Genomic DNA, 54,883 nt, shown 5'->3' with positions numbered 1-54,883 from the left:
ACCGCCTCGCCGGCGTAGGCCGAGGCTCACCCCCCACGGTGGCGGAGCAGCGCCTTGCGGACGCGGAGGCGCCGCGCCCCGCCGGGGTCGAGTTGGCGGACCGCATCAAACTGGCGTTTCAGGCCACCGATGTGACGCTCGACGTCCTCAACCTGACGACGGAAACGCTCACCCAGGCGCTGGCACCGACGATCATGCCCATCGCCACCGGCGAGCAACGCGCGCCGGCCTCGATCACCGCTCGCGTCCTGGTGCCCAGCCCGGACGCGCACCTCGCCATTCCCCGGCTGACCAGCGAGTCCGCGGACGACGACCGGCCCCTGCAACGCCTGCACGAGCTGGTGGAGTTGCACGCACGCAGCCTCCACCACACCTTGCGCAATCTGCGCGAGCGCAACCTCGTACCCCAGGTGTCCGTCGAGGTCAGGGGTGTCCCGCTCACCCCCACGAGCAAGCTCTACGTCCTCAACGGCACCGAGGCGCTGATGGGTTACTACCGGGTACTGCCACGGCAGGTGGAGTACAGGAACGAGATGATGGCGATCTACGACGTCCTCGGTCTCAACGCCCCGCTGTTCCACTACTCCGCGGGTCCCGAGAGCCGTGACGAATACGACGCGGCCTTCGTCGAGCAGTCCCAGTTGTGGTTCGAGTCGCTGTGGACGAGTATCGCCGTGCCGTACCCCATCTACTACTGAGCCGTGGCTCATACCGTGCCTCCGAGATCACACATCGTCACTCGCTGACCTTCGAAGGTGCGAATCTACGGAGTTGCACCAGTTGCACACAGCGGACAGCGACACCGAAGATGCCCGGCTTTGTCGGTTCGAAGGCACGCACCGGCCTCAATAGCATTGCCAACTGCCCGAAAATGACAGGGCGTTGTACCTTTCTGAGATGCATCAAGCTGCAGCGGGGGATGGCGCCCGTGCTCCCGCCTTCCAGCGGATCGCCGACGACCTCCGCCGCCGGATCAACGAGGGCGAGTTTGCCGACGACACCACGCTGCCCACCCAGGAGTCCCTGGCCGACCGGCATCATGTCTCGCGGCCGACCGTGCAGCGCGCCATCGACCTGCTGCGCAAGGACGGTCTGGTCGACGCCCCGAAGAAGGGCCGCCCACCCAAGGTGCTGCACACCGCTCCGGCCCCGGACGACCCGGCTCCGGTCGACTGCCTGATGCGGGCATTCGGCGAAGAGGAGGTCACGCTGGACGTGGTGTCGGTCACGATGCAATCCCTGGTCAGTACCTTGAAAGAGCCGTTCCAGGCGGTATCGCGTGGAAGCCTGACGCCGGCCAGCATCACCGTCAGGGCACTGATCCCGCGGCGGTCGGCGTTCGAGGATCTTCCCCGGCTCATCCAGCAGCCGCAGGACCGGCGACCGGGCGATCGGCTCCACGAGATCGGCAACAGCTTCGCCCGGGTTCTGTGGGCCGATCTGAACCACCTGGAGGAGACCGGCCAGGTCAGGGTTTCCGTGCGGATAAAGACCACGGGGCAGCTCCCGGGACACAAGTTCTACATCCTGAACAGCGCCGAGGTCCTATTCGGCGCCTACACGGTGCAGCCGAACGAGGTCCCGCTCGATCCCGGTTCGGTGAGACGTCACGCCATCTATGACGTCCGGGGCATGGAGACCCCGTTGCTGCACTTCCACGGGACCGAGTACGGCGGCAGCACGCATGACGCGGCCTTCATCGACCAGCAGCGCGCCTGGTTCGAGACGCGCTGGGAGACCATAGCCGTACCGTGGAGCGGATGAACGTGACTGCCCTGGAAGAAGTCCTCGAATCGGCAAAGTGCGTGTTCTTCGACTTCGACGGCCCCATCTGCCGGTTGTTCTCGGCGTACCCGGCCGCACACGTCGCCGGGCAGCTCCGCACGATGCTGGACAGCTACGCGCCGGGCAGGCTGGGCACGTCCGAGCGCCACTCGAGCGACCCGCTCAGCATCCTCTCTGCGGCCCGGGACCTGTTCGACGACGACGTGATCCAGAAGGTGGAGGGTCGGCTGACGGAAGCGGAGAAGGAGGCGGCCGCGACCGCCACACCCACTCGGTACGCCCACGAACTGATCACCGAACTGCACACGCTCGGACGTACCTTGGCCGTCACATCCAACAACTCGCCTGCCGCCATCCAGGTGCACCTGAAGGGTCGGGAACTCAGCGACTACTTCTCCCCGCACATACACGGACGCCGACCCGACGGGTCCCACCTGAAGCCCGACCCCGACTGCCTGTGGCGTGCGGTCGAGTCGACCGGCACGGCGCTCGAGCAGTGCGTGATGATCGGCGACACGCCGGCCGACTGGAAGGCCGCGAAGTCCGCGGGCGTCGCCTTCATCGGGTATGCGCCCATGTCCCGCAAGGAGCAGGCGCTCAAGGATGCACGCGCACCGGTCATGGTCCGTTCGCTGGATGCCATACGCGACGCGCTACGCGGCACAGCCACTCCGCTCTGAACCATCCCGACGATTGATCTGTGTCCATGGGACGCCATGCGGCAGAGGGAGTAATCTGTCCCGATCACGCCCGCAGCAGAGGACACTTCGCCAGTGCCGGCCTCCCCAACATCCGTTCTTCAGGTCCTCTTCGCCACGACGGAGCAGGTCATCGGGCCGCTGCCCGGATATCACCACGAGACGTACGCGGTTCGACTGGGCGCCGTTTCCGGGTTGTTCGGGGAGTCGGCCGGGTGGGTGAAGTTGCGGGATCCCCGGCCCGGGTTGTTGTGGTTCGACCGTAGGTGCTTCGGGTCCGAGGACGAACTGCTCGCCACGCTGGCGGGGCGCGTCTCCCACATTCCGACCGTCGGCCACATCGACTCCCTCACCGTCCAGGGCTTCATCGAGGGGTGCACGCTGGCCGAGGTCGCGCCGCCCGGGGAGGAAGTGCCCGCCGGGTTCGTCGGCCAGATCGTCCGGCTCTTCCGGGAGCTGCTCGCCGTCGAGCCCTACGATCCGGCGCTGCTCGCGCTGCACGCGCCGCTGCCGGAGGAGCGCGGCAGTGCGGAGTTCGCCCGGGATCTCGTCCGGTTCACCTTCACCGACGTGGTCGAGCACTCCCTGCCGCACTTCGACGCGCTGTTCCACAGCCTGGGCATCCACCCGGGGTCCGCGCCCGCCACCGCGTCCTCCCTTGAGGCCCGGCTGCGGGGCATGACCCCGCGCCCCTTCGGGCTGCTGCACGGGGACGTGCACCGCGCGAACCTCATCGTCGACGAGCACGACGCTCTCTGGGCCATCGACTGGGAGCTGGCCCTGATCGGCGATCCGCTGTACGACCTGGCCACCCACCTGCATCTGATGCGCTATCCGGCCCGCCAGGAGACCGAGGTCATCGCTCGCTGGGCCGATGTGGCGGAGCAGTCCCGGCCCGGTGCCGCCGAAGGTATCGAGGCGGATCTGCCCCGATACCTCGCGTTCAAGCGGATCCAGTCGGTGTATACGGACGTGATCCGGCAGGCGTACTCGACGGAGCGGGGTGAGACGTCGACCGCCGAGGCGGCCGAGGTGATCAACACCGCGCTCGACCGGGCGGCGGACTCACTGCCGTTGCCCACGGTGGCCGGTGCCGGCGAGATCGAGCACGAGTTGCTGACGTGGCTGGCCACACCGCGGCAGCAGCGCGCGGCCAATACCGGGGGATCGCCTTCCGCATCGTAGGGTGACGGCATGAGTGGAGCCGACGAGCCCGCGCACGACCCCGCCGTGTTCGAGCTGGCCACCAAGGCTTTCGAGCTTGCCCGGCGGGGGCAGACCGACACGCTGGCCGCCTACGTGGACGCCGGGGTGCCGGCCGGGTTGCGGGACGACGACGGGGACACGCTCGTCATGCTCGCCGCGGTCAACGGGCATCCTGGGACCGTCTCCGCGCTGTTGCAGCGGGGGGCCGACGCGGATCAGGTCGGGGCCGTGGGTGCGACGCCGCTGGCCGCAGCGGTGCGGGCGGGGGCGGACGACGTCGTGCGGGTACTCCTGCGGCACGGGGCGGATCCGCAGGCCGGGTCCCCCTCGGCGGTCGCGACGGCGCGGGTGGCCGGCAGGACGGAGCTGCTGGAGCTCTTCGGCGGGGTGTGAGGCCCCGGCGGGTCCAGGGTCGGCCGTTGCGGCACGGATCCCACCACTGCGGTCCGGGGCTCTCCCTTTCGGGTCGGGCCGGCCGTTGCTGTCCCGCGTGCGTGGCTCGCCCTCATCGGGCATCGCCCCCCTTTCCGTACGCTCTCTCACCTCATCCGCCTCCTGAACAGCACCGCCGCTGCCGCCATCGATCCCACCGTCAGCGCCGCGCACCACGCCAGGGCCTCCCACGGGCTGCTGCCCGCCGGCTGGCCCAGCAGCAGACTCCGCAGTGACTCGATCACCGGTGTCAGCGGCTGGTGCTCGGCGAAGCCGTGGAGCCAGCCCGGCATCGAGTCGACCGGGACGAAGGCGCTGGACGGGTACGGCAGGAAGGCCAGGAAGAACGTGAAGCCCCCCGCCGCCTCCGGGGAGTTGGCCAGCAGGCCGACCGCCGCCGCGAGCCACGATATGGCCGTGATCACCGCCAGCAGGATGCCGGCCGACGCGAGCCAGCCGCCGGGGCCCGCGTCCGGGCGGAAGCCGATCGCGAAGGCAACCGCGAAGACCAGCACCGTGGCCGCCAGGTTCCGCACGACGCTGGCGGCGACGTGGCCGGTGAGGACGGCGGTGCCACCGACGTCGAGGGAGCGGAAGCGGTCGATGACGGCGCCCTTCATGTCGTCCGCGACGCTCATCGCCGTCGTGCCCGCGCCGAAGCCTGCGCACAGGACGAGGACGCCGGGGGCGACGTAGTCCACGTAGCGCCAGCCTCCGCCGGTGTCGATCGCGCCGCCGAAGAGGTAGACGAAGACGAGCATCAGCAGCACGGGCAGCGCCAGCGCCGTGATCACGGCGTCGGGGTTGCGGGAGCTGAGCCGCACGGAGCGGCCGACCATCGTCGCCGAGTGGGTCAGGGCGTCAGCCATCGCGGGTCACCTTCAGGAAGACGTCGTCGAGCGTCGCGGAGTGCACGGCGAAGCGCTCGACCTGGGTGCGGTCGGGGTCGATGGCGTCGAGCAGGTCGCGTATGTGGGCGGCGCGGCCGTCGGTGGTGACGCCCAGGGTGCGGGTGCCGGGGTCGCGGCGCACGGCGAGGTGGTCCAGGGCGTGGGCCGCCTGCTCGTACGCCTCGGGGGAGACCAGCGTGAGGTCCAGCCGCTCGGCGGAGACCTGCTGCTTCAGCTCCGCCGCCGTCCCCTCGGCGACGAGCCGGCCGCCGTCGAGGAGCGCGATGCGGTCGGCGAGGCGGTCGGCCTCCTCCAGATACTGCGTGGTGAGGAAGACCGTGACGCCGGCGTCGGCGAGGCGGCGCACCTCGTCCCAGACGGCCTGGCGGCTGCGGGGGTCGAGGCCCGTGGTCGGCTCGTCCAGGAAGATCACGGAGGGGTCGCCGACCAGGCCCGCCGCGAGGTCGAGACGGCGGCGCATGCCTCCCGAGTACGTACGGACGCGGCGCCCGGCGGCCTCGCCCGCGAGGCCGAACCGCTCCAGCAGCTCGGCCGCGCGGCGGGCGGCGGCGGCGCGGGACAGGCCGGTGAGCCGGGCGACCATGCGCAGGTTCTCCGCGCCGGTCAGCTCCTCGTCCAGCGCGGCGTACTGCCCGGTGAGGCTGATGGCGCGGCGGACCTGCGGGCGCTCCGCGACCACGTCGAACCCGGCGACGCTCGCCGTGCCCGCGTCGGCGCGCAGCAGCGTGGCGAGGATACGGACCGTGGTGGTCTTCCCGGCGCCGTTGGGCCCGAGGAGGGCGAAGACCGTGCCGGGCCGGACGGTCAGGCCGACACCGTCGAGCACCTTCGTGCCGCCGTACGCCTTGGTGAGGCCGGCGGCCTCGACGGCGGGGCGGGTGGGCTGGGGCACAGCTCCCCCTTTCTCCGTGGAGGCTCCGCAGAGCCGCTTCTGCGTATGCCATACGCACTACTGCGTAGACCATACACGGCACTGCGTATGGCGTAAACTGAGCAGATGGACGCCATGGACACCGCAGGCGAAGGCCGGCGCGGCGAAGACAAGCGCGACACCGGAGCCGTTCCCGCCAGCGTCGAGGCCGCATGGGGCCTGCGGCCGCGGCCGCAGAAGGGGCCCAAGCGGGGGCTGACGCTCGACGGGATCGTCGCGGCGGCGGTCGCGGTCGCGGACGCGGAGGGGCTGGAGGCCGCGTCGATGGGGCGGGTGGCCAAGGAGCTGGGCGTCTCGACGATGGCGCTGTACCGGTACGTGGCCACGAAGGACGAGCTGGTCACGCTGATGGTCGACGGGGCCTTCGGCCCGCCGCCGCCGCTGCCCGCGGAGGCCGAGGGCGACTGGCGGGCGGGCCTGCGGCACTGGCACCAGGCCGTCGGCAACGCGATGTCCGCGCACTCCTGGGCCGTGGCCCACGTGCCGAGCGGTGGCCCGCCCGTCACGCCGAACCAGCTCGCGGCGCTCGACCAGGCCCTCTACATCCTCCGCGACACCCCGCTCACGGAGTTCGAGAAGGTGGCCACGGCGCTGCTGGTGAGCAACCAGGTGCGGGCGGAAGTGACGATCGCCCTGGCGATGGGCAGCAGCCCCGACGTGGAGCGGCTGATGAACGAGTACAGCCGCTTCCTGCTCCGCGTCTCCGACGCCGGTCACCTGCCGCATCTGCGTACGGCGGTGCAGGGCGGCGCCTTCGACGAGGCGGACGCGGAGGCGCCGCAGCACCCCTCGGACTACGACGAGTTCGCGTTCGGCCTGGAGCGGGTGCTCGACGGCATCGAGGCGCTGATCGAAGGACGCCGCCGCCAGGACTGATCACAGGCTTCCGCACACTGATCGCGGACTTCCACACGCTGATCACGGGTTTCCGCACGCCCGGGCCGCGGGGGATCATGTGGCATGCGCGCGGACGGCTGGCACCTCACCGAAGACCTCGACGAATTCCTGGCCGAAGCGGAGGAGTTCCTGCGCGCCCGGCCCGTACCGCACATCATGGCGCTGACCTGGGCGGCCCGGCTGAAAGCGCGCGGCACGGGCCCGTACGGCGGCGGGCGCCCGCTGCTCGGCCGGCTGTCGCGGGCGGGCTCGGTGGCCGGCGTCTGCCACCAACTGCCGGGCCGCAGCCTCGGCCTCACCCCGCTCACCGCGGCACAGACCGACTCCCTCGCCACTCACCTCGCGGCCCACGGCCACACTCCGCCGGGCGTCGGCGGCGACCACGACACCACCACCGCCTTCGCGGCGGCCTGGCAGCGGCACACCGGCGCCACCCCGACCCCCGCCGTGCGCCTCCGCCTGCGCCGCCTCGGTACGCTCACGCCGCCGGAACCCGCCCCGGCGGGGCAGGCGCGGGCGGTGGGCGAGGCCGACCAAGAGCAACTCATCGACTTCTGCCGCGGCTTCGCGGCCGACGTCGGCGAGGACGTCACCATCGACGCCGCCACCTGGCCCACGACCCGCTACGCCGACAAGCACTACACCTTCTGGGAGACCCCGGACGGCACCCCCGTCTCCATGGCCGGCGTCAACCCGGCGGTCGCCGGCCTCGCCCAGGTCGACCCGGTCTACACCCCGTCCGCGCACCGCGGCCACGGCTACGCGGCCGGGGTGACGGCGGCGGTGACCCGCGCCGCGCTCACCGCGGGCGCCACGGAGGTGGCGCTCTTCACCGACGCGACCAACCCCACGAGCAACGCCCTGTACCAGCGCCTCGGCTACGACGTGGTCGCCGACTGGACGACGTACAGGTTCGCGCAGGGCTGACGAGCATCCTCAGCATGCCGAGCCCCGCCACGACCGCGGCGAGATGCAGCACGGCGGCGACGGCGGGGCTCTCGGGCAGGGTGACGCCGGCGGGGCGCGCCAGCGCCACGTACACCGTGAAGGGCAGCTTCCAGCCGCTCCACGCGAAGAGCGAACCGGAGCCGAGCCAGCCGAGTCCGAGCAGGAGCGGGCGGGGCACGCGGCCCGGACGCGTCCGGACGAGCGCCAGGACGGCGGCGGACCCGGCGAGCGCCCAGAACGCGCTCAGGCCGGTCAAGAGGTACCCGTCCGTGCTTCGTTCGCCCGGGTGAGCCACGCCCGCGGTGCCGCCCGCGGCCCAGTACAGCCACACCAGGCCGACGGCGGCGGCGACGCCGGCGGACCAGGACGCCGTGGTACGGGGCCCCTCCCCGGCCCGCCCCGTGAACGCCTCCGGCCAGCGCCGCCGCAGGTAGGCGGGCAGGGCGAGGGCGAGGCCCAGTCCCATCGACACGAAGCTGAACTGGATCAGGGCGGCTTCCCAGCCGGGCATTTCGGGTTCGTCGCCGCCGCCGTCCGCGCCGTCACCACCGCCGTCCCCGCCGCCGCCCCACAGGGTGCTGACCACCGCGTAGGGAAGGATCGACACGAGGAACCCCGACCCGACCCAGGCGCAGAACGCCACCAGCCATCCCGGTATCCGCATGCCCCAGGGCCGCACCAGCGCGAGCGCCAGGGCGATGCCGATCGCCGCCATCGCGATGGTCACCGTGTTGAGGAGCAGCCAGCCGGCCAGGTTGAAGCCGCCGCCGACCGGCGCCACGCCCAGGAGCGCGCCGACCACCCACGACACTTTGATCAACGCATACGGCGCCAGGGCCAGCGCCGCCCCGTACCCCGACCACCGGCCGACTCGGTCCCAGCCTTCCACCGGATGTTCCCTCCCTCGGCAGGAAACACCAGGCTCGGCCCTCACCCCGCCCCCGTACGTCCACCGCCGGGGGTGTCCGCCTCCCCCGGACGGTGGGGGCGGGTCTCGTCATCGAGGCGGACGGACTTGCCGGGCGTGCCGGAAGAGCCGGTACGCGCCGGCCGTGCGGCGGAGTCCGTACGCGCGCGTGCCGGATACGGGCCAGGGGCATCCCGAGCCGCCGCAGCCAGGCGACGAGCCGCGCCTGCTCCAGTTGCCCGGGCGCGTAGAGGCGGTAGCCGGTCACCGGGTCCACGCGGGCGGGGGTCAGCAGCCCCAGCTCGTCGTAGAGCCGCAACGCCTTGGGCGACAGCCGCGCCGCGCGCGCGAAGGCCCCGATGGTCAGCAACCCCATGCCGTCCCTCCTCGTACCGGGCGGCCGCCCGGTACGGGCCGATGCTGTGGCTTCCCCCAAGGTGAAGGTCAACCGCACCCTCTAGGCTCGTCAACGATCAGTCCACCGGCCGGTCCCCGGGAGCCGTCATGCAGATGAAGCTGAGCGCGATCACCCTCGACTGCCCCGATCCCCCGCTGCTGGCGGCGTTCTACCAGCAGGCCACGGGCCTCGCACTCCACCCGAAGTCGGACGCCGACTTCGCGGGCCTCACGGGCGCCCGCGGACTCGTCATCGGCTTCCAGCGGGTCGACGGCTACCGGGCCCCGACCTGGCCCACCCAGACCGTGCCGCAGCAACTCCACCTCTGCTTCACGGTCGAGGAGGACCTGGCCGAGGCCGAAGCCCGGCTCCTGTCCCTGGGCGCGGCCAAGCCGCCAGGCCAGCCGCAGGAGGACAGGTGGCGGGTCCTCACCGACCCGGCGGGGCACCCCTTCTGCATCGTCAGAGCCGCCGCCGCGTCCGGGTGAAGCGCTGAGGCCGCGCTGTCACGCGTCGGGCGCCTCGGGACCGTCGGTGTCGTCCGGAGCCGGACGAAGCCTGCGGCGGGCGGCTTCCCGCCGCTCGGCGTAGTCCGCCGCGAAGAGCCACGGAAGCGACTTGTCGAGGGTCCCAGCCATGCGGTGAAGGGGGGGCCCAGACCGCGGTATCGACGAGGCGACTGAGATCCGTCGTCTGCACGATGCACGCAGCCCGGGCAGCGCCCTCCGAGGCCGTCCACGCAGCCCGCGAAAACCCGGCGACGTCGGCGAACGTCCCCGGGATACTCGTCGCCCATGGATGAGGTCAACGTCGTCGTCGCCCATTCGGAGCGCGCGACCCTGCGCGTCGGAGACGTGTTCCTGAAGGTGGACACCGATCAGGCGCGCATCGACGTCGAGATCGAGGCGATGGCCTTGGCGCCGGTCCCGACTCCGGATGTCCTGTGGCGCAAGCCGTCCGTACTCGCGATCGCCGCGGTCCCGGGGACGGAGCTCGGACGCCTCGGCGAGCCGTCGGCCGCGTCGCCGGCGGCGTGGGCCGCGGCGGGTGCCGCCGTCCGGCGGGTGCACGAGGCACCGTTGCCGCCCTGGCCCGGCCGGCGCCGCCGGGGTCCCGACGAGTGGGCGGCGGAACTCGACGGCGAATGCAAGCTGCTCGTGAAGAACGGGATCCTGCCCGCCGATCTGGTCACCCGCAACCGCCGGGTCGCCGAGGCCGCGCTCCAGCCGTGGACTCCGGTGTTCGCGCACGGCGACCTGCAGATCGAGCACGTCTTCGTCGAAGGCGACGAGGTCACGGGCATCATCGACTGGTCCGAGGCCGGCCGGGGCAATGCCCTGTTCGACCTCGCCACCTTGACGATCGGACACGAAGAGCACCTCCACGACGTCATCGCCGGTTACGGCACCGACGTCGACATCGACGCGATCCGCGCGTGGTGGTCGCTGCGCAGCCTGCTGGGGGTTCGCTGGCTGGTCGAGCACGGCTTCGACCCGTTCGCGCCGGGCTGCGAGGCCGAAGTCCTGAAATCACGGATGTGAGGCCGCGCGGATCCGCCGCCATGAGCGTTGGTCCGTGATCCTCGTGATCGGGCACTCGCGATAGTATCGCGATATGTGGTGTGCGACACACTTGCAAGCAAGTGCTTGCAATAGTTAGCACGAGTGCGGCAGCATCGAAGTATGGGTTCGATACACGTCGGCAACCTCGGGGAGTTCCTGCGGGAGCAGCGGCGCAGTGCGCGGCTCAGTCTGCGGCAGCTTGCCGATGCCGCCGGGGTGTCGAATCCGTACCTCAGTCAGATCGAGCGCGGGCTGCGCAAGCCCAGCGCCGAGATTCTGCAGCAGCTCGCGAAGGCGCTGCGGATCTCTGCCGAGACGCTGTATGTGCAGGCGGGGATCCTGGACGAGCGCCGGGGTGACGGGGCCGACGGGATGGCGGTGCATACCGCGATACTCACCGATCCCGCGATCAGTGAGCGGCAGAAGCAGGTGCTGCTGCAGATCTACGACTCCTTCCGCAAGGAGAACGCGCGCGACGACGCGGGCGGCGGTGCGGAGGAGGGACAGACGGAAGGGGATGCCCCGCTGCCGGGTGGCGGGCGGGGTGAGGGCGACGCGAGGCCCGCCAGTGACCGGAGGAGATCACCATGACCATGACCGACGACGTACGCAAGACGCTCAGCGACCCCACGCCCCTCTACGCCGTCGCGGGTACCGCCGATCTGGCGCTGGAGAAGCTGCGTGAGGTGCCCGCGCTGGTGGAGCGGCTGCGGGCCGAGGCGCCCGAGCGGCTGTCCGCGGTGCGCGAGACCGACCCGCGGGAGGTTCAGGAGCGGGTGTCGAAGCAGGCCAAGGAGGCGCAGGCGAAGGTCGCCGAACGGCTCGGCGATCTGGACACCGACATCAAGAAGCTGCGCGAGACGGCGCAGGACCTCGCCCTTCAGGGCGTCGGTCGCGCCGCCGAGTACGCGGTGAAGGCCCGCGAGACCTACGACGAGCTGGCCGAGCGCGGCCGCGGTGCCGTCGCGGAGTGGCGCGGCGAGACCGCCGACGCGGTGCAGGTGACCACCGAGATCATCCGGCCCGGGGGCGAGAAGGCCGCCGCCGATGAGGGCGTCGCCGACAAGGGTGCCGCCGACGAGGGCGTTGCTTCCGACGAGGCTCCCGCCGCCGGCAAGCCCGCCGCGAAGAAGGCCGCTACCAAGAAGGCCGCCCCCCGCAAGCGCGCCCCCCGGGCCAGCGCCAACGGCACCGCGAAGAAGTCCGCCGCGAAGAAGAACACCCCCAAGGCGGACTCCTGAGCTATCCGCCCCGGGCACCCCTCGCGTGCCCGGGGCGTTATCCGGGTACGGTGTCTGCGCCGGATCCCTGAACACTTAGTCGGACTATTAGGCGGTGGACCGCGTGCTCATCTCTGGCTTCTACTCGTTGCTCGGGCTGCTCAGCCTGGCCTTGACGGTGTTCGCCGGGGCGGCCCTGATCCTGGCGGCCCTGGCCCGCGAGGACGCGTACCGCGCCGCCGACAAGAACACCAAGCAGTTCTGGCTGATCATCCTCGGCGTCGGCTTCGCCGTGATGGTCATCTTCCCGATCATGTCGTTCCTGCCGATCATCGCGCTGATCGCGGCCATCGTCTTCATGGTGGACGTACGGCCCGCGCTCAAGCAGGTCGGCGGCGGGCGGCGGCGCGGGGGCAGCAGCTCCGACGGGCCCTACGGCCCGTTCAACGGGCGCTGACCCGCGCGTCGGCGATCACGACATCCGGTCCCCGGGTCCGCAAGGGCCCGGGGGCCGATCCAGTAGCAGCACCGCCACGTCGTCGGTGAGGTCGCCGCCGTTGAGCGCCCGGGCCTCGGTGACCGCGCCGTGCAGCAGGTTGTCGCCGGCCAGGCCCTGGTCCAGCAGCCTGCCGACCAGTGTGAGCATGCCGTCCTGCCCCAGCCGGCCGCGGCCGGGGCCCGTACGGCCCTCGATGAGGCCGTCGGTGTAGAGCATCAGGCTCCACGCGCCGCCCAGCTCCACCTGCTGGCGCGGCCAGCGGGCGCGCGGCAGCAGGCCGAGCGCCGGGCCGCCCAGCTCCTGCGGCATCAGTCGCGGCCGGCCGCCCGGGACGGCGACCAGCGGCGCCGGGTGGCCCGCCAGGTAGAGGCCGGCACGGTGTGCGTCAGGGGAGACGTCGACGGTGCACATCGTGGCGAATATCTCGTCGTCCGCCCGCTCGTTCTCCAGCACCTGCTGGAGCGTGGCCAGCAGCTCGTCACCGACCAGGCCGGCGAACGTCAGCGCCCGCCAGGCGATGCGCAGCTCCACGCCGAGCGCGGCCTCGTCCGGGCCGTGACCGCAGACGTCGCCGATCATGGCGTGCACCGAGCCGTCGGGGGTGCGCACCGCGTCGTAGAAGTCGCCGCCGAGCAGCGCGCGGGTGGGGGTGGCGCCGGCGGCGGGCGGCGGCAGCCCGGGGCGGTAGCAGGCGGCGAAGCCGAGGCCGGAGCCGGCGAGCAGCGGCGTGGGCAGCAGCCCCCGCTCCAGCCGGGCGTTCTCCTGCGCCCGCAGCCGCGAGGCCGTCAGCCGGCTCTGCGCCAGGTCGGCGCGCTTGCGCTCGACCGCGTACCGGATGGCGCGGCCGAGGACCCGGCCGTCCAGCTCGCCGCGGAAGAGGTAGTCCTGCGCGCCGACGCGGACGGCCTCGGCGGCCAGCTCGACGTCGTCCTCGTCGGTGAGCGTCAGCACCGCGTGCAGCGGCGCCATGGCCAGCACCTCGTGCAGCGCCTCCAGCTCGTCGCCCTCTTCGGCCGGTACCGCGTCGTCCGCGGCGGCTGTCTCACCGGTCACGCTGAGGTCCAGCAGGATGCAGTGCACATCGGGGCCGAGCAGCCGCTCCGCCTCGGTGAGGTTGCGCGCCGTACGCACCCTGATGCGCTCGCCGTGACGCCCGGCGCCCGCCTGCTCCAGCATCCGCGCGATGCCGGGTCCGCTGCCCGGCTCCGCCTCTATCAGCAGCAGCGTCAGCGTCTCCGGCACCGCCCGCGGGCGGGCGTGCGGCTGCCCGGGCACCGGACCGTGCCCCGAGCGCTGCGCCGGCAACGGCGCGTGCGGCTGCGGCGACGGCGCGTGCGCGGCCGGCGGCAACGGGTGCCGCCGCCGCGTCGCGGCCTGCGTCTCGGCCACCCCGGCACCTGCGGCGGACTGGTCAGGTCCGCCGGACGGTCCGGAGGCCGGGGAACGCCCGGGTACGGGCATCGCTCTTCCTTCCCTCCCCCCGAGGGTGACGGCCGGGCGCGAGCGCGCTCGCGGCCGTTGACGGCGGCTCCTGCCGTTCCTCCGGCCAAACCGCCAAGGAGGGACCCTAGCGTGATCACCCGCCGGTAGGAACGGGCGACGCGGCCCGGAACGCAGCCGCTCCCCCGGTTCTTTGCCCTGCTGGGAGGGCCCGCGCCGGGTCCAACCGCCCCGCATCCGGCAGGCCGGCCACATGACGCAGATCACGCGTCGGGACGCACCACGCCCTTGATCGGCATGCTGCCCGCGCCCGCGACGGTCACCTGCCGGCCGGGCCGCGGCGCGTGCACGATCGCGCCGTCACCGACATATATGCCGACGTGGCTGGCGTCGGAGTGATAAATGATCAGGTCGCCCGGGCGCATCTCGCTCACGTCGATCCGCGCCAGTCCCGCCAACTGGGTCTGCGAGGTCCGCGGGATCCGCACCCCCGCCGCCTCCCAGGCGCGCATCGTCAGCCCCGAGCAGTCGAACGTGTCCGGGCCCTCGGCGCCCCACACGTAGTCCTTGCCGAGCTGGTCCGTGGCGTACGCGATGGCCTTCCGGCCGGCCGGCGTCGCCTCGGCGTCGATCTCGTCGAGGATCCCGGAGTCCAGCCAGCGGGCCTGCGCCTCGCGGGCGCGCTGCCGCTCCAGTCGGCGCAGCCGCTCCCGCTCCTCGGCCTTGAGTTTCTTCTCCAGCTTCTTCGCCTCGGCGAGGCGCTCCTCTATCAGCTCCTTCGCCCCGGACTTGGCCTCACGGCTGCGCTCCAGCCGCCCGTACGTCCCGGCGGCCTCCTTCGCATAGCCGTCCAGCCGCTGCTGCGTGCCGGTCACCTCGGTGATCAGCCGTCGCTGCGCGTGCTGCCCCTTGCGGGCCAGCCGCAGGTCGTCGACGAACTCCTCCGGGTCGTCGCTGAGCAGCAACTGCGCCTCCATCGGCATCCCGCCGCCGCGATACTGCGCCCGGGCCAGCGCGCCCGCCTCATCCTTCAGCCCGGCCAGCCGCTCGCTCGCGTCGGCCACGGCCTTGTCGAGCCGCTCGACCTCCTTGCGCTGCTTCTTGGCCTTCTCCTCCGCGTCGTTGTACGCGTCGGTGGCGGCCTCCGCCTCGCGGTACAGCCGCTCCACGCGGGCGTGCACCTCCTCGACCGTCGGCTTCGGCTCCGCCTCGGCGGCGGGCCCGGTCAGCGGCACGAGCAGCGTCAGCAGGCCGGTCACGGCCAGGACGATGCCTCTGCGCCGGCGCGCTCCCGCCGCCCGCGCCTCCCCGATTCCGCGCATGCGTCTCCCCCACTCCCCCGATCGTGGTCCGCGGGCCCCTCCTCCAGCGGGCCCGTCCCGGGGCTCTGGCCAGCCCCGCGCGATCACATGCCTCGGATGCTGCCATATCAGCCGCAACTCGCGCAGCCCCTATCCACAGACCTGTGGATAACCAGACGAGGAGTTGCAACACGGCTGCGACACAAGGGGGTTCGGGGCGATTCGGGGGGTTCGAGGGGTTCGAGGGGTTCGAGTGATTCTGGAGGTACGAGTGGTTCTGGAGGTTCGGGGGGTGGAGGCGGCGGGGGTTCAGGAGGTGGGAGGCCCCGGGGTTCGGAGGCCCGGGGCCCGGGAGACCCAGGGGCCCAGGGGCCTGGGGGCCTGAGGTCACGGGGTTCCGGGAAGTTCCCCAAAGGTTCGGTGGGGGCGGGAGTTCCGGAAGGTGTGGAGGGCTGGAGGGCCCGGGAAGGTCGGGAGGTTCGGGGGCGGAGGGTTCTCGGGTTCGGGCGGGCGGAGGGCTCAGGGGGGTTCCGGGGTTCGGAGGCCCGGGGGTTTCGGGAGGTTTCGGGGGGAGCCGCCCCCTCAGCGGCAGCCGCAGCTCGCCACCGCCGCCGCCATCCGGTCCAGCGCGTCCCCCGCCCCCGTGCGGTCCGTCGCGTCCATCGTGAAGAACGCGAACGCCAGCAGCCGCCCGTCTGCGTCCACCACCGTCCCCGCCAGCGAGTTGACCCCCGTAAGCGTCCCCGTCTTCGCCCGCACCACGCCCCGCGCCGCCGCCGTGCCCCCGGCGTCCGAGCCGTCCCCGCCGGCGTCCCCGTACCGGTCCCGCAGCGTGCCGTTGAACCCCGCCACCGGCAGCCCCGTCAGCAGCGACCGCAGCTCCGGGCGGTCCGGGTCAGCAGCCGCCACCAGGAGCCGGGCCAGCAGGTCCGCCGAGACCCGGTTGTCGCGGCTGATGCCGCTGCCGTCGGCGAACCGCGCCCCGCGCACCGGCAGCCCCAGCTTCTTCAACTGCCCCGCGACCGCCTTCCCCGACCCCGCGAAGCTCGCGTCCCGGCCCGCCGCGATCGCCGTCTGCCGGGCCAGCGCCTCGCCGAGGTCGTTGTCGCTGTACGTCAGCATCCGCTCGGTCAGCTCCGCCAGCGGCGCCGAGTACGTCGCCGCCAGCTCGTCCGCCTTCTCCGGCACCCGCTCTGCCCGCGGCTCGCCCGCGACCCGTACGCCCGCCTCGCGCAGCTCCCCCGCGAAGGCGTCCGCCGCATCCCGCGCCGGATCCGTGCCGCGGGGCGCCGGGCCGTGCCAGGAGTCGTCGAGACGGGCCTCGTTGACCATGAGCGGGGTGACGGGGGCGATGTTCTCGTTCGGCCCGATCTCGTGCAGGACGTCACCGGCGTACACGGTGGCGTCGTACCGTACGGCCACCTTCCGCACGCCGTCCTTCTTCAGCTTCCGCGCCGTGTCACGCGCCAGCCCCTTCAGCCGCTTCGCGGACAGCGTGGGGTCGCCGCCGCCGACGAGGAACACCTCCCCGCCCTCGGCGAGCGAGGCGGTCGGGATGCGGTGGTCGGGGCCGAGGGCGGCGAGGGCGGCGGCGCCGGTGGCCAGCTTGACCGTGGAGGCGGGGACGACGCCGGTGGTCTCGTGCGCGCCGTACAGCTCGCGACCCGTGGTCACGTCCCATACGGCCGCCGTGGTCGGCGAGCCGAGCGCGGGGTTCTTCAGCAGCGGCGCCAGCTCCCTGGCGAGCCCGGCGCCGGTCGGCCGGGGGGCGGCGACGGGCCTGGTGCCGTCCTGCGGGCCCAGCGGGGTCAGCACCCGCGGGGCACCCGCGCCGGCCCCTTGGAGGCCGTCTCCGGGGGCGCCTTTGCCCGGTACGCCGTCGGAGGAGCCGTGATCCGCGTCACCTGTACGGCCTCCGGCGGCGTCCGCGCGCGCGGCCGTCTGCTTCTCCGCCGTACGCTGACCCGAGTCCCAGGGCCCCGCCGCGGCGATCATGCCGGCGGCGAGGACGCCGCCCAGCGCGCCGGACGCGGCCACCAGCCGCACCGTACGCCGGGTGTGCAGGGGCTGCGCTTCCCACCGCCGGGTCCAGTGCCGTACCCAGCGGGCGGCCTTCCGCCGTGCCACCGCGACCCCGACCCTCACCAGGGACCAGCCCCTTTCGCCACCACCCCGCTGCGTGGGGGACACTTAATCATCTGAACCATGCTGATCTTGAAGGAGAGCCACCCGTGGAGTTCGACGTCACCATCGAGATCCCGAAGGGTTCGCGGAACAAGTACGAAGTCGATCACGAGACGGGCCGGATCCGCCTGGACAGGCGGCTCTTCACCTCGACCAGCTACCCGGCAGACTACGGCTTCATCGAAGGCACGCTCGGAGAGGACGGCGACCCGCTGGACGCGCTGGTCCTTCTGGACGAGCCGACGTTCCCCGGATGCCTCATCGCGTGCCGCACGATCGGCATGTTCCGCATGACCGACGAGGCCGGCGGCGACGACAAGGTGCTGTGCGTGCCGGCGCACGACCCGCGGGTGGAGCACCTGCGGGACATCCACCACGTGTCGGAGTTCGACCGGCTGGAGATCCAGCACTTCTTCGAGGTGTACAAGGACCTGGAGCCCGGCAAGTCCGTGGAAGGCGCCAGTTGGGTGGGCCGGCAGGACGCGGAGGCCGAGATCGAGGCATCCAAGAAGCGCCTGGAGGCCGCTGGCGGCCACCACTGACCGGGGGCCGCTGACGTACGTCCCATGCCGCCGGCTTCCGCGAGGAGGCCGGCGGCATGGACCGGCACGGGGCCACCGGTGCCGGGGTACGGCACGTGGCGTGCCGGCGCGAACGCCTCGCCGGGGGACAGGCTCCTAGAAGCCTCTGGTGCGTTTGACGCCCCGGCGGGCGGGGGCCGTTTTCACGCCCGGGCGTTTCATGAACAGCCGGGCCATCTCGCTGCCCAGGTTCACCCCGATCGCGATGGCCAGCGCCAGTGCGGCCGCGGTCAGCAGCGAGCGGGCGCCGGCGTTCAGGTTGTCCTGGGCGAAGCCCAGGAGGCCGAAGTACGTGGCGCTGCCCGGCAGCAGCGGGCCGATGGCGGCCGTGACGTACGGCAGCGCGGAGATGAACCGATACCGCGAGAAGAGCTGGCCGAAGAGCCCGACGAGGCCCGCGGCGAGCGCCGTGGCCAGCACCGGCGACTTGTTCGCCTGGTGGGCGATGACCGCGTAGATCAGCCAGGCGACGCCCCCGTTGAGGGTCACGACGATCACGGTGGAACGCTCCTGCTGGAGCAGCACCGCGAAGGCCAGCGTCAGCAGCATCGCCGCGAGCAGCGAGACGATCGGCCGCTCCTGGCGGTGCAGCGCGGCGTCCGGGCTCAGCTCGGCACCGAGCTGGACGCCCACGTAGAGCACGATCAGCACCCCGACGACGATGCCGACGACGAGGTACAGGACTTCGAGCAGGCGCGCGGAGGCGGTGATGTAGTAGCCGGTCAGCCCGTCCTGGACGGCGGCGACCAGGGCCCGCCCGGGGATCAGCGCGAAGAGCCCGCCGGTGATGACGGCGGAGGACTGGGCCTCGACGGCGGCGATGTTGAGCGTGACGCCGACCGCAGCCGGGGCCATCGCGGCGGCCACGAACTGGTAGAACTCCGGCAGCCCGCGCCCCGCCGCCAGCCACGCGAACCGGTCGCCGAGCATCGCACCGATCGCCGCCGCGCAGAACACCAGCGGCCCGCCGCCCACCAGCGTCGCCGCCGCGCCCGACAGGCCGCCGCTGGCGAGGGTGAGGGCCCACTTGGAGTACGGGTGCCGGTTGCGCCGGATCTCGGCGAGGCCGCGGTACGCCTCCTCCAGGCTGACGGCCGCCGCCTCGTCGACGATGGCGTCGACGAGGCGGTAGACGGCGGAGAGCCGGTTGTAGTCGGTGCCGCGGCGGCGCACGGTGCGGCTGAGCGTCACCGGGTCGTCGACCAGGGACGGCTGGTACGTGACGGTCAGGAGGGTGAACGTGACGGTCGGCTCGCACCGGTCCAGGCCGAACGCGTGGGCGATGGCGAACATCGCGGCCTCGACGTCCTCCGCGCCCTCGCCGCCGGCGAGCAGCAGTTCGCCGATGCGGAGGGTGAGGTCGAGCACGCGCGGGACCGGCAGCGCGGTCTCCTCGGTGGGCGACAGCGCCCGTTCGGGCGTGGGGCGTTCCGTCATGGGCGTACGGAGCATGACACGCATCCGGTCCTGCCACGGCGTGGATCGTGACAGTGGACCCGTAGCGGGTGGGGGCGGCGGGGCGACCCCGGCGGCGGCCCCGGGGCCGCCGCGCGGGGGCCGGAAGCCGGAGTGGCCGTTGCCGTGGTCCTCGGCGGCGTGCTCGCCGACGCCCACGGGGCGGGCGAACTCCGAGGTCGTCTGCCCGTCTTCAGGCGGCGGGGGAAGGGGCACGCCGAAGGGCGGCGTGAACGCGCTGTGCGCCTCGTCGGACTGCGGCTTCTCTGCGCCGTTATCCGGTTCGGGCTCCTGACCCACTGGACCATCACCCCCCGCGGACGTGCCGAAAGGTTTACGCCCGCGAGCATAAGTCGGCCGCATGAAGAACGCCCCCGGGGGGTCGGAAGGGTACGGAGGCACGGCGGCACATCGGATCAAGTCGTACGAACGGGGCGCCACTGGCGCGCAGCGGGGGCGCCACCCGCGTCGAGAGCGCCGTCGCCCACGCCCGCGGGCGCCGCCCACCACCCGCTCGTACGCGCCCTCAGCGCCCCAGGCCCCGGTACCGGCGCACCGCCAGCGGGAAGAACACCGCGAGCAGCACCAACGGCCACACCACCGCCAGCAGCACCGGATGCTGCGCCGCCCACGAGTCGCCGGTCCAGCCGGGGTTGCCGAACAGCTCGCGGATCGCGCCCGCGGTCGCCGACATCGGGTTCCACTCCGCGACGGCGCCCAGCCAGCCCGGCATCGTCTCCGGCGAGGTGAACGCGCTGGACAGGAACGCCACCGGCCACACCAGGATCTGCACGGCCTGCACCATCTCCGGTTTGCCCGCCACCAGACCGAGGAAGATCCCGGCCCACAGCATCGCGAACCGCAGGAGCAGCAGCAGCCCGAACGCGGCCAGCGCCTCCGCCCACGTACCGTGCCAGCGCCAGCCGACCGCGAGCCCCGCGCCGGCCATCACGGCAAGGCCGGCGGCGGACTCGGCCATGTCGGTGAGCGCGCGGCCGACGAGGACCGCGGACGGGGCCATCGGCATGGTCCGGAAGCGGTCGACGACGCCCTTGCCGAGGTCGGAGGTGAGGGAGACCATCGTGGCCTCCAGCCCGAAGGACATGGAGAGGGCGAACATGCCGGGCACCAGGTACTCGTGGTAGCTGCCGCCGCCGCCGACGGCCATGCCACCGCCGAGCAGGTAGGTGAAGACCACCAGCATCATCACCGGGAAGACCAGGTTCACCACGGCCAGGCCCGGCCGGCGGGCCCAGTGCGCGAAGCCGCGGCCGGTCATCGTCAGCCCGTCCGCGACCGCCCACTTCAGCCGCGCGCCCGCGGTGCGGGCGGGCGGTGGGACGGCGAAGGTGGTGGCGGTCATACGGTGCTCCCTTCCGCTACGGCGCGCGCCGGGCCGCCGGCGCCGCCGTCCGCCGGGTCCCGGCCCGGTTCCCGGTCCTGGTCCCGGTCCCGGTCCTGGTCCTGGTCCTGGTCCTGCTCCGGTCTGCGGCCGGTGAGGTGGAGGAACACCTCGTCCAGCGTCGGCCGGCGCAGCGACACGTCCTCCGCCGCCACCCCCGCCGCGCCGAGCCCCGCCACGGTCTCGGCCAGCGCCGCCATCCGGTCGGCGACCGGGGCGCTGATCCGCCGGGCGTCCGCGTCGACCTCGATGTCGTCCTCCTCGGCGCGGGCGGCCATGCCGATGACGGCCGCCGCGGCGGCGAGCCGGTCGGCGTCCCGTACGACGACGTCGATGCGGTCGCCGCCGAGCCGGGTCTTCAGCTCGTCGGCCGTGCCCTCGGCGACGACCCGGCCGTGGTCCACGACCGAGATCCGGTCGGCGAGCTGGTCGGCCTCCTCCAGGTACTGGGTGGTGAGCAGCACGGTGGTGCCGTCGCCGACGAGCGAGCGGACCGCCTGCCACACCTCCGTACGGCCACGGGGGTCGAGGCCCGTCGTCGGCTCGTCCAGGAAGAGCACCTGCGGCCGCATGAGGAGGCTCGCGGCCAGGTCGAGCCGGCGCCGCATGCCGCCGCTGTACTGCCCGACCGGCTTGTCCCCCGTGCCGTCGAGGCCGAACTGCGCCAGCAGCGCCGCCGCCCGCCGCCGGGCGCCGGCCCGGCCGAGGTGGTAGAGCCGGCCGAACAGCTCCAGGTTCTGCCGGCCGCTGAGCACCTCGTCGACGGCGGCGTGCTGGCCGAGCAGCCCGATGCGGTAGCGGACCTCGTCCGGCTCCCGTACGGGGTCGTGGCCCGCGACGCGCGCGGTGCCGCCGTCGGGGCGCAGCAGGGTGGCCAGGATCCGTACGGCCGTGGTCTTGCCCGCGCCGTTGGGACCGAGCACGGCGTGCACCGTGCCCGCGGGCACCGCGAGGTCCAGGCCCGCGAGCGCCGCCTTCGCGGCGCCCTTCTTCCCGTAGGTTTTGCGCAGTCCTTCGGCGAGGATCGCCGTCATACGCCTCCTCCACTCCCTCAGGTAGTCAAGTTTGACCACCGGGGGGAAGGTATCCCCGGCCGCAGCATTAGTCAAACTTGATTAATGGGCCTCCGGAGCGCCGGGCCCCTCCGGGCTCGTGGCCATCCCGGCCCACGGATCGCCCTCGCCCGCCATCACGTACGCGCCGCCCTCCAGCCGCGCGATCAGGGCGCGGGTCCACTCCGCGCCCGCCTCGGCGGTGTGCAGCCAGAGCCGCATGATCTCGCCGATGTGGCCGTAGTCCTCGCCGCCCTGGGGCGAGTAGTGCTGGAGAACCGTGCCACGCCACTCCTCCATCGCCGCGACCCGCTCCTTGAGCAGCGCGATGGCCTCGGCGCGCGGCAGGTCGACGAGGAAGCCGACGCCCGCCGTGAGGAAGTCGATCTTCTCGTCGTGGTGGCGCAGCGCCTCGCGCAGCAGCCGGAAGTACTCGGCGTCGCCCTCGGCCGTCATCTCGTACTCGATGCGCGGCGGGCCGCCGGCCGTGCTGGGCGCCACTTCGTGGGCGATCAGCAGGCCCTGCTTGGCCATCTGCTTGAGCGCGTGGTAGATCGAGCCCGGCTTGACATTGGACCACTCATGGGCACCCCAGTACTCCAGGTCGGCCCGGACCTGGTAGCCGTGCGCCCGGCCGTGCCGGCGGACGGCGCCCAGGACCAGGAGGCGAGTTGCGGACAATGGACCTTCTCTCCCGCGGGAATGTGTGCCCTCCCAGCCTAGTCAACCTTGACTAGCAGGCGCCGCGGGGGCGCACGACGAAGGGCCGGGCTCCCCAAGCGGGAGCCCGGCCCTGCGCCGGTCAGGTGGCGGTACGGGTCAGTGGTGCCCGCCCGCGTACACGCTGCGGCAGAAGGCGGCCATCTGCTCGTCCGACAGGGCCCTGCTCAGGTCCGCCTCGCTGATCATGCCGACGAGGCGGTGGTTCTCGATGACCGGGAGGCGGCGCACCTGGTGCTGCTCCATCGTGCGCAGCACCTCGTCGACCGGGGCGCCGGCGTCGACGTACACCGGGCGGCCCTCCGCCAGTTCGCCGGTCATACAGGTGGTCAGGTCGCGCCCTCTGGCGACGCACTCCACGACGATGTCGCGGTCGGTGATCATGCCGGCGAGCTTGCCGTCCTGGCCGCACACCGGCAGGCAGCCGACGTCCATGGAGCGCATCTTCGCGGCGGCGGTGGCGACGGACTCGGTCGAGTCGATGCACTCGGCGCCGTCGTGCATGAGATCGCGGGCGGTCCGTGCGGTGGTGGGAGCGGTCATCGCGGTGGGCTCCTGTTCGTGAGGCCGGGAGGTCCGGAGGGGTACGGGAAGGGGGTACCGTCACCGCCATGCTCCGGGCCCCCGGCCGGCCGGGCGAGATGCGCGCCGCCGAACGGGTGACGGCCGCGTACAGGAGGCCGTACGGGCGCTCAGAAGGGGAAGTGCGTCCGGCCGTGCTGGACGGAGATCCACTTCAGCGTGGTGAAGGCGTCGACCGTCGCCTCGCCGTTCAGCCGCCCCAGCCCCGAGCACTTCTCGCCGCCGAACGGCACCAGCGGCTCGTCGTGGATCGTGCCGTCGTTGACGTGCACCATCCCCGAGTCGATCCGCGCCGCCAGCCGTACGCCCCGCTCCAGGTCCCCGGTGTGCACCGCGCCGCTCAGCCCGAACGGGGTGTCGTTGACGATCCGTACCGCCTCGTCCTCGCCCGTGAACGGCAGCAGGAACGCGACGGGGCCGTAGAACTCCCGCCGCAGCAGCTCGCTGTCCGCCGGCAGCCCGGTGAGCACCGTGGGCTCCACCAGCGTGCCGTCCGTGCGCCCGCGCAGCAGCGCGGTGGCGCCGGCGGCGAGCGCCGCGTCGACCTGGGCGGCGAGGTCGGCGGCCTCGCGGGCGCCGATGAGCGGGCCGAGCTGGGTCGCGGGATCCGACGGGTCGCCGGCCTTCAGCGCGGCGGCCTTGGCGACGAACTTCTCCGCGAACTCCGGCAGCACCGCCCGGTCCACGAGCACCCGGTTGGCGGCCATGCAGACCTGCCCCTGGTGGGCGAAGCGGCTGAAGACGGCGGCGTCCACGGCGTAGTCGACGTCGGCGTCGGCGAGCACGACGATGGCCGAGTTGCCGCTCATCTCCAGCACCGTGCGCTTGAAGTGCCGGGCGGCGACGCCCGCGACGTGCCGGCCGGACTCGGTGGAGCCGGTGAAGGACAGCACGCGCGGCACCGGGTGCTCGATGAAGGCGTCGCCGATCTCGGAGGTGTCGGTGATGACGACGTTCAGCAGGCCGGGCGGCAGCCCGGCGTCCTGGAGCAGCCACGCGAGCAGCGTGCCGCCGACGACGGGCGAGTAGTCGTGCGGCTTGAGCACGACGGCGTTGCCGAGCGCGAGCGCGGGCGCGACGGACTTCGCGGCCAGGAAGAGCGGGAAGCTGTACGAGCTGATGACGCCGACGACGCCCACGGGCAGCCGGTAGACGCGGTTCTCCTTGCCGTGCGTCGGCGACGGCAGCACCCGGCCCTCGGCACGCAGCGCGTACGACACGGACTCGCGCAGCACGTCCTTGGTGAGGGCGATCTCGAACGCGGCCTTCAGCCGGGTGCCGCCCAGCTCGGCCACGATCGCGCGGGTGATCTCCTCCTCGCGCTCCTCCACGAGCCGCAGCGCGCGCTCGAAGACCAACCGCCGCTCGTACGGCGAGCGCTCCGCCCAGAGCCGCTGCGCCCGCTCCGCCGCGCGGTACGCGGCGTCCACCTCGGCGGCGGTCGCGACGGTGACGGCCGCGAGCTGCTCGCCGGTGTACGGGTCGAGGTCGATGACGTCCCACGAGCCCGCGCCGGGAGACCACTTGCCGTCGATGTACTGCAGGGCCAGGTCGGAGAAGAGAGACATGAGCGAGGCTGCACCCCCCTGCGCACGGCGGACGGCGGGCACGGCTGTGACCGCTGACCCGCCATCGTACTGGTGCGCGAAACGCGCCTCCCTACACCTCCCGGATCAGCCTGTGCAGCAACTCCCTTGATTCCGACTCGTCTTGGGCGGCGACGCGCAGCAGGTCCATGGCCTTCGTGTACGTCGCGACGTCCTCCGGCTTGTCCAGGTAGAGGGCGCTCGTCAGATGCTCCACGTACACGACGTCGGAGAGGTCCTCCTCCGGGAAGTTCAGGATCGTGAAGGCGCCGGAGTCGGGGGTGTGGCCGTGCTGCGCCAGCGGGATGATCCGCAGCGACACGTTCGGCATCTCGGAGGCGTCGAGCAGATGCTGCAACTGCTTGCGCATCACCTGCCGGCCGCCGTACGGGCGGCTGAGCGCGGCCTCGTCGAGCACCGCCCTGAGCTGGGCGGGGTGCTCGGCGTACAGCCGCTTCTGCCGCTCCAGCCGGGCGCCCACGCGCTTGTCCGCCTCGGCGGGCGAGATGGGCAGCCCGGCGGTGACGACGGCGTGCGCGTAGTCCTCGGTCTGCAGCAGGCCGTGTACGAACTGGACCTCGTACACGTCGATACCGGCGGCGGCCGACTCCAGCCCCACGTAGGTGGGGAACCAGCCCGGCAGCACGTCGCTGTAGCTGTGCCACCACCCGGCGGTGTTCGCCTCGCTGACGAGGCCGACGAGGGCGTCGCGCTCGGTCTGATCGGTCACGCCGTACAGCGTGAGCAGGTCCTCCACGTCTCGGCTCTTGAAACTCACCCGGCCCAGCTCCATCCGGCTGATCTTGGATTCCGAGGCCCTGATCGCGTATCCGGCGGCGTCGCGCGAGATCCCCTGTTCTTCCCGCAACCGTCTGAGCTGGGAGCCCAGCAGGATACGGCGCACGACCGATCCGCTTGATCCGTCCACGGCCATCGGAGCCCTCCACCCACCTCGGCGACATGGCACTTACACAGGACATGGCACTACAAGCGCGCCCCCGGCGCCACCGGCCCATACTGCCACCACTCCGTATCATTGCGTGCCCGAACGGTTACCCAACCGAGAAAATCTTGCTGGGCAATGCCCATGAACCGGTAAGTTGCTAGACATTCCTCGCGCGTGCACGTGCATCTGCCCTTGCATCTGCCAAAGGCATTCGGAACCATGGGCATCCGCACGGTGACGACAGACACGCACGCGACTGGGGAGTGCCGCGCATGGGGACCGAAGCAGCAGCCGTGCTCGCGCCCTTATGGCGAGGGCTGCCCCCGCTGGACTCCGGCTCCGTCGACGGTGCCGCGTCCTGTGCGATATCCGGCAGCCACGAGTCAGTGAGCGGCGCGCGCGCCTTTACGCACACCACGTTGCGGCACTGGGAACTGACCGACCTCAGCGACGACGTCGCACTGGTCGTCTCGGAGCTGGTCACCAATGCGCTCCGGCACGCCCTGACCGGCTGTAACGGGCAGGACCCGGCGGTGCGGCTGCACCTGATGCGCTGGGCGTCCCGGCTGGTGTGCGCCGTACGTGACCCGAGCACCGCGAGTCCGGTGGCCGGGGTGGCCGACGTGGGCGCCGAGTCGGGGCGCGGGCTCTACCTGGTCGACTCCTTCAGCGACAGTTGGGGCTGGCACCCGCTGGACGGCTCGCTGCGCGGCAAGGTGGTGTGGGCCGTGTTCCACCTGCCGTCGCCTGCGGCGGACTGACGGCCCGCAGCCGAACTCCCCGTACGGCACCCGCACCCGCCCCGGACCGATCGCCGGCCCCTGCCCGCTTCTGAACCCCGTGTACGGACGGACGTGGCGCGCCGCCGTGCGGTGGCGTGCGGGTGGCGGGACCGCCAACGCCCGGGGATCCACGCGGGCTTACGGGCACGCCGGCGCGCACTCCTCGCCCCTGCCCGCCGCGCGGTCCCCGAGTCGCCCCCGCTGAACGATTCGTGGAACGCGGTGCCGGCCTCCGGGCCCGTCACCGACGGCGCGGCGGCGCGCGACGCGGGGTCGCCAACGTCCGGGCCGGAGTGCCGGAGGCGGAACTGCCGCGCGGCGACGACCGCTCTTCGCCGCGCCCTGGATACCGGGTGATTGACGCTCCGGGACTGTTCGCGGACGGAAAGGAAGCGATCGCATTCTGTGCGGATCGACGGACGTGCCGCGATCAACGCCTACTGTGGGCGATATCTCAGCCGGGATCCGGATGACGGCCGGCCGCGGTGTCACGCCGCCGATGGCGAAGCGGGCGATGCAGCCGGGAATAGGGGGGTGTCAGTCAACTATGAGATGGTCGAACTCTCCGTCCTTGACGCCCAGCAGCATCGCCTCTACCTCGGCACGGGTGTAGACGAGGGCGGGTCCTTCGGGAAATCGGGAATTGCGAACGGCTATCTCGCCGCCGGGAAGCCTGGCGAACTCCACACAGGAACCCTGCGAGTTGCTGTGCCGGCTCTTCTGCCAGGCGGCGCCGTGAAGATCTCTGGCCGCAATGCCGTTGTATGCGTGGGCCACAGCGCTTCTCCAAGGTGGTTGCCAATGTCAACTGTCGGGGATCATAGCTGTGTTGGCGGCTAGGTGCACGCGCAAATGCACGCGCACACAGCGTGCGCGCTTGATTCCAATCAGGCACCCACCAAGGTCATCCCCGGGGGTTCAACGTGCAAGGCGCTACCGAATAGTTCCCGGTGCGGCCACATTCACGGCCGGATGCTGCTCACCACGTTCGCCGTGGCCTCCAGACCGGACTGGATCGTGGGGGCCACGGTGGTGCCGGACAGATAGAAGCCGAGGAGCACGCAGACCACCGCGTGCGAGGTCTTCAGCGAACCGCTGCGCAGAAACACCACGGCCAGCACCAAGAGCAGCAGCACGACCGACACCGACACGGCCATCTGATCACCGGTCCCCGGGTTCGCCGTCCACATACGTGGCAGTCTGTCCCACCTGTACCCCCCATTCCGCGCGAAGCGTGCCCGCCATCCGGGTGATAGAGGGGCCGTCCGGGGCTGGCGGGCGCGCGTCGCGCCCCGTCGGGTGGTGGGCGCGCCCCCGGGCCGTAAGACTTGGCCGTACCGCCCTACCGCCCCCTTCGTCGATGGGACGACGATGAAGAAGCAGGAGCTGGCCGACCTCGACGCCCACTGGCGCGCCCTCAACTACCTGGCCGCGGGCCAGATCTACCTCACCCGCAACCCGCTGCTCACCGAGCCGCTGACGCCCGCCGACATCAAGCCGCGGCTGCTCGGCCACTGGGGCACCTGCCCGGGCCTCAACCTCGTCTACACCCACCTCAACCGCGTCATCGGCGCCCGCGACCTCGACGCCGTCTGCGTCTGGGGCCCGGGACACGGCGGCCCCGCCGTCTACGCCGGCGCGTGGCTCGACGGCTCGTACGGGGAGGTGCACCCAGACGTCTCGCGCGACGCCGCCGGGATGGCGCGGCTGTTCCGGCAGTTCTCCTTCCCGGGCGGGACGCCGAGCCACGTCGCGCCCGTGATCCCCGGTTCCTTCCACGAGGGCGGCGAGCTGGGCTACTCGCTCGCGCACGCCTACGGCGCCGCCTTCGACAACCCCGGGCTCGTCGCGGCCTGCGTCATCGGCGACGGCGAGGCGGAGACCGGGCCGCTCGCCGGGTCGTGGCACGCGAACAAGTTCCTCGACCCCGCGTACGACGGCGCCGTGCTGCCCATCCTGCACCTCAACGGCTACAAGATCGCCGGCCCCACCGTGCTCTCCCGCATCCCCCAGCGTGAGCTGGACGAGCTGCTGCGCGGCTACGGCCACGAGCCGCTGCACGTCAGCAGCGGCTCCTCCCCCAAGGACACAGCACGCGTCCACCGCGACATGGCCGACGCGATGGACACGGCCCTCGACCGGATCGCCGAGTTCCAGCAGGCCGCCCGCGCCCGCGGCGGCCTGCGCGGGCGCCCCCGCTGGCCGGCGATCGTGCTGCGCACCCCCAAGGGCTGGACCGGGCCCGAGGACGTCGACGGCACCCCGGTCGAGGGCACCTGGCGCGCCCATCAGGTGCCGCTGCCCGAGGTGCGCGAGAACCCCGCGCACCTGGCGGAGCTGGAGCGGTGGCTGCGCAGTTACGAACCGGAGAAGCTCTTCGGCGCCGACGGCAGGCCGAGCCCGCAGGTGCTCGCCTGCGTACCGCACGGCGACCGCCGCCTCGGCGCCAACCCGCACGCCAACGGCGGCCGGCTGCTGCGCGCGCTGCCGCTACCCGGGCCCGAGACGTACGCCGTCGCCGTCGACCGGCCCGGCGGCCGGATGCACGAGCCGACCCGGGTGCTCGGCGCCATGCTGCGGCAGGTGATGGCCGACACCGCGGAGCGCCGCGACTTCCGCGTCTTCGGCCCGGACGAGACCGCGTCCAACCGGCTCCAGGAGCTGTTCGAGGTCACCGACCGGGCGTGGCAGGCCGAGACGGAGCGGACCGACGAGCACCACGGGCCGCACGGCCGGGTCATGGAGGTGCTCTCCGAGCACCTGTGCCAGGGGTGGCTGGAGGGGTACGTCCTCACCGGCAGGCACGGGCTGTTCTCGTCGTACGAGGCGTTCGCGCACATCGTGGCGAGCATGGCCGCGCAGCACATCAAGTGGATCCAGACCGCGCACGAGGAGCCCTGGCGGGCGCCGGTCGCCGGGCTCAACTACCTGCTCACCTCGCACGTCTGGCGGCAGGACCACAACGGCTTCAGCCACCAGGACCCCGGCTTCGTCGACCACATCCTCAACAAGAGCCCCGGCGTCGTACGGGTCTACCTGCCGCCGGACGCCAACACCCTGCTGTGCGTGGCCGACCACGTGCTGCGTACCCGCGACGTCGTCAACGTCGTCGTCGCCGGCAAGCAGCCGTCGTTCGACTGGCTGACGCTGGAGCAGGCCCGCGCGCACTGCCTGCGCGGCGTCGGCATCTGGGAGTGGGCCGGCACCGAACGCCCCGGCGAGGCGCCGGACGTGGTGCTGGCGTGCGCCGGGGACGTGCCGACGCAGGAGGTGCTGGCCGCGGCGGCGCTCCTGCGCGAGCATCTGCCGGAGGTGGTGGTACGGGTCGTCAACGTCGTCGACATCGCCCGGCTGATGCCGCACGAGGACCATCCGCACGGGATGACGGACCGGGAGTTCGACTCGGTGTTCACCCGCGACACCCCGGTCATCTTCGCCTACCACGGCTATCCGTGGCTGATCCACCGGCTCGCCTACCGGCACTCGGGACACGACCAGTTGCACGTCCGCGGCTACAAGGAGATGGGCACCACGACCACCCCCTTCGACATGGTCGTGCGCAACGACCTCGACCGCTACCGGCTGGTGATGGACGTCATCGACCGCGTGCCGAGCCTGGCGGTGCGGGCGGCGGCGGTGCGGCAGCGGATGGAGGACGTACGCGGCAGGCACCACGCCTGGATCCGCGAGCACGGCACGGACCTGCCGGAGGTGGCGAACTGGACCTGGCCGGGCTGAGGAAGCGGTGAGGACCCCCGGCCGGCGCGGTCGCCGGGCCGGCCGGGGGCCTTCGCGTACGGGTCAGTTGGCGCCGATCTGCACGTCCTCCAGGATGCCGAGCGCGTCGGGGACGAGCACCGCCGCGGAGAAGTAGACGCTCACCAGGTACGAGATGATCGCCTTGTCGCTGATCCCCATGAAGCGGACGTTCATCCCCGGCCGGATCTCGTCCGGCAGCCCCGTCTGGTGCAGCCCCACCACGCCCTGGTCCGCCTCGCCGAGCCGCATCGCGATCACCGAGCTGGTCCCCTCCCGGGTGACCGGGATCTTGTTGCAGGGCAGCAGCGGGATGCCGCGCCAGTTGTTGACCTCGCTGCCCAGGTACTCCGTACGCGGCGGGTAGATGCCGCGCTTGTTCCACTCCCGGCCGATGGCAGCGATCGCCTTCGGGTGCGCCAGCAGCACGTGCGTCTGCCGGCGGCGGGAGATCAGCTCGTCCAGGTCGTCGGGCGTGGGCGGGCCCGAGCGGGTGTGGATGCGCTGCTTGAGGTCGGCGTTGTGCAGCAGGCCGAACGAGCGGTTGTTGATCAGCTCGTGCTCCTGGCGCTCGCGCAGCGCCTCGACGGTCAGCCTCAGTTGCTGCTCGACCTGGTTCATCGGGTCGTTGTACAGATCGGCGACCCGGCTGTGGACGCGCAGCACCGTCTGCGCGACCTCCAGCTCGTACTCCCTGGGCGTCAGCTCGTAGTCCACGAACGTGCCCGGCAGGTCCGCCTCGCCGTGGTGGCCCGAGGCCAGCTCGATCTCGGCCTCGCCCTTGCTGTTCTGCCGCTGCTGCGGGATGGAGCCGAACGCCTCCAGGTGCTCGCGCAGCCCCGCCGCCTGCGCCAGCAGCTCGTCGAGCGCGGAGCGGGCGAGGACCAGCACCGTGCCGCGGGTCTGGGCCCGCACCGTGAACGGCCAGGTGCCGTCGGCCTCCAGGAGCACCTCCCCGCCGACGTAGTCGCCGTCGGCGAGGAGGCCGAGGACGGTCTCGTCCCCGTACTTCCCGGCGCCGACCCGCTCCAGCCGCCCGTGCGCGACCAGCACCACCTGGTCCGCCGCCGCGCCCGCGGACACGACCGCGTCCCCCGGCGCGACCTCCCGCTGCTCGAACCGGTCGGCCAGCGCCGACAGCACCTCCTCGTCGTCGAACGCGCGCAACTGCGGCAGCTCGCGCAGCTCCTGCGGGATGACGCGCACCTCGCCGCCGACCGAGGTGAACTCGACCTGTCCGTCGCCGAGCGTGTGGGTGAGGCGCCGGTTCACCCGGTACGCACCGCCCTTGACCTCCGTCCACGGCAGCGCCTTGAGCAGCCAGCGGGAGGAGATCCCCTGCATCTGCGGGGGCGTCTTGGTGGTGGTCGTGAGGTTCCGCGCGGCGGCGGTGTCGAGGCTGAGCCGGGCGGGGAGTTCGACGGACGCGGACGTTTCTTCTGGCGAGGTCGTCATGGCACCGAAGCTAGGCTTCGGGCAAAGCGCCAGCAATCGCTCGAAAGAGTAGGAATATCTGTCTTGATTCCTGGATAGGGCTGGCTCTTACCGGAGTATGACGGTGGGCGTGGCAGTCGCCGCCCGCCGCCGCCGGCGACCCTAGGCTCGCCGGCATGCGCGTACTCGTCACCGGCGGCGCCGGGTTCATCGGATCGCACGTGGTCTCCGCCCTCGCCGAGCGGGGGCACGAGGCGGTGGTGCTGGACGTACGGGACGGGGGACCGCCCGGTCGTACGTGCGACGCGTACCTCCAAGGCGACGTGCGGGACCGCGACGCCGTCGCGGCGGCGCTCGCCGGCGCGGACGCCGTCTGCCACCAGGCGGCGATGGTCGGCCTCACCGAGGACTTCGCGGACGCGCCCGCGTACGTCGGCGTCAACGACCTCGGCACCGCCGTGCTCCTCGCCGCCATGGCCGACGCGGGGGTGCGGCGTCTCGTGCTGGCGGGGTCGATGGTCGTGTACGGGGAAGGGCGCTACGACTGCGCCGCGCACGGCGCCGTACGGCCGCAGCCGCGGGCGGCGGCGGACCTCGCGGACGGGCGCTTCGAGCCGCGGTGCCCGTGCTGCGGCGCGGAGTTGGCCCCGGGTCTGGTGGCCGAGGACGCGCCGGTGGACCCGCGGAGCGTGTACGCGGCGACGAAGCTGGCGCAGGAGCACGTCGCGGGCGTGTGGGCGCGCGTCACCGGCGCGCGTGCGGTGTCGCTGCGCTACCACAACGTCTACGGCCCGGGGATGCCCCGCGACACCCCGTACGCCGGCGTCGCCTCCTTCTTCCGCTCGGCGCTGGCGCGCGGCGAGGCGCCGCGGGTGTACGAGGACGGGGCGCAGCGGCGGGACTTCGTCCACGTACGGGACGTCGCGGAGGCCAACGTCCGGGCCCTGGAGGCGGTGTACGGGGACGAGGACGGCGCGGCGCCGGCGGCGCTCACGGCGTACAACGCGGGCAGCGGGGACGTGCACACCGTCGGCGAGCTGGCGACGGCGCTGGCCGCCGCGTACGGCGGGCCCGCGCCGCGGGTCACGGGCGAGTTCCGGCTCGGGGACGTACGGCACATCACGGCGGACTCGGCGCGGCTGCGGGCGGAGCTGGGGTGGCGGCCGGTGGTGGGGTTCGCGGAGGGCGTGACGGAGTTCGCGAAGTCGCCGCTGGGGGCGGCGCCCTGAGGCGTCGGCCGGTGGCTGCGGGGAAGGGGACCGTGCATCGTCAGCCGGTGGCCGCCGGCAGGGTGACCTCGAAGCGGCAGCCGCCCGGCACGTTGCGTACCTCGGCGCGCCCGCGGTGCGCCTCCACGATCCCCCGCACGATCGCGAGCCCCAGCCCGGCTCCCGCGGGCGGCACCGGCGTACGGGCGTGGTTGCCGCGCCACCCCGTGTCGAAGACCCGCGCCAGGTCCTCCTCCGGGATCCCGCCGCACTGGTCGGTGACGGAGACGACGACCGCCGCGCCCTCCCGCTCCCGGACCGCGACGGTGACCGCGACCGTGCCGTCCGCGGGGGTGCGGCGGATGGCGTTGACGAGGAGGTTGCCCAGCACCCGGGTCATCTCCTTGCCGTCGACCTCCACCGGCACCGCCGCCGCCGGCTCCGGCGGCTCGCCGACGAGCCGTACGCCGCGCTCGCGCGCCAGCGGATCCGCGCCCGCGAGCGCGTCGCCGACGAGGTCGTGGACCGACATCCGGGTGGGCGCGAGCGCGAGGGCGCCCGCGTGGATGCGGGAGAGTTCGAAGAGGTCGCCGACCATGGCGTCGAGGCGCTCGGTCTCCGCGCGGATCTGCCGGTGGTAGCGCCCGGGGTCGGCGGCCATGCCGTCCTCCAGCGCCTCCGCCATGGCGCGCAGCCCGGCCAGGGGCGTACGCAGGTCGTGCGAGATCCACGCGACCAGCTCGCGCCGCGAGGCGTCGAGCGCCCGCTCCCGCTGCCGCGACTGCGCCAGCCGCTCGGCGGTGGCCGCCAGCTCCCGGCTCAGCGCGGCCAGTTCGGCGGTCGCGCCGCCCGCGGGGGGCGCGAAGGAGCCGCCCGCGTCGAAGGCATGGCCGAACGAGCGGGTCGCGGCGGCCAGGGCGTTGCTGCGGGCGACGACCCAGCGGCCGAGCAGCACGGCGGTGGCGAGGGCGACGACGGCGGCCATGAGGCAGACGATGCTGACGACGGTGAGGTCGTGTCCGGAGAGGAACATCTCGCGGGCGACGGCGAGGGTGCCCAGCAGCATGGCGGTGACGGCGGTCGCGGCGACGACGGAGACGGAGACGACGAGGGAGCGGTTGCGCAGCAGGCGCAGGGCGACGGCGCCGAGGAGGCCGGCGACGGCGGCGCCGAGGAAGGCGAAGGCGGCCATGAGGAGGATGTCGTTCACGGGCGGCCGCCTGGGGCGTTGCCGTGTTCGGAATCGGGGGCGGTCCCGTGCTCCGGGGCGTTCTCGCCGTCGTACGCCCCGTCCCGTACCGCCGTGTCGAAGCGGTAGCCGACGCCCCAGACCGTGGTGATCAGCCGCGGCCTGGCCGGGTCGTCCTCGACCTTGCCGCGCAGCCGCCGTACGTGGACCGTCACCGTCGACAGGTCGCCGAACTCCCAGCCCCACACCTCCCGCATCAGCTCCTCCCGCCCGAACACCCGCCCCGGGTGCCGCAGGAAGTGGGCGAGCAGGTCGAACTCCCGCAGGGTCAGCGCCAGCTCGGCCCCGTGCTTGGCGGCCCGGCGCGCCGCGGGGTCCAAGGTGAGCCCGGCGCCGCTCAGTTCGCCGCCGCGGGGCGCCGCGGCGCGGCTGCGGCGGAGCACGGACTCCACGCGCAGCACCAGCTCGCGGGGGCTGAAGGGCTTGGTGACGTAGTCGTCGGCGCCGAGTTCGAGGCCGAGGATGCGGTCGTCCTCGTCGCCGCGGGCGGTGAGCATGATCACCGGTACGGGTCCGGTGGCGCGCAGCTTCGCGCAGACCTCCAGGCCGTCCATGCCGGGGAGCATCAGGTCGAGCACGACGAGGTCGGGGCGCGCGGAGGCGGCGGCGGCCAGCGCCTGCGGGCCGTCCGGCACGCGGTCGACGGCGTAGCCGGCGCGGTCGAGGTAGCCGGCGACGACCTCGGCGACGGTGGGGTCGTCGTCGACGACGAGCACGCGGGCCGGACGGCCGGGCGGCCCGGTCCTGGCGGGCGGGACGATGTCCATGGCGCCAGCGTGGCACGGCCGGGTGACGGTGGGCGGGGGCCGAACGGATGGCGGCGGGCGACGTCCGTGATTCGTAAGAACCGTGCGTCCGCTATGCGGCTTTTGCGCTCGTAGGGTGGTGGCCATGACCGATGTCGTACTCCCCTGTCTGGACGAAGCCGCCGCGCTCCCCCGGGTGCTGGCCCGGATCCCCGCCGGCTGGCGCGCGATCGTGGTCGACAACGGCTCCACGGACGGCTCGGGCGACCTCGCCCGCGCGCTCGGCGCCACCGTCGTGCACGAGCCGCGGCGCGGCTTCGGCGCCGCCTGCGCGGCGGGCCTCGCGGCGGCCACGGCCGAGCTGGTCTGCTTCTGCGACTGCGACGGCTCGCTGGACCCCGGCCTGCTGCCGCTGCTCACCGACCGCATCACCGGCGGCACGGCGGACCTCGTCCTCGGCCGCCGCCGCCCCACCGCGCGCGGGGCGTGGCCCCTGCACGCCCGGGCGGGCAACGCGGCGCTGGGCCTGATGCTGTACCGCCGCACGGGGGTGCGGCTGCACGACCTGGGCCCGATGCGGGCGGCCCGGCGGGCGGCGCTGCTGGACCTCGGGGTGGCGGACCGGCGCAGCGGGTACCCGCTGGAGACGGTGGTACGGGCCGCGGACGCGGGGTGGCGGATCGCGGAGCTGCCGGTGCCGTACGCGCCGCGGACGGGGAAGTCGAAGGTGACGGGGACGTGGCGGGGGACGTGGCAGGCGGTCCACGACATGAGCGGCGTCCTGCGGGGCGACCTGCGGCCGGCACCGGATGTCCTGCGAGCGGCACCGGAGGAGGGCGCGGGTGCCGGTACGGGTACCCCTTCGGACGCGGGCGGGCGAGCCGGGGGAACGACGGCTGCCGGGGCGAGGTCGGGTGAGGGCACGGGTGGCGGCGGCGCGAGCGCGGGTACGGGCGTTGCCCCGGGCTCGGGGCCGGCCTCCGGTTTCGGGGCGGGACCCCGGTCGGGTTCCGGCCGTCCGCAGAGCGACGGCGCCGGTACCCGGACGTCCGGGGCCGGCGGGACGGTACGTCGTTCCGGCGGCGGTGTCGCCGCGGCCGGCCGGGGCGCGGGGGGCCGGCGGTGAGCGGCGGGGGCGTCACCGTACTCGTCATCGCCAAGGAGCCGCGGCCCGGCCGGGTCAAGACCCGGCTCACCCCCGCGTACACCCCGGCGGAAGCCGCCCGGCTCGCGGAGGCGGCGCTGGCCGACACCCTCGCCGTCGTACGGGACCTGCCCGCCCGGCGCCGCGTGCTCATTCTCGACGGCGCTCCCGGCGCCTGGCTGCCGCCCGGCTTCACCGTCGTACCGCAGGCCGCCGGCGGGCTCGACGAGCGGCTGGCCGCCGCGTTCGGCGGCTGTACGGGGCCGGCGCTGCTCGTCGGCATGGACACCCCGCAACTCACCGCCGCCCTGCTGGCGCCCGCCCTGGCCGACGACGCCTGGTCGGCCTGCGACGCCTACCTCGGCCCGGCGCCGGACGGCGGCTTCTGGGCGCTGGGACTGGCCCGGCCGGACCCGGAACTGCTGCGGGGCGTACCGATGTCGACGCCGCACACGGGCGCGGCGCAGCACCGCCGGCTGCGTGAGGCGGGGCTGCGCGTACGGGAGTTGCCGCCGCTACGGGACGTGGACACCCCGGCGGACGTGCCGAGGGTCGCAGAAGCCGCCGCCCCGGGCAGCCGCTTCGCGGCCACGGCCCACCGCCTGGACGCCTGGGCCCGCGCGGGTGGCGCGGCCACCGCACCCGCCGACGCGGCACCGGGCGACGCCGCCTTGGCCGACGCGGCTTCGGACCACGTGGCACCGGGCGACGCGGCCATGCGCCCCGCGGCGGCGGACAACGCGGCACTCGACCGAGCCGCCGGATGACCTCGCCCCCACCCCGCCGCTCACCCGAACCCGCCCCGGCTGCCGGGACCGACGCACGGCCGGGGACGGCCGCGGCCGACACGGGCCGGGCGCCCGCCGCCCGGCCCGCCGCACGGCGGACGCCCGGCCCGTACGACCCACACCCCGCCCCGCCACCGGACCCCCGCTCCGCCGCGGCCGCCGCCCCCGGCACACCCGCCGGAACAGCCGGACCGGGCGCAAGCTCCCCGGGCCAGACCCCGCCCACCCGGAAGCCCGCGGCCGGCCCGTACGGCCCACGCCCCGCCACCGCCCCGCCGGACCCCGCGACATCCCACCCCGCGACTCCCCCGCCCCGCCTCGACGTCCCCGACGACCCCTGGGACCGCGCCGGCCCCTACGCCCGTGCCCTGCGCAGCGGTGCCGGGCCGCTCTTCCTCCGGCGGCGCGACGGATGGCTGCTGCCGCTCGACGTGGAGCGGTGGTGCGGGGTGCCCGACGGGGGTGACGTGACCGTGCTGCGCCGGTGCACCGGGCCCGTGCTGGACATCGGCTGCGGGCCCGGCCGCCTCGTCGCCGCGCTGGCCGCGCTGGGGCGGCCGGCGCTCGGCGTCGACGTCAGCTCCGAGGCCGTCGCGCACGCCCGGTCGCGGGGCGCCGCCGCGCTGCGCCGGTCGGTGTTCGAGCCGCTGCCCGGCGAGGGCCGCTGGGGCACCGCGCTGCTCGTCGACGGCAACGTCGGCATCGGCGGTGACCCCGCCGCACTCCTCGCCCGCGCCGCCGCGCTGCTGCGCCCGCGCGGGCGGCTGGTCGTGGAGGTCGCCGCGGACGACGACGTGGACGAACGCGTGCACGTCCACGTCACGGACGGAACCCACGGAGCCCGCGGCCCCGCCGAGGGCCCCCGCCCCGACCGTGCCCCCTTCCCCTGGGCCCGGGTCGGGCTGCCCGCCCTGCTCAGGTACGCGGCGGCGGGCCGCTGGCGGGAGGAGGACCGCTGGACCGCGGGCGGGCGACGGTTCGCCGCGCTGCGAGCACCAGAGCCGACGCCGCGAACAGCGCGGCGGTGATGAGCAGCCAGCGGTGCAGGAAGGCGTCGGCGGGCAGCGCGGTGATGGTCTCGTAGCGGCCCACCTGGCGGGTGATGAGCGGGAAGTAGACGAGCAGCAGCAGCCCGGAGACGGCGGCCGGGAAGCGGACGTAGTTCACCAGCCGCGGGCCCAGGACGCGCTGGGCGCCGCGGTCGGCGAGCGAGTACAGGGGTAGCAGCGCCAGGTCGTGCAGCACCGCCGCACCGGCCAGCCACAGGGCGACGCCGAAGGGGTCCTTGCCGAAGAGGCGGACACCGGCGTAGCCGGTGAGCGCGAAGGAGGCGAGGAGGAGGGCGAGGGTGGGCAGCGGCCCGGGCGCGAGCAGCCGGCGTACGGGCCCGGGGGCAGCCCGTTCCGTACGCGATCCGCCCGTGCCGCTCGACCCGCCCGCTCCGCTCTCCGGCCGGCCCGGGTTCACGGCAGTTCCCCGAACGTCAGCCTCGTGACCCACTTCGTGTTGTGCACCCCCGGGTTCGCCGGGACGATGATCCGCGCCGGGTACCCGTGATCGCGGGACAGCGCCGCGCCGTTGACGTGGAGCGCCAGCAACGACCGCGGATCGCGTACCTGGTTGGCCCGCAGCGACGCCGCACGGAACGCCCCCTTCTGCTGCGCCGACTCCGCGAACACCCCGTCCCCTTCCCCCGCGCCCACCAGCGCGGCCAGGTCCGCGAGCCGGACACCGCGCCACAGTTGGTCGTCCGTCGACCAGCCCTCCACGCACGCGATCGGCAGCGCCGCCGTGTGCTGCGGCAGCGCCAGCAGTTCCGCCCGGGTGAGCACCCTGGGGCGGCCGTTTCCGGCGCGTACGACCAGGCGCCAGCGCTCGCCGATGTCGGCCGGTTCGATGCCGAGGTCCGCGGCGGTCTTGTTGATCTGGAAGCCGTTCGGCCCCTCGCCCGGGTCCGCGCCGCCGTGCGGGGCGAGCAGCGCGGTGCGGCGCAGCGGGCCGCCGATGCTCTGCCCCGCGGTGACCGCGACCAGGCCCAGCGACCCCGCGCCCACCAGGGCCGCCGCCCCGCGCCGCGAGATCGTCGGCGGCGCGGGGTCTGCGGCCCGTAGCTCGTCCATGCCCCGGTCGTGCAGCCCGCGGCGCAGCTTGCCCACGCGGGTGGCGAGGTGGACGGCGAGGGCGCCGAGGAACACCCAGGCGCCGTAGAAGTGGAGGGTGTAGAAGGAGCCGGGGAAGACGTAGAAGAGCTGCATGTTGAGGATGCCGGTCGCGAACTCGAAGAGCCCGCTGCCCACCAGCAGCAGCGTCGAGGCGCGCTCCAGCGCGTGCCGGGCGGAGCGCAGCGGCGGCCAGGCGAAGAGGCGCGGCAGGACGGACCAGAGCTTCGCCAGCAGGACGGGGACGAGGGCGACGCCGAGGGTGACGTGGACGCCCTGGTTGAGGCGGTAGAGCCAGTACGGGTCGGTGGGCCAGGAGAAGAGGTAGAAGCCGAGGAGGCCCTTGCCGGAGGTGGTGTCGTTACCGGGGAGGTCGGGGTTGTAGGCGGCGTACGACAGGAAGCCGGTCAGCAGGATCAGGGGCAGGCCGGCGAGGAGGACCGTGCCCAGGAGCGCGGTGAACCACGGGCCGCGCAGCGGGCTGCGCCAGAAGGCGGGGCGGAACGGGCCGGGCGGGGGCAGGCCGGGTCCCGGGGCGGTGCCGGGGCGGGGGGCCGGCGGGCGTACGGCGGACATGGACCGACCGTAGGCCGGGGATACGCCCGTATCACCGCACCGACTCCTGACGAAAGCGTGACGTCGCCGCGCGTTCCCGGCGCGGGCGCCCCGCGGCTGCCTAGCGTGACGGCGTGACCTCCTCGCCCACCCGGCCGCCCGCCGCTGGAGCCGTGCCCGCCCCCGGAGCCGGGACGGGGGCCGGGACCGCCGTCGCCGCCCCCGCCGCCGGGCGCCGCTGGGACCTCCTCGCCGCCGTCCTCGCCGCCGCGGCGATCGCCGCGGCCGTCGTGGCCGGGCGGGCCATCAACGGCTACGACATCCTCCACGTACGCTTCCCGCCCCTGTCCGCCGTCTGGCTGCCGCACTACGGCCCCGGCACCCCCGCGGCGCTCGCCGTGGCCGCAGCCGTCGTCGCGTACGGGCCGCCGCTCGCCGACCGGCTGCCGTGGCGGCGGCTGCTGCTCGCCACCTGGACGGCGGGCATGGCGTGGATCTGGTCGCTGGCGCTGGTCGACGGCTGGCAGGAGGGCGTCGCGGACCAACTGACGGCGCCGAACGAGTACGCCCGGCCCGAGACCGTCGCCCGCTTCGCCGACCTGGGGCACGCCGTACGGACCTTCACCGAGCACATCCTCATCCAGACCCCCGACAACTGGCCCGCGCACATCGCCGGGCACCCGCCCGCCGCGATCCTCACCTTCGTCGGCCTGGACCGGGCGGGGCTGGGCGGCGGGGCGTGGGCCGCGGTCTTCTGCATCACCGTGGGCGGGTCGGCGGCGGTCGGGGTGCTGGTGACGCTGCGGACGCTGGGCGGCGAGGAGCGTACGCGGCGCGCGGCGCCCTTCCTGGTGCTGGGTCCTTGGGCGGTCTGGGCCGGGGTGTCGGCGGACGGCTACTTCGCGGCGGTGGCCGCGTGGGGCCTGGCGCTGCTGGCGCTCGCGGCGACGGGGAGGGCCCGGCGGCCCGCGGTGGCGGCGGCGGGTGCGGGGCTGCTGCTGGGGTGGGCGGTGTACCTCTCGTACGGGCTGACGCTGCTGGTGCTGCCGGTGGCGGCGGTGCTGGGTTACGCCGCCCGCGGCGGACGGCGGGGCGCGGTGCTGCGGACGGTGCCGTGGGCGGTGGCGGGCGCGCTGCCGGTCGCGGTGGCGTTCACGGCGGCGGGCTTCTGGTGGTGGGAGGGGTACGAGTTGCTGCACGAGCGCTACTACCAGGGCTTCGGCGGAGAGCGCCCGTACGGCTACTGGGTGTGGGCGAACCTGGCGGTCGCGGCGCTCAGCGCGGGGCTCGCGGCGGTGGCGGGGACGCGCCGCGCCGTACGGACCGCCTGGCGGCGGCGCTCGGCGCGCCCGTGCGCGTACGCCGTGGCCGTGATGGCGGTCGCCGGGCTCGCGTGCCTCGTGGCGGCGGACCTCTCGGGGCTCAGCAAGGCGGAGACGGAGCGGATCTGGCTGCCGTTCACGCTCTGGCTGCTGCCGGCCGCCGCCCTGCTCCCGGCCCGGGACCACCGCGCCTGGCTGGGCGCGCAGGCGGTGGTGGCGCTGGTCGTGAACCATCTGCTGATCACGAGCTGGTAGGGCGTCGGCCCTCGTCCGGGTCCCGGTCGCGGCCCCGGCCGGATGTCACATGAACGGCGTACCGTCGTACATATGTGCCGAAGCATCAAGACCCTGCGCCCCCCGTTCGCCGACACCGTCACCGAGGACGACATGCGGGCGGCGGCTCTGCAGTACGTACGGAAGATCTCCGGATTCCGCCACCCCGCGCCGCACAACGCCGAGGCGTTCGACAAGGCGGTGGAGGAGATCGCCGCGGTGACGCACGAACTGCTGGACTCACTCGTCGTCCGGGGCGGCAAGGGGGCGGCGTAAGAGCGGGGATCGGCGGCAGGCTGGTGCGGTTTGTACAGGCCCCGGTCCGTCCCCCCTCACGCCCGCCCAAGGGTATGCGGCTGGTCTGACAGCGCGGGGGTAGCGGGGCGTTGAGCTGGTACGTCGTGGGGGTGGGGCCGGGTGCGGGGGGTGCGGCGTCGGGGTGGCGGTGGTGCGTGGGGTGGGCCCGTGTCGGGGGTGTCGGTGAGGGGAGTGGCCGTGTCGCTGGGGCTCCCCCCGGGCCACCCCGCTGTTGAGTGTGCGGGCCTGCGTCCGGTGTCAAGGGCGTCCCTTCCGCTTCGCTCCAGGGACGTCGCTTCGCGATGGGGCTTCGCCCCACCCTTGACACCGGACTCCGGCCCGAAAGACCGGCGGCTATGGGTGGCCCGGAGGGAGCGGGCACCCTAACCCTGCGCTACGGATGCCGTGCCCCGCCGACGGGGCGGCGGCTACCGGGCGCCGGGCCCTCCCCGCTCGCCGAGGTCCCGGCCTACGGGGGAAGACGGAGACGGCCGGGCCCGATCGCCGATGCCCCCGCCGGACCGGGGCCGCGCCGCCGGACGCCGGGTCTTCCCCGATCGCCGAGGTTCCCGGCGGACGTGGGGCGGGCCTACGGAACTGGGGTCTGTCAGGTCGCCGTCGCCGCCGCGTGCAGGGGTGGGCGAAAGTCGGACCGTGGGGGTGATTTGTTCCGTTTCGCGGGGCCCATTGCCGTGACTTTGCCTCGGTTGCGGTCGTTCGGAGTCGCCTTGGGTGTCGGCGGCCCGCCTCAAGGCCAGTGGGTGCACCTGGGTGGGCGAAAGCCTGGCCCCCTGGGCGATTTGGGCTGGTATTGGGCGTGGGTTACCGCGAGTTCGGCCCGGTTTCCTCCGTTTGGAGTGGCCTGAGGCGCGACCGACCCGCCCGCATCCCGCGAGTGCGTACGGACGGGCGAAAGCCTGACTCGATGGGCGATTTAAGTCGATTCGTGGAAGCGGGCTATCGCGAGTTCGTCCCGGTTGCGTTCATGCGTGGCGACCTGGGCGACCGTTGGCGTGCCCGGGTGCGCGAAAGTCGGACTCGGTGGGCGTTTTAGGCCGATTTCAAGGATGGGTTACCGCGAGTTCGTCTCCGCGGTACGCATTTCGCGCCGCCCGGGTGGTCAGTGGCGGGCCACGGCCGGGTGGGTGCGTCGGCGATCCAGGCAGGCTCGCCTCCGGCACTCCGGCCCCCGTCTGCCGGGGCGTCGCGATCCGGGCCGGCTCAACTCCCGGCAGCCCAGCCCTGTCCACCGCGGGCACCCGCGAACACCGCAGCCCCGCCTCCGGTTGCCGGGCCACGTCGGCCGGGGCATCGGCGATCGGGGAGGGCCCGGCGCCCGGCGGCCCGGCCCCCGTCCGCGGGGCTCCGCCTTCGTAGCGCAGTGTTAGGGTGCCCGCTCCCTCCGGGCCACCCATAGCCGCCGGTCTTTCGGGCCGGAGTCCGGTGTCAGGGGTGGGGCGAAGCCCCATCGCGAAGCGACGTCCCTGAAGCGAAGCGGAAGGGACGCCCTTGACACCGGACGCAGGCCCGCACACTCAACAGCGGGGTGGCCCGGGGGGAGCCTTTACGACACGGCCACTCCCCTCACCAACACCCCCGTACACCGGCCCACCCCACGCACCACCGCCACCCCGGCACCGTACCCCCGCACCCGGCCCGCACAGACACGACGTACCAGCTCAACGCCCCACTACCCCCGCGCTGTCAGAGCAGGCGCATACCCTTGGGCGGGCGTGAGGGGATGTACGGGAGGGGAGATGGCGAAACGGGGGTACGGGGAGACGGCGAAACGGGGCCCTCCACGACCCACGGCAGCCCTCCGCGCAAGGACTCATAGCCCCCGCGCGTTCCGTGCGGCCTCGGCCCACGCGGCGCTACGGTTTGCGCCCCACTCCGGCCAGCCCCAGGACCTTCGGGGGCTCGCCGAACACGGTGGGCTCCGGGCGCCAGCGGCTCATGGAGACCAGTCCCGGCTCCTGGAGTTCGAGTCCGTCGAAGAAGCGGCCGAACTCCTCGGGACCGCGCGGGAACAGCGGAGTCGCCGCCCGCTCGTCCCAGTCCTCCCGGGCCTCGGCGTTGGCCTTCAGTTCGCTCTCGTCGGCGAGCGCGGGATCCATGGTGGCGTGCGTCGCGACCAGGAAACTACCGGAGGGCACGGCGTCGAGCAGCCGGGCGACGATCCCGTACGCCTCGTCGAAGTCGCGCACGAAGTGCAGGATGCCCAGCAGCATGACGGCGACGGGCTCCTCGAAGTCCAGCGTCTTCGCCGCCCCGGCGAGGATGTCCGCCGGCCGCCGCAGATCGGCCTCGATGTAGCTGCAGCGGCCCTCGGGGGCGCTGGTGAGGAGAGCGCGGGCGTGCGCGAGGACCAGCCGGTCGTTGTCCACGTACACGATGCGCGCCTCGGGCGCGACGCGCTGCGCGACCTCGTGCGTGTTGTCCATCGTCGGCAGCCCGGTGCCGATGTCGAGAAACTGCCGCACCCCCGCCTCCCCGGCCGTGAACCGCACGGCGCGCCCGAGGAACGCGCGGTCGGCGCGGGCGATGTCGACGATCTGCGGAAAGACGGCCTTGAACTGATCGGCGGCGGCACGGTCGGCGGGGTAATTGTCCTTGCCACCGAGAAGGTAGTTCCACACCCGAGCCGAGTGCGCCACACCGGTGTCCACCCCGGGACGGGGATCGTGGTCCATGAGGAGTCGCCTCCTTCGCGTCTGTGCGGCCCAACCTAGCGGGAGACGGACCGGGGGGCCCGCCCCCTGGCGCGAGTACCGGGTGCCAGGGGGCGGGAGTTCAGTGCCCGGGGTGTCTGCGGATGAGGACGTTGGCGTCGCTGACGGCGGACAGATCCCCCACCGACCGCGCGGCCCTCCGCCCCGCGGCCAGCTCCGCACACCGCCCGCACCCGCCGACGGGCTCGGGCTCCACGAGCGGCCAGGCGTCGGGCAGTTGAACCGGATCCGCCATCCGCGTCCACGGACCGTCGCTCATGGCCGCGCCCTTCGCGGTAGCGGCGCGGTCACGGTGATCCGCCCGTGGCCGAGTTCGAGGTCGTTCTCGCCGCCGGTGGTCATGCAGTACCCACCGGCCTGGTGGACGGCCAGCCGCAGGATCGCGCTGCCCTCCCGGTCCCGGCTGATCCGGTCCCACGAGTCCACCAGGCAGACGGCACGGGCGGCGGCCTGCCGCACGGCGTACGTCATCGCCTCCCACTGCGGCCGCGGCCAGTTCGTCAGCGCGGCATCCCCGCGGTCGACCCACTCCCCGGCGACCACCCAGCCCCGCTCGACGGCGTACCGGCGGCATCGCGTTATGCGCTCGTCCAGAGCGGCGGTCGCGAGTGTGGCGTGCCGGTCGTAGAGGAACGCGAGTGTGGGCCGGGTGGATGTGCCCGGGGTGGGGATTTCCATGACGCTCACCTGTCGTCGGTGATCAGATCGTCACCGACCGTAAGGCGGTCATGGCCGTGGTCGCCATGGGAGTCCGATCCACCGTCCGGGTGGAGTATCAACGTGCAGGTCAGAGCGGCAGATTGACCGCGTCGGCCAGCTCGCGCATCTCGGGCGTCAACGTGCGCCTCTTGGCCACCATGTCGCCCATGATGTCCCTGGCGTACTTCTGCTGCGCCAGCCACTCCGGCGCCCGTTCGCGTACGCCTTGCAGCACACTCACCGCTTCGTCGTGCTGCCGCATCATCAGGTGGGCCTGGGCTACGTCGAGCCGGTGCCGGTGGTGCTCGGTGCTGTCCGCCTGGCTGCTCCGGTGCAGCCGTTCGGCGGTCTTCAACACGGTGTCGGGCCGGCCGTTGACGATGCCGCGCTCCGCCGTCTTGTAAGCGACCGTCACCGGGCCCCAGGTTGCCAATACGGGCGTTCCGCGCGGCACCTCACGGCCGGTGAGCACTGCCGCAGCACGGGCCAGCCGCATTGCGTCCTGGGCCTCACCGTCACGGTTGTCCCGCAGCGCCGCGGCAGACACCTGCATAAGCAACCACCCCCATACCGCCAGTTCCTCCTGGGTCGCGCGGGACATGCGGGGCTCAAGGTCATCGGCCCACCGTGTTGCGAGGTCGCGCGCCTCGGCGAGGCGCCCCTGGCGCATGAACAGCCACGTCCAGGTCGTGACGACGGAAGCCGCGCGGAGCCGGTCCGTCGCGGCGTCCAGGGCACCGGAGAGCGCGGTTTCGGCTGCGTCGTACTGGTGGACCTGGGTGAGCGTGCTGCCCGCAATCTGCAGGAGTTGGGCGCGGACCGCGCGGGCCTCCGGGGCATCGTCGAGTGCGTCGGCATCCCGGAGCAGCGGCGCCAGCAGACCGGCGAGTTCCGCCATGTGGTTGCCGAAGTAGGCGGCCCGCACCTCCGGCAGGCGCGCCGCGACGCCTTCGACCGTAGGTGCCTCGTCCAGCTCCGCGGGCGGGTCCTGTACCGCCTTCTGCAGTGGTCGCCACGGCTCCGGCGCCGGGCCCGCCTCCGGCTCCGGCCGCTTGATGAGCGCGGTCGTCGGCACGCGGAGTGCGCGGGCCAGCGCATGTGCGGACTCCATGCGCGTGTCGGTGAGTTCGCCCTGCTCCAGTTTCGAGATGAGCGACAGCGAGACGCCGGACGCCTCGGCCAGTTCCCGTTGTGTCAGCCCGCGGCGCTTTCGCACCGCCTTTAGTCGGTCGCCGATGTGATCTTCAGGGGTGCTCGGCATGCTGAACTCCCAGCTCTGCGGTGACATCAGAACCGTACCCACGGGACGCTCCTCAACTACCACACAAACGCCCCCGTCCGCAGACGGTTACGCCGGCGAATCCGGCCCGCCCAGGACCAGCATCACGTGCTCGTCCTCCCCGTTCCACTCCGAGCCCGTTCGCTGGAAGCCCAGCCGCTTCAGCAGCCGCACCGAGCCCTCGTTGCCCACGTACGGGTCCGCGTGCAGGGGGCGGTTGGGTTCCAGTTCCAGGAACGCGGCCACCGCGCGGGTGCCTATGCCGCGGCCCCAGAACTCCCGGCCGAAGACATAGCCCAGGAACCGGCGGTCGCCGTCCCACCAGGCCAGCACACCACCCGCGACCTTGCCGTCTACCTCCACCGTCTGCACCAGGCCCGTCGAATCCCCCAGGATCCGTTCCCGCCAGTGCGTCATGAAGCGCTCCCGCTCGCGCGGCGGGAAGTGGGACCGGCGCACGTTCTCCGGGTCGTGCTCGTGCGCGAAGAAGACCTCCAGGTCCTCCTCCACCACATCTCTCAGCAGGATTTTCTCCGTCATGCCGCCGAGTCTCGCACCCCCCACTGACATCGCCACCCGGCCCTTGCTGAAGCCATGAATCACTGCTTCAATCCTTCCTATGCCCTACCGCCGCACCCCCGCCGTCCAGGCGCGGATGGACGGCCGCCGGGACGCCGTCCTCGGCGCCGCCCGCGCGCTGCTCGCCGACGAGGGGTACGCCGGGTGCACCGTCGCCGCCGTCGCCGCGCGGGCGCGTATCGCCACCGGCAGCGTCTACCGGCACTTCCCCAGCAAGTCCGTGCTCGCCGTGGAGCTGTTCCGCAGCGTCGTCACCGCCGAGGTCGACGCCGTCTCCGCCGCGGCCCGGCAGCCCGGCGACCCCGCGGAGGGGGTCGCCGCCGCCGTGGAGACGTTCGCGCGGCGGGCGCTGGCCAGTCCGCGGCTGGCGTACGCGCTGCTCGCCGAGCCCGTCGACACCGCCGTCGAGGCCGAGCGCCTCGTCTTCCGGCGGGCGTTCCGCGACGTGTTCGCGGCGCGTATCGCCGAGGGCACCGCCAGCGGGCGGCTGCCGCGGCAGGATCCGCTGCTGACCGCCGCCGGTCTCGTCGGGGCGTGCGCGGAAGCGCTCATCGGGCCGCTGTCCGGCGCCACCGTGAGCAAGGCGGACGGCCGCCCGGACGCCCCCGGGCCCCACACACCCGCGCACCTCGTCGCCTTCACCCTGCGAGCCCTGGGAGTCCCCCGTGCCGACCACCCATGAGGTCACCAACCAGCCCCCGCCCCTCACCTCCTACGACGTCTCCGCCTACCCCGCCCTCCTGGAGTCCCTCCGCGCCCACGGCGCCGGCTGGGCCGAGGACGAGGTGCGCGAACTCGGGCTCCTCGCCGGCGGTGCGCAGGCCCAGGAGTGGGCCCGCAGCGTCGAGGAGCAGCCGCCCGTACTGCGTACCCACGACCGCTACGGGCACCGCGTCGACGAGGTCGACTTCCATCCGCACTGGCACGACCTGATGCGTACCGCCGTCGGACACGGACTGCACGCCGCGCCCTGGCGGGAGCGCACCCCCGGCGCGCACGTCGCGCGCGCCGCGAAGCTCTTCGTCTGGGGCCAGACCGACGCCGGTCACCTGTGCCCCGTCTCCATGACGTACGCCGCCGTCCCCGCCCTGCGCACCTCGCCGGACCTCGCCGCCGCGTACGAGCCCCTGCTGACCTCCGCCGCGTACGACTTCGGCCTTCGCCCGCCCGCCACCAAGTCCGGCCTCATCGCGGGCATGTCGATGACGGAGAAGCAGGGCGGCTCCGACGTACGCGCCAACACCACCCGCGCCGCACCCACCGGCGACGGCGACGGGATCTACGCGCTCACCGGCCACAAGTGGTTCACCTCCGCGCCCATGTCCGACGTCTTCCTCACCCTCGCGCAGGCGCCCGGCGGGCTGTCCTGCTTCCTCGTCCCGCGCATGCTGCCGGACGGCACCCGCAACGCCATCCGCCTCATGCGCCTCAAGGACAAGCTCGGCAACCGCTCCAACGCCTCCGCCGAGATCGAGTACGAAGGGGCGGTCGGCCATCTCGTCGGCGAGGAAGGGGCGGGCGTGAAGACCATCATCAAGATGGTCAACATGACGCGGCTCGACTGCGCCCTCGCCACCGCGGGCGGCATGCGCCTCGGCGTCGTGCAGGCGCTGCACCACGCCGAGCACAGGCGGGCGTTCGGCGCGCGGCTCGCGGACCAGCCGCTGATGGCGAACGTGCTCGCCGACCTCGCCGTGGAGGCCGAGGCGGCGACCGTGGCGAGCATGCGGCTGGCCGGCGCCGTCGACCGCGGGGAGACCGGTACCACTGACGGGCCGGACGGCGAACAGGAGGCGCTGTTCCGGCGGATCGGGCTCGCGGTGACCAAGTACTGGGTGTGCAAGCGCGGTCCCGCGCACGCCGCCGAGGCGCTGGAGTGCCTGGGCGGCAACGGGTACGTCGAGGAGTCCGGCATGCCGCGGCTCTACCGGGAGGCGCCGCTGCCGTCGATCTGGGAGGGCTCGGGCAACGTCGCCGCGCTCGACGCGCTGCGCGCGATGGCCCGCAGGCCGGAGACGGTGACGGCGTTCTTCGCCGAGGTCGGCGCCGCCGCCGGCGCCGACGCGCGGCTCGACGCGGCGATCGGGCGGCTGCGCAAGGATCTGGCGGACGTGACGGCGGTGGAGTACCGGGCGCGGCGCGTGGTCGAGTCGATGGCACTGGTGCTCCAGGGCGCGCTGCTGCACCGGCACGGCGACGCGGCGGTGGCGGACGCCTTCTGCGCGAGCCGCCTCGCCGGCGACGGCGGCCTGGCGTTCGGCACGCTGCCGCCGGGGGTGGACACGGAGGCGATCCTCAAGCGGGCCCGCCCGGCGGGGGGTGCGCGGGGCGGGAGCTGAGGGGCGGAGGGGTCCGTACGGTACGGGGGCGGCCCGCGCGGCTCGTACGGTACGGGCGGGGCGGGCTGGGCCTCGTACGCGTACCGGACCGGCCGCCGCCCCGCCCCGTACACACCCGCCGCCCCCGCCCCGTGCGGGTCAACTCCCGTTCACCGCGGGCACCCTGTGCAAGTCGCCCCGTCCGTTCGATACTTCGGTCCATCCTGCACGCCGCACCAGGGGAGGGACCCTTGTCCGCCTACTCCAGACGCCGCGCCGTCGCCACGTTGTCCGCCGCCGTAGCCGGTGGCGCGCTCGCCGGGGGGCTCCCCGCGTACGCCCGGGCCGCCGACCGCGGCGCCGACGGCAGGGGCCGCGGGCCCGCGCCGCTCAAGCGGGCGCACGCGCACAACGACTACCTCCACGAGCGCCCGCTCCTCGACGCGCTCGACCACGGCTTCGCCAGCGTCGAGTCGGACATCTGGCTGGTCGACGGCAAGCTCCTCGTCGCCCACGACGAGGCGCAGCTCGACCCGGCCCGTACGCTCCAGGCGCTCTACCTCGACCCGCTGGCCCGCCGCATCCGGGCCAACGGCGGCCGCGTCTACAAGGGCCACAGGCTCACCCTGCAACTCCTCATCGACCTCAAGACCGCCGGCGACCCCACGTACCGCGCGCTGTCCGAGGTGCTGCGCGGCTACGGCTCGATCTTCAGCTCCGCCACCGGCGGCAAGGTCCGCCGCCGCGCGGTGACCGCCGTCATCTCCGGCGACCGCGGCGCCCGCGCGCCGATGGAGGCCGAGAAGCTCCGCTACGCCTTCTACGACGGCCGCCACGACGACATCAACTCCGGTGTCCCCGCGTCGTTCATCCCGCTCGTCAGCGGCAACTGGAACTCCAGCTTCACCTGGCAGGGCACCGGCACGATGCCGGCCGCCGAGCGGGACTGGCTGAACCTGATCGTCCACACCGCCCACCGGCAGGGCCAGACCATCCGCTTCTGGGCCACGCCCGACGCCCCGGGCGAGGCGCGCGACAACATATGGCGCACGCTGCTCGACGCGAACGTGGACTGGATCAACACCGACGACCTCGCGGGCCTGCAGACCTTCCTCCGCAAGCACGACGCCTGACGAGCCACCGGGGCCGCGGGTCTCACACGACGTACGCCCCCTCCCGCGCCGCCACCGCCGCCGCCCCGGCGGCGCGGTCGGCGGCGGCGGGGTCGAGGGGGTCGCCGCTGGCGAGAAGGCGGTAGTACAGGGGGGCGGAGACGGCGCGGACGACTTCGTGCGGGTCCGTGCCGGCGGGGAGTTCGCCGCGGGCCACCGCCTGCTCCACGCAGGGAGCCCACTCGGCGATGCGGATCGCGTAGAACCGGTGCAGGGCGGCCGCCGTACGGTCGTCGCAGGTGGCCGCCGCGATCACGGCGCGGAACAGCGCGCCCTGCCGCGGGTCGGTGAGGGTGTCGAGCACGAGCCGGGCGTTGGCGCGCAGGTCGCCGAGGAGGGTCCCGGTCTCGGTACGCGGTACGGACTGCTCCGCCATGTCCGCGAGCAGGTCGGCGACGAGTCCGGCGGCGGAGCCCCAGCGGCGGTAGACGGTGGTCTTGCCGACCTCGGCGCGGCGGGCGACGTCGGCGAGGTCGAGGTGGGCGAAGCCCTGTTCCGCCAGGGCGTCCCCGGTGGCCCGGAGGACCGCCGCGCGGACCCGGGCGGTGCGGCCGCCGGGCCTGAGGGTGCCGGGATCGGGCTCGGAACTCATTAACGGGTCTCCAGTTTCATTAGTGCCGGGTTCTCTGCTACCTTCGGCTCCAGCTTAACGGAACACAAATCCCGTTAGCCCGTCCGAAGGGAACCTCCATGTCCGTGCTCGACAAGGCGGCCGCAGCAGCGGCCCCCTCCCTCCGCATGACCGGGCGGCAGAAGCTCGTGCTCACCCTTCTCCTCGGCGCCCAGTTCATGGTCGCGGTGGACTTCTCCATCCTCAACGTCGCCCTCCCCGTCATCGGCGGGGGGCTCGGCTTCCCGCTCGCGCACCTGCAGTGGATCGCCACCGCGTTCGCCCTCGCCGCCGCCGGCTTCACCCTCCTCTTCGGCCGGATCGCCGACCTCTTCGGCCGCAAGCGGCTCTTCCTCGGCGGCATGGCCCTGCTCGGCCTCTCCTCCGTGCTCGGCGGCCTCGCCACCTCCCCCGGGATGCTGCTCGTCGCCCGCGTGCTCCAGGGCCTGGCCACCGCCGCCGTCACCCCGGCCGGGCTCTCCCTGCTCACCACCGCGTTCCCGGAGGGCCCGCTGCGGCAGCGGGCCCTCCGGGAACAACGGGGCGCTGATGTCCGCCGGGTTCACCGCGGGCGCCGTGCTCGGCGGGCTGCTCACCGACCTGCTCTCCTGGCGCTGGGCGTTCCTCGTCAACGTGCCGGTGACCGCCGCGATCCTCGCCGTCGCCCCCGCCGTCATCGCCGACTCCCGCCCCGCGGGCCGGCCCCGGCTCGACCTCCCCGGCGCGGTCACCGTCACCGGCGGGCTGCTCGCCGTCGTCTACGGGCTCACCCACGCCGGCGAAGCCGGCTGGACGGAGCCGGTCACCCTCGCCGCGCTCGGCGCGGGCGCCGCGCTGCTCACCGCGTTCTGGTTCGTGGAGAAGCGGGCACGGAAGCCGCTGGTGCCGGTACGCATCCTGCGGCGGCCCACCGTCGTGTGGGGCAACGCCGCCGGGCTGGTCGCGTTCCTCACCGAGACCTCGCTGGTCTTCCTCCTCACCCTCTACCTCCAGGAAGTCCTCGGCTACACCCCGCTCGCCACCGGCCTCGCCTTCGGCGTCCTGGGCCTGGGCACCGTCCTCGGCGGCACCCTCGGCGGCCGGGTCGTCGGCCGCGTCGGCAGCCGCGCGGCGATCGTCTACGGCGGCGCGGCGCAGGCCGTCGCCACCGCGGCACTGCTCGCGCTCGGCACGTCCGGCGACTGGATCTGGCTGCTGCTCGCGGCGACGTTCGCCGGCGGGGTCGGCAACATGCTGATGATCGTCGGCTTCATGGTCACCGCCACCTCGGGGCTGCCCGACTCGGAACAGGGCCTGGCCACGGGCCTCGCCACGATGACCCAGCAGGTCGGCATCACCATGGGCATCCCGGTGATGAGCGCCATCGCCACCGCGCGCATCACGGCCGCCGACGGCACGGGCCCGGAGGCGGTGCTCGACGGGGTCAGGACCGCGGTCGGGGTCAACGCCGCGCTCGTGCTCGCCGGAGCGCTGGCCGCGGGGGCGCTGCTCGGCCGCCGGCGGCAGGCGGAGGCGACACCGGCGGCGCCGGGGCGATGAGTCCCGTACGGGGCGGCCGGTCCGCAGGCGTACGCGCCCGGATCAGGCCGCCCGCGGGGTCAGGACCCGCTCCACCGCGTCCCGCGTCAGCTTCCGCAGCGCCGCCGCGTCGTCCAGGTCGTTGCCCACGACGAGGCCGTCGCGCAGCACCAGCAGGATGTCCGCCGTGCGCTCGGCGTCCGGGTGGCCGTCCGCGGCCAGCAGGTCCCGCATCAGGCCGCGGAACCAGCGCCGGTAGTCCGTCACCGCGCGGCGCACCGAGTGCTCCGGGTCGGGGTACTCGGCGGCGGCGTTGATGAAGGGGCAGCCGCGGTAGCCGGGGCCCGCGCCGGCCTCGCCGATGTAGTCGTAGACGGCCAGCACCGTGGCCCGCGGGGCGGTCCCCGCGAGGGCCGCGGCGGCCTGCTGCTGGCGCCGGCACTGGTCGGTCACGTACGCCGCGACCAGGTCGTCCTTCGTACGGAAGTGGTGGTAGAAGGTCGCCTTCGCCACCCCCGCCTCGGCGATGATCCGGTCGACGCCCACCGCGTGCACGCCCTCGGCGTAGAAGAGCCGCGTCGCCGCGTCGAGGACGCGGCTGCGGGCGGGAGACTTCGGTGGCGCGGTCACGTGTTGACGGTAGCAGACAGGTCTGTCTAGTCTGAGCCCGCGACCAGACAGACTTGTCTGTTCGATTTGGACTCCCGGAGAGGCACCTCCCATGAGCGTTCTCTACACCGCGGTCGGCACCGCCAACGGCCGCGACGGCCGCGGCGTCAGCTCCGACGGCAAGCTCGACGTCACGCTCGCGCCGCCGCCCGAGCTGGGCGGGACCGGCGAGGGCACCAACCCCGAGCAGCTCTTCGCCGTCGGCTACGCCGCCTGTTTCACCAGCGCCATGGGCGTCGTCGCCAAGCGCATGGACCTCGACGTCTCCGACGTCTCCACCACCGCCGAGGTCGGGATCGGCCCGAACGACTCGGGCGGCTTCGCACTGGAGGTGACGCTGCGGGTGGAGATGCCCGACGACATCTCCGCGGAGCAGGGCAAGGAGCTGCTGGAAACCACCCACCAGGTGTGCCCGTACTCGAACGCGACCCGCGGGAACATCCCGGTACGGCTCGTCGTGGAGTGATCCCGGCGCGCCGTCGCCGGATCGGGGTGGGCGCGCACCTAGCGTGACGCCGTGTCAACAAGACGTTATCCCTCCCCCGAAATCGGCGCACCGCCGTCGCCGTTGTCCTCGCCGCCCTGCTCGCGGCCCTCGCCGGCGCGAGCACGGCGGGCGCGGCGAGCGCCGCGTCCGCCGCCGGCGCCGCGTCCGCCACCGCCGCGGGACCGCCCGCCGCATACGGCCAGCACGTCGCCGGCGCCGCGCGCGCGGAGCCGGCGCCGCCCCCGTACCGCGTACGCAAAGGCGACACCCTCACCGCGATCTCCCGCCGGCTGGGGGTGCCGCTGGACCGGCTGTACGACGTCAACAGGTCCGTGATCGGCTCCGACCCGAACCTGCTGCGGCCCGGCCAGGTCCTCCGCGCACCCACGCCGGGCTGGACCGCCCCGGTCGATGCCGAATACCGGATCTCCGCCCGCTACGGCCTGCCCGGCGACGGCTGGATCGCCGGCTACCACACCGGCGTCGACCTCGCCGTCCCCACCGGCACCCCCGTGTACTCCGTCGGCCCCGGCGAGGTCCACAGCACCTCCACCGAGGGCGCGTACGGCAACCACATCCTGGTCCGCATGGCCGACGGCCACTACGTCCTCTACGCCCACCTCGACCGGATGTCCGTCGCGGACGGCGACCGCGTCGAGGGCGGCACCCGTATCGGCGACTCCGGGAACACCGGCAACTCCACCGGCCCGCACCTGCACTTCGAGGTGCGCACGGGCACCGACTACGGCACGGACGTCGACCCCGTCGAATACCTCGCCACGTACGGCATCGACATCTGAGACACCTCGGAGACACCCCCCACGCACAGCGGCGCCCCGGGCTCATCGCCCGGGGCGCCGCCGCCCTTTCACCTCCCGATCACTGGCTGAAGGTCACCGAGTCGACGTCGAACGAGTTGTTCTGCGGCGACGTGAACTTCAGATAGAGCTTGTGCGACCCTTCCAGCGCCTCGACCGGCACGGCCGCCGTGGCCTGGTAGTTGTCCCAGCCCCCGGTGTTGGGCACCGGCGTCGTCGCGAGCAGTTGCCCGTCCGGGCCGTCGGCGCGCAGTTCGATGGCGCCCACGCCGTACGGCGACGACAGCTTGTACGAGACCTGGCTCATGCCCTCGACGGACATCGGCTCGAAGGCGACCCAGTCGCCGTTCGAGATGTCGCCGATGCGCTTGCCGTTCTCGGCCCCGGCCTGGTTGACGATCCGGGTGCCGGACTGGTCGTCGTAGTACTCGGCCTGCTTGTGCTTGGGCTGCAGGACCGACTTGGCGTACCCGGTCAGCGCGGAGGCGCCGTCGCCGCCGCCGTCCTGGTAGCGGGCGTTCAGCACGTACGTCAGGTCCGCGCCCTCCGGGTGGCCGCCGAGGTCACCGGTGTCGACGGTGCCCTCGCAGCCCGGCAGGTCGGTCGTCGAGTGCTCGTGGTCGTCGTGCCCGAGCGCCGGGTTGACG

Annotated in this window: 54 protein-coding genes and 3 pseudogenes (2 of these 57 cut by a window edge); 27 read left to right on the top strand and 30 right to left on the bottom strand. The window is 73.4% G+C overall.

Going from position 1 to position 54,883, the window contains the following annotated elements; all coding sequences use genetic code 11:
* The 5 genes from CXR04_RS20825 to CXR04_RS20805 form a co-directional block, all read left to right on the top strand.
* A protein-coding gene (locus tag CXR04_RS20825) for a GntR family transcriptional regulator (RefSeq protein WP_101423847.1) crosses the window boundary here: on the top strand, positions 1-698 show its 3' portion. 193 nt of this gene lie to the left of the window's left edge; only the last 698 of its 891 coding nucleotides appear in the window; the start codon falls outside the window, past its left edge; its stop codon occupies positions 696-698.
* A 199-nt stretch (positions 699-897) separates the two neighbouring features.
* Complete coding sequence (locus CXR04_RS20820) at positions 898-1,764, top strand: winged helix-turn-helix domain-containing protein (RefSeq protein ID WP_159072366.1); 867 nt, start codon at positions 898-900, stop codon at positions 1,762-1,764.
* Entirely contained in the window at positions 1,761-2,465 is a 705-nt protein-coding gene (locus CXR04_RS20815) for an HAD family hydrolase (protein WP_101423845.1), read from the top strand. Before CXR04_RS20820 ends, CXR04_RS20815 begins: the two co-directional genes overlap by 4 nt.
* Positions 2,466-2,558: 93 nt before the next feature.
* Positions 2,559-3,668, top strand: a complete 1,110-nt coding sequence (locus CXR04_RS20810; RefSeq protein WP_159072365.1) for a phosphotransferase — start codon at positions 2,559-2,561, stop codon at positions 3,666-3,668.
* 9 nt (positions 3,669-3,677) lie between these two features.
* The gene (locus tag CXR04_RS20805; RefSeq protein WP_101423843.1) at positions 3,678-4,082 is read left to right on the top strand and encodes an ankyrin repeat domain-containing protein; all 405 of its coding nucleotides are present in this window, start codon (positions 3,678-3,680) and stop codon (positions 4,080-4,082) included.
* 146 nt (positions 4,083-4,228) lie between these two features.
* Here CXR04_RS20805 and CXR04_RS20800 read toward each other — a convergent pair whose 3' ends face one another.
* Positions 4,229-4,990, bottom strand: coding sequence for an ABC transporter permease (locus CXR04_RS20800; RefSeq protein WP_101423842.1), 762 nt, complete (start codon positions 4,988-4,990; stop codon positions 4,229-4,231).
* Positions 4,983-5,924, bottom strand: coding sequence for an ATP-binding cassette domain-containing protein (locus tag CXR04_RS20795; RefSeq protein ID WP_101423841.1), 942 nt, complete (start codon positions 5,922-5,924; stop codon positions 4,983-4,985). The genes CXR04_RS20800 and CXR04_RS20795 overlap by 8 nt, the downstream gene beginning before the upstream one ends.
* Positions 5,925-6,029: 105 nt before the next feature.
* On the opposite strand from CXR04_RS20795, the gene CXR04_RS20790 reads away from it, so the two are divergent.
* Complete coding sequence (locus CXR04_RS20790) at positions 6,030-6,839, top strand: TetR/AcrR family transcriptional regulator (RefSeq protein ID WP_101423840.1); 810 nt, start codon at positions 6,030-6,032, stop codon at positions 6,837-6,839.
* An 84-nt stretch (positions 6,840-6,923) separates the two neighbouring features.
* On the top strand, positions 6,924-7,787 hold the full coding sequence (locus CXR04_RS20785) for a GNAT family N-acetyltransferase (RefSeq protein WP_101423839.1): 864 nt from the start codon (positions 6,924-6,926) through the stop codon (positions 7,785-7,787).
* Here CXR04_RS20785 and CXR04_RS20780 read toward each other — a convergent pair.
* On the bottom strand, positions 7,690-8,697 hold the full coding sequence (locus CXR04_RS20780; RefSeq protein ID WP_101423838.1) for a hypothetical protein: 1,008 nt from the start codon (positions 8,695-8,697) through the stop codon (positions 7,690-7,692). The genes CXR04_RS20785 and CXR04_RS20780 overlap by 98 nt on opposite strands.
* Before the next feature lie 190 nt (positions 8,698-8,887).
* Positions 8,888-9,091, bottom strand: a pseudogene (locus CXR04_RS20775) (MerR family transcriptional regulator); the annotation flags it as partial.
* 134 nt (positions 9,092-9,225) lie between these two features.
* On the opposite strand from CXR04_RS20775, the gene CXR04_RS20770 reads away from it, so the two are divergent.
* On the top strand, positions 9,226-9,600 hold the full coding sequence (locus CXR04_RS20770) for a VOC family protein (protein WP_101426504.1): 375 nt from the start codon (positions 9,226-9,228) through the stop codon (positions 9,598-9,600).
* 18 nt (positions 9,601-9,618) lie between these two features.
* Here CXR04_RS20770 and CXR04_RS36505 read toward each other — a convergent pair whose 3' ends face one another.
* Positions 9,619-9,750, bottom strand: a complete 132-nt coding sequence (locus CXR04_RS36505) for a hypothetical protein (RefSeq protein WP_267898199.1) — start codon at positions 9,748-9,750, stop codon at positions 9,619-9,621.
* A gap of 156 nt (positions 9,751-9,906) precedes the next feature.
* Here CXR04_RS36505 and CXR04_RS20760 point away from each other — a divergent pair, with 156 nt between their 5' ends.
* The 4 genes from CXR04_RS20760 to CXR04_RS20745 all read left to right on the top strand — a co-directional run bounded on the left by CXR04_RS20760 (position 9,907) and on the right by CXR04_RS20745 (position 12,351).
* The gene (locus CXR04_RS20760; RefSeq protein ID WP_101423837.1) at positions 9,907-10,653 is read left to right on the top strand and encodes a phosphotransferase; all 747 of its coding nucleotides are present in this window, start codon (positions 9,907-9,909) and stop codon (positions 10,651-10,653) included.
* A gap of 141 nt (positions 10,654-10,794) precedes the next feature.
* Positions 10,795-11,265 carry a helix-turn-helix domain-containing protein gene (locus CXR04_RS20755; RefSeq protein ID WP_101423836.1) on the top strand — a complete coding sequence of 157 codons (471 nt, stop codon included), beginning with the start codon at positions 10,795-10,797 and terminating at the stop codon, positions 11,263-11,265.
* Complete coding sequence (locus tag CXR04_RS20750; RefSeq protein WP_101423835.1) at positions 11,262-11,915, top strand: hypothetical protein; 654 nt, start codon at positions 11,262-11,264, stop codon at positions 11,913-11,915. The genes CXR04_RS20755 and CXR04_RS20750 overlap by 4 nt, the downstream gene beginning before the upstream one ends.
* 103 nt (positions 11,916-12,018) lie before the next feature.
* The gene (locus CXR04_RS20745; RefSeq protein ID WP_047020032.1) at positions 12,019-12,351 is read left to right on the top strand and encodes a DUF2516 family protein; all 333 of its coding nucleotides are present in this window, start codon (positions 12,019-12,021) and stop codon (positions 12,349-12,351) included.
* Positions 12,352-12,366: 15 nt separating this feature from the next.
* Here CXR04_RS20745 and CXR04_RS20740 read toward each other — a convergent pair whose 3' ends face one another.
* The 3 genes from CXR04_RS20740 to dacB all read right to left on the bottom strand — a co-directional run bounded on the left by CXR04_RS20740 (position 12,367) and on the right by dacB (position 17,279).
* On the bottom strand, positions 12,367-13,782 hold the full coding sequence (locus CXR04_RS20740; RefSeq protein ID WP_101423834.1) for a PP2C family protein-serine/threonine phosphatase: 1,416 nt from the start codon (positions 13,780-13,782) through the stop codon (positions 12,367-12,369).
* A gap of 314 nt (positions 13,783-14,096) precedes the next feature.
* Positions 14,097-15,155, bottom strand: coding sequence for a C40 family peptidase (locus CXR04_RS20735; RefSeq protein ID WP_101423833.1), 1,059 nt, complete (start codon positions 15,153-15,155; stop codon positions 14,097-14,099).
* Positions 15,156-15,716: 561 nt separating this feature from the next.
* Complete coding sequence (gene dacB / locus CXR04_RS20730; protein ID WP_101423832.1) at positions 15,717-17,279, bottom strand: D-alanyl-D-alanine carboxypeptidase/D-alanyl-D-alanine endopeptidase; 1,563 nt, start codon at positions 17,277-17,279, stop codon at positions 15,717-15,719.
* 86 nt (positions 17,280-17,365) lie between these two features.
* Here dacB and CXR04_RS20725 point away from each other — a divergent pair, with 86 nt between their 5' ends.
* Positions 17,366-17,860: an inorganic diphosphatase gene (locus CXR04_RS20725; RefSeq protein WP_018835994.1), complete on the top strand. Its 495-nt coding sequence runs from the start codon at positions 17,366-17,368 to the stop codon at positions 17,858-17,860.
* Positions 17,861-17,995: 135 nt separating this feature from the next.
* Here CXR04_RS20725 and CXR04_RS20720 read toward each other — a convergent pair whose 3' ends face one another.
* The 7 genes from CXR04_RS20720 to CXR04_RS20690 form a co-directional block, all read right to left on the bottom strand.
* Positions 17,996-19,654, bottom strand: coding sequence for a threonine/serine ThrE exporter family protein (locus CXR04_RS20720; RefSeq protein WP_101423831.1), 1,659 nt, complete (start codon positions 19,652-19,654; stop codon positions 17,996-17,998).
* Positions 19,655-19,880: 226 nt separating this feature from the next.
* Positions 19,881-20,717 (bottom strand): ABC transporter permease, encoded by an 837-nt coding sequence (locus CXR04_RS20715; RefSeq protein WP_101423830.1) that lies wholly within the window; start codon positions 20,715-20,717, stop codon positions 19,881-19,883.
* The gene (locus CXR04_RS20710; protein WP_101423829.1) at positions 20,714-21,790 is read right to left on the bottom strand and encodes an ATP-binding cassette domain-containing protein; all 1,077 of its coding nucleotides are present in this window, start codon (positions 21,788-21,790) and stop codon (positions 20,714-20,716) included. Before CXR04_RS20710 ends, CXR04_RS20715 begins: the two co-directional genes overlap by 4 nt.
* A gap of 81 nt (positions 21,791-21,871) precedes the next feature.
* Positions 21,872-22,489, bottom strand: coding sequence for a PadR family transcriptional regulator (locus tag CXR04_RS20705; protein ID WP_101423828.1), 618 nt, complete (start codon positions 22,487-22,489; stop codon positions 21,872-21,874).
* A gap of 138 nt (positions 22,490-22,627) precedes the next feature.
* Entirely contained in the window at positions 22,628-23,071 is a 444-nt protein-coding gene (locus CXR04_RS20700; RefSeq protein ID WP_101423827.1) for a CBS domain-containing protein, read from the bottom strand.
* 149 nt (positions 23,072-23,220) lie between these two features.
* Entirely contained in the window at positions 23,221-24,678 is a 1,458-nt protein-coding gene (locus CXR04_RS20695) for an aldehyde dehydrogenase family protein (RefSeq protein WP_101423826.1), read from the bottom strand.
* Between the two features lie 91 nt (positions 24,679-24,769).
* A complete protein-coding gene (locus CXR04_RS20690) occupies positions 24,770-25,630 on the bottom strand; it encodes a helix-turn-helix domain-containing protein (RefSeq protein WP_101423825.1) in 861 nt (286 codons plus the stop codon).
* A 284-nt stretch (positions 25,631-25,914) separates the two neighbouring features.
* Here CXR04_RS20690 and CXR04_RS20685 point away from each other — a divergent pair, with 284 nt between their 5' ends.
* A complete protein-coding gene (locus CXR04_RS20685) occupies positions 25,915-26,403 on the top strand; it encodes an ATP-binding protein (protein WP_101423824.1) in 489 nt (162 codons plus the stop codon).
* A 558-nt stretch (positions 26,404-26,961) separates the two neighbouring features.
* Here CXR04_RS20685 and CXR04_RS20675 read toward each other — a convergent pair.
* Positions 26,962-27,201 (bottom strand): DUF397 domain-containing protein, encoded by a 240-nt coding sequence (locus CXR04_RS20675; RefSeq protein WP_018835984.1) that lies wholly within the window; start codon positions 27,199-27,201, stop codon positions 26,962-26,964.
* 185 nt (positions 27,202-27,386) lie between these two features.
* A complete protein-coding gene (locus CXR04_RS20670; protein WP_027753143.1) occupies positions 27,387-27,581 on the bottom strand; it encodes a hypothetical protein in 195 nt (64 codons plus the stop codon).
* Positions 27,582-27,723: 142 nt separating this feature from the next.
* On the opposite strand from CXR04_RS20670, the gene CXR04_RS20665 reads away from it, so the two are divergent.
* Positions 27,724-30,162 (top strand): phosphoketolase family protein, encoded by a 2,439-nt coding sequence (locus CXR04_RS20665; protein WP_324842420.1) that lies wholly within the window; start codon positions 27,724-27,726, stop codon positions 30,160-30,162.
* 63 nt (positions 30,163-30,225) lie between these two features.
* On the opposite strand, the gene CXR04_RS20660 is transcribed toward CXR04_RS20665, so the two are convergent.
* A complete protein-coding gene (locus CXR04_RS20660; protein WP_101423822.1) occupies positions 30,226-31,635 on the bottom strand; it encodes a family 2B encapsulin nanocompartment shell protein in 1,410 nt (469 codons plus the stop codon).
* A 155-nt stretch (positions 31,636-31,790) separates the two neighbouring features.
* Between CXR04_RS20660 and CXR04_RS20655 the strand changes: the two genes are divergently transcribed.
* Positions 31,791-32,843 (top strand): NAD-dependent epimerase/dehydratase family protein, encoded by a 1,053-nt coding sequence (locus CXR04_RS20655; protein ID WP_101423821.1) that lies wholly within the window; start codon positions 31,791-31,793, stop codon positions 32,841-32,843.
* 40 nt (positions 32,844-32,883) lie between these two features.
* On the opposite strand, the gene CXR04_RS20650 is transcribed toward CXR04_RS20655, so the two are convergent.
* Together CXR04_RS20650 and CXR04_RS20645 are read right to left on the bottom strand one after the other, a co-directional pair.
* Positions 32,884-34,032 carry a sensor histidine kinase gene (locus CXR04_RS20650; RefSeq protein ID WP_101423820.1) on the bottom strand — a complete coding sequence of 383 codons (1,149 nt, stop codon included), beginning with the start codon at positions 34,030-34,032 and terminating at the stop codon, positions 32,884-32,886.
* Positions 34,029-34,838, bottom strand: a complete 810-nt coding sequence (locus CXR04_RS20645) for a response regulator transcription factor (protein WP_234380370.1) — start codon at positions 34,836-34,838, stop codon at positions 34,029-34,031. Before CXR04_RS20645 ends, CXR04_RS20650 begins: the two co-directional genes overlap by 4 nt.
* A gap of 124 nt (positions 34,839-34,962) precedes the next feature.
* Here CXR04_RS20645 and CXR04_RS20640 point away from each other — a divergent pair.
* The 3 genes and pseudogenes from CXR04_RS20640 to CXR04_RS20630 form a co-directional block, all read left to right on the top strand.
* Positions 34,963-35,640, top strand: a pseudogene (locus tag CXR04_RS20640) (glycosyltransferase family 2 protein); the annotation flags it as partial.
* Positions 35,641-35,939: 299 nt separating this feature from the next.
* Complete coding sequence (locus CXR04_RS20635; protein ID WP_234380369.1) at positions 35,940-36,728, top strand: TIGR04282 family arsenosugar biosynthesis glycosyltransferase; 789 nt, start codon at positions 35,940-35,942, stop codon at positions 36,726-36,728.
* Positions 36,725-37,777, top strand: a complete 1,053-nt coding sequence (locus tag CXR04_RS20630; protein ID WP_234380367.1) for a class I SAM-dependent methyltransferase — start codon at positions 36,725-36,727, stop codon at positions 37,775-37,777. Before CXR04_RS20635 ends, CXR04_RS20630 begins: the two co-directional genes overlap by 4 nt.
* Here CXR04_RS20630 and CXR04_RS20625 read toward each other — a convergent pair.
* Together CXR04_RS20625 and CXR04_RS20620 are read right to left on the bottom strand one after the other, a co-directional pair.
* Positions 37,665-38,216, bottom strand: a complete 552-nt coding sequence (locus CXR04_RS20625; RefSeq protein ID WP_101423819.1) for a hypothetical protein — start codon at positions 38,214-38,216, stop codon at positions 37,665-37,667. The genes CXR04_RS20630 and CXR04_RS20625 overlap by 113 nt on opposite strands.
* Positions 38,213-39,484 carry a molybdopterin-dependent oxidoreductase gene (locus CXR04_RS20620; RefSeq protein WP_101423818.1) on the bottom strand — a complete coding sequence of 424 codons (1,272 nt, stop codon included), beginning with the start codon at positions 39,482-39,484 and terminating at the stop codon, positions 38,213-38,215. The genes CXR04_RS20625 and CXR04_RS20620 overlap by 4 nt, the downstream gene beginning before the upstream one ends.
* Before the next feature lie 113 nt (positions 39,485-39,597).
* Here CXR04_RS20620 and CXR04_RS20615 point away from each other — a divergent pair, with 113 nt between their 5' ends.
* Both CXR04_RS20615 and CXR04_RS20610 read left to right on the top strand, forming a co-directional pair.
* Complete coding sequence (locus tag CXR04_RS20615) at positions 39,598-41,040, top strand: hypothetical protein (protein ID WP_442802390.1); 1,443 nt, start codon at positions 39,598-39,600, stop codon at positions 41,038-41,040.
* A 72-nt stretch (positions 41,041-41,112) separates the two neighbouring features.
* Positions 41,113-41,334 (top strand): DUF2277 domain-containing protein, encoded by a 222-nt coding sequence (locus CXR04_RS20610; protein WP_101423816.1) that lies wholly within the window; start codon positions 41,113-41,115, stop codon positions 41,332-41,334.
* Between the two features lie 1,895 nt (positions 41,335-43,229).
* Here CXR04_RS20610 and CXR04_RS20605 read toward each other — a convergent pair.
* From CXR04_RS20605 to CXR04_RS20590, 5 genes are all read right to left on the bottom strand, one after another.
* Positions 43,230-44,048 (bottom strand): SAM-dependent methyltransferase, encoded by an 819-nt coding sequence (locus tag CXR04_RS20605; RefSeq protein ID WP_199850498.1) that lies wholly within the window; start codon positions 44,046-44,048, stop codon positions 43,230-43,232.
* Positions 44,049-44,148: 100 nt separating this feature from the next.
* Entirely contained in the window at positions 44,149-44,346 is a 198-nt protein-coding gene (locus CXR04_RS34920; protein ID WP_159072364.1) for a hypothetical protein, read from the bottom strand.
* Positions 44,343-44,765 carry a recombinase family protein gene (locus CXR04_RS20600; protein WP_101423815.1) on the bottom strand — a complete coding sequence of 141 codons (423 nt, stop codon included), beginning with the start codon at positions 44,763-44,765 and terminating at the stop codon, positions 44,343-44,345. Before CXR04_RS20600 ends, CXR04_RS34920 begins: the two co-directional genes overlap by 4 nt.
* Positions 44,766-44,874: 109 nt before the next feature.
* Positions 44,875-46,047, bottom strand: a complete 1,173-nt coding sequence (locus CXR04_RS20595; protein ID WP_101426501.1) for a helix-turn-helix domain-containing protein — start codon at positions 46,045-46,047, stop codon at positions 44,875-44,877.
* Positions 46,048-46,134: 87 nt separating this feature from the next.
* Positions 46,135-46,605 carry a GNAT family N-acetyltransferase gene (locus tag CXR04_RS20590; protein WP_199850497.1) on the bottom strand — a complete coding sequence of 157 codons (471 nt, stop codon included), beginning with the start codon at positions 46,603-46,605 and terminating at the stop codon, positions 46,135-46,137.
* A gap of 79 nt (positions 46,606-46,684) precedes the next feature.
* On the opposite strand from CXR04_RS20590, the gene CXR04_RS20585 reads away from it, so the two are divergent.
* From CXR04_RS20585 to CXR04_RS20575, 3 genes are all read left to right on the top strand, one after another.
* Positions 46,685-47,326: a TetR/AcrR family transcriptional regulator gene (locus CXR04_RS20585; protein WP_101423813.1), complete on the top strand. Its 642-nt coding sequence runs from the start codon at positions 46,685-46,687 to the stop codon at positions 47,324-47,326.
* Positions 47,310-48,983 carry an acyl-CoA dehydrogenase family protein gene (locus CXR04_RS20580; protein ID WP_101423812.1) on the top strand — a complete coding sequence of 558 codons (1,674 nt, stop codon included), beginning with the start codon at positions 47,310-47,312 and terminating at the stop codon, positions 48,981-48,983. The genes CXR04_RS20585 and CXR04_RS20580 overlap by 17 nt, the downstream gene beginning before the upstream one ends.
* 230 nt (positions 48,984-49,213) lie before the next feature.
* A complete protein-coding gene (locus CXR04_RS20575; RefSeq protein ID WP_101423811.1) occupies positions 49,214-50,095 on the top strand; it encodes a phosphatidylinositol-specific phospholipase C/glycerophosphodiester phosphodiesterase family protein in 882 nt (293 codons plus the stop codon).
* Between the two features lie 22 nt (positions 50,096-50,117).
* Here the strand turns inward: CXR04_RS20575 and CXR04_RS20570 are convergent, their stop codons facing one another.
* Positions 50,118-50,726 carry a TetR/AcrR family transcriptional regulator gene (locus CXR04_RS20570; protein WP_101423810.1) on the bottom strand — a complete coding sequence of 203 codons (609 nt, stop codon included), beginning with the start codon at positions 50,724-50,726 and terminating at the stop codon, positions 50,118-50,120.
* A 98-nt stretch (positions 50,727-50,824) separates the two neighbouring features.
* On the opposite strand from CXR04_RS20570, the pseudogene CXR04_RS20565 reads away from it, so the two are divergent.
* Positions 50,825-52,283, top strand: a pseudogene (locus CXR04_RS20565) (MFS transporter).
* Between the two features lie 42 nt (positions 52,284-52,325).
* Here the strand turns inward: CXR04_RS20565 and CXR04_RS20560 are convergent.
* The gene (locus tag CXR04_RS20560; protein WP_101423809.1) at positions 52,326-52,892 is read right to left on the bottom strand and encodes a TetR/AcrR family transcriptional regulator; all 567 of its coding nucleotides are present in this window, start codon (positions 52,890-52,892) and stop codon (positions 52,326-52,328) included.
* A 91-nt stretch (positions 52,893-52,983) separates the two neighbouring features.
* Here CXR04_RS20560 and CXR04_RS20555 point away from each other — a divergent pair, with 91 nt between their 5' ends.
* Together CXR04_RS20555 and CXR04_RS20550 are read left to right on the top strand one after the other, a co-directional pair.
* A complete protein-coding gene (locus CXR04_RS20555) occupies positions 52,984-53,397 on the top strand; it encodes an organic hydroperoxide resistance protein (protein WP_101423808.1) in 414 nt (137 codons plus the stop codon).
* Between the two features lie 317 nt (positions 53,398-53,714).
* A complete protein-coding gene (locus tag CXR04_RS20550) occupies positions 53,715-54,218 on the top strand; it encodes a M23 family metallopeptidase (protein ID WP_234380366.1) in 504 nt (167 codons plus the stop codon).
* A gap of 79 nt (positions 54,219-54,297) precedes the next feature.
* Here the strand turns inward: CXR04_RS20550 and CXR04_RS20545 are convergent, their stop codons facing one another.
* A protein-coding gene (locus CXR04_RS20545; RefSeq protein ID WP_199850496.1) for a ThuA domain-containing protein crosses the window boundary here: on the bottom strand, positions 54,298-54,883 show its final stretch. The gene runs 2,522 nt beyond the window's last position; 586 of the gene's 3,108 nt are visible here — the last part of the coding sequence; its start codon lies off the right edge, out of view; the stop codon is at positions 54,298-54,300.

Origin of the sequence: Streptomyces sp. CMB-StM0423 (genome assembly GCF_002847285.1) — a bacterium.
In the GTDB taxonomy this organism is placed as follows: domain Bacteria; phylum Actinomycetota; class Actinomycetes; order Streptomycetales; family Streptomycetaceae; genus Streptomyces.
This window is presented reverse-complemented; position numbering and strand designations above follow the sequence as displayed.

What these genes read in the sequence shown, in the direction of transcription:
- CXR04_RS20555 (WP_101423808.1), top strand. Translation starts at nt 52,984, where the DNA reads ATGAGCGTTCTCTACACCGCGGTCGGCACCGCCAACGGCCGCGACGGC.
- CXR04_RS20790 (WP_101423840.1), top strand. Translation starts at nt 6,030, where the DNA reads ATGGACGCCATGGACACCGCAGGCGAAGGCCGGCGCGGCGAAGACAAG.
- CXR04_RS20605 (WP_199850498.1), bottom strand. Translation starts at nt 44,048, where the DNA reads ATGGACCACGATCCCCGTCCCGGGGTGGACACCGGTGTGGCGCACTCG.
- CXR04_RS20815 (WP_101423845.1), top strand. Translation starts at nt 1,761, where the DNA reads ATGAACGTGACTGCCCTGGAAGAAGTCCTCGAATCGGCAAAGTGCGTG.
- CXR04_RS36505 (WP_267898199.1), bottom strand. Translation starts at nt 9,750, where the DNA reads ATGGCTGGGACCCTCGACAAGTCGCTTCCGTGGCTCTTCGCGGCGGAC.
- CXR04_RS20695 (WP_101423826.1), bottom strand. Translation starts at nt 24,678, where the DNA reads ATGTCTCTCTTCTCCGACCTGGCCCTGCAGTACATCGACGGCAAGTGG.
- CXR04_RS20645 (WP_234380370.1), bottom strand. Translation starts at nt 34,838, where the DNA reads ATGGACATCGTCCCGCCCGCCAGGACCGGGCCGCCCGGCCGTCCGGCC.
- CXR04_RS20620 (WP_101423818.1), bottom strand. Translation starts at nt 39,484, where the DNA reads ATGTCCGCCGTACGCCCGCCGGCCCCCCGCCCCGGCACCGCCCCGGGA.
- CXR04_RS20760 (WP_101423837.1), top strand. Translation starts at nt 9,907, where the DNA reads ATGGATGAGGTCAACGTCGTCGTCGCCCATTCGGAGCGCGCGACCCTG.
- CXR04_RS34920 (WP_159072364.1), bottom strand. Translation starts at nt 44,346, where the DNA reads ATGAGCGACGGTCCGTGGACGCGGATGGCGGATCCGGTTCAACTGCCC.
- CXR04_RS20700 (WP_101423827.1), bottom strand. Translation starts at nt 23,071, where the DNA reads ATGACCGCTCCCACCACCGCACGGACCGCCCGCGATCTCATGCACGAC.
- CXR04_RS20685 (WP_101423824.1), top strand. Translation starts at nt 25,915, where the DNA reads ATGGGGACCGAAGCAGCAGCCGTGCTCGCGCCCTTATGGCGAGGGCTG.
- CXR04_RS20630 (WP_234380367.1), top strand. Translation starts at nt 36,725, where the DNA reads ATGACCTCGCCCCCACCCCGCCGCTCACCCGAACCCGCCCCGGCTGCC.
- CXR04_RS20570 (WP_101423810.1), bottom strand. Translation starts at nt 50,726, where the DNA reads ATGAGTTCCGAGCCCGATCCCGGCACCCTCAGGCCCGGCGGCCGCACC.
- CXR04_RS20595 (WP_101426501.1), bottom strand. Translation starts at nt 46,047, where the DNA reads ATGCCGAGCACCCCTGAAGATCACATCGGCGACCGACTAAAGGCGGTG.
- CXR04_RS20715 (WP_101423830.1), bottom strand. Translation starts at nt 20,717, where the DNA reads ATGACCGCCACCACCTTCGCCGTCCCACCGCCCGCCCGCACCGCGGGC.
- CXR04_RS20690 (WP_101423825.1), bottom strand. Translation starts at nt 25,630, where the DNA reads ATGGCCGTGGACGGATCAAGCGGATCGGTCGTGCGCCGTATCCTGCTG.
- CXR04_RS20785 (WP_101423839.1), top strand. Translation starts at nt 6,924, where the DNA reads ATGCGCGCGGACGGCTGGCACCTCACCGAAGACCTCGACGAATTCCTG.
- CXR04_RS20660 (WP_101423822.1), bottom strand. Translation starts at nt 31,635, where the DNA reads ATGACGACCTCGCCAGAAGAAACGTCCGCGTCCGTCGAACTCCCCGCC.
- CXR04_RS20800 (WP_101423842.1), bottom strand. Translation starts at nt 4,990, where the DNA reads ATGGCTGACGCCCTGACCCACTCGGCGACGATGGTCGGCCGCTCCGTG.
- CXR04_RS20590 (WP_199850497.1), bottom strand. Translation starts at nt 46,605, where the DNA reads ATGACGGAGAAAATCCTGCTGAGAGATGTGGTGGAGGAGGACCTGGAG.
- CXR04_RS20735 (WP_101423833.1), bottom strand. Translation starts at nt 15,155, where the DNA reads ATGCGCGGAATCGGGGAGGCGCGGGCGGCGGGAGCGCGCCGGCGCAGA.
- CXR04_RS20670 (WP_027753143.1), bottom strand. Translation starts at nt 27,581, where the DNA reads ATGGCCGTGTCGGTGTCGGTCGTGCTGCTGCTCTTGGTGCTGGCCGTG.
- CXR04_RS20755 (WP_101423836.1), top strand. Translation starts at nt 10,795, where the DNA reads ATGGGTTCGATACACGTCGGCAACCTCGGGGAGTTCCTGCGGGAGCAG.
- CXR04_RS20585 (WP_101423813.1), top strand. Translation starts at nt 46,685, where the DNA reads ATGCCCTACCGCCGCACCCCCGCCGTCCAGGCGCGGATGGACGGCCGC.
- CXR04_RS20820 (WP_159072366.1), top strand. Translation starts at nt 898, where the DNA reads ATGCATCAAGCTGCAGCGGGGGATGGCGCCCGTGCTCCCGCCTTCCAG.
- CXR04_RS20750 (WP_101423835.1), top strand. Translation starts at nt 11,262, where the DNA reads ATGACCATGACCGACGACGTACGCAAGACGCTCAGCGACCCCACGCCC.
- CXR04_RS20600 (WP_101423815.1), bottom strand. Translation starts at nt 44,765, where the DNA reads ATGGAAATCCCCACCCCGGGCACATCCACCCGGCCCACACTCGCGTTC.
- CXR04_RS20610 (WP_101423816.1), top strand. Translation starts at nt 41,113, where the DNA reads ATGTGCCGAAGCATCAAGACCCTGCGCCCCCCGTTCGCCGACACCGTC.
- CXR04_RS20655 (WP_101423821.1), top strand. Translation starts at nt 31,791, where the DNA reads ATGCGCGTACTCGTCACCGGCGGCGCCGGGTTCATCGGATCGCACGTG.
- CXR04_RS20710 (WP_101423829.1), bottom strand. Translation starts at nt 21,790, where the DNA reads ATGACGGCGATCCTCGCCGAAGGACTGCGCAAAACCTACGGGAAGAAG.
- CXR04_RS20805 (WP_101423843.1), top strand. Translation starts at nt 3,678, where the DNA reads ATGAGTGGAGCCGACGAGCCCGCGCACGACCCCGCCGTGTTCGAGCTG.
- CXR04_RS20770 (WP_101426504.1), top strand. Translation starts at nt 9,226, where the DNA reads ATGAAGCTGAGCGCGATCACCCTCGACTGCCCCGATCCCCCGCTGCTG.